This is a genomic window from Arenibacter palladensis, from assembly GCF_900129275.1.
GTDB lineage: Bacteria > Bacteroidota > Bacteroidia > Flavobacteriales > Flavobacteriaceae > Arenibacter > Arenibacter palladensis.
The window spans coordinates 57,672-115,342 of record NZ_FQUX01000011.1 but is presented as its reverse complement, the minus strand read 5'-3'; the positions used below and the strand labels follow the sequence as shown (position 1 = coordinate 115,342).

The following is a 57,671-nucleotide window of genomic DNA, read 5'->3' as shown; positions in this document are numbered from 1 at the left end:
TCCTTCAGGAACATGGGTTTTTGGACTTTATAGTACATCGAAGGGATCTTAAAAAGAAAATTAATCTCTACATAGATTTGATAGAAAATAATCCTGTAAGAACGACCAATTAATTTTTTTATATAGGAACGATTTATTGATCGCTATTTGTAATGAATCATTACGAATAGCGATTTTTTTTATAAAGCAAACTACCTAGATGTTGCGATGGTTCGAAATACAATGTTTTCGCGGTCTTCTTGTGATTGAATGCTTCGGCTAATTATTGTCTTGCTGCTGTTCCCTACTAATTTTAAAAATACCAACTATATCTTTTGATTTGGCATTTGATTTTTTTTGATACTCATAAACTTCTAAGTCTTGGAAATTCTTTGTCGCTAAGATTATATCCTTCTTTGAAAGCCTAAATTCTTTTTTAAGTCCATAAGCGTAATCAAATGATTTTCTTTTTAAAAACTCAAAACCGATAGAATCCCGTGAAATATAATTTACCATATAGTCCACATTGTATGGCGAAGAATAATAGGAAGGTTCGTATTTAACAAAGTGGCCATTCATATCAGTTACCCTATCAACATTCAAAGTCTTAAAAGTATACAAATCATTTATTTGCGGGTCTCGCACTAATTCTTCCTTTAAATCAATACGATTATTTTTTGCGAAGTTCTTTTTTGATCCTGCTACAATTTCATTTACACTTCCGTATATGGCATAAATCAATAGAAACAATATAGGAATTGCAAATAACAATAATCCAGAATAACTCCAAATAGGAGTTTTTTGTTTAATCAATTTCAGATCGATTGCAGAGCGCATTTTTGGGGTGGTATCAGTTATTTGCTTACCTGTAACGCTATCTTTTATTGTCCAAAATTTATCGATTGGAAATATAGGAATATACCAAAAGTGGAAAATTCTTTGGTAAATAATAAATGTCATATTAGACGACTCCCGTAATCCAATTTCATTCGAAGAATAGGACTTAATCTTAAAAGAATATGTTCCAAATCTAATAATGCGCATATGACAAAATATTTTAAATATAACGATATACTTTTCTCTTCTAGTATTTCTTAGCCCTCAAAATAAATTTGCCCGTGATTTACATATTAAATTATAGATTCATATACCACAAGTAAACTACCTCTGGGCAGGCCCGAGAGGCATTGAAGGAATCCATATTTTAGATTTTGCCGGCCCACCTGTGGTTAAGGAGGCAACCGGTAAAGAATTGCCGGAAGGTTTTCAAACCGCGGAATTCCTACAGGAACATGGATTTTTGGACTTTATAGTACATCGAAGGGATCTTAAAAAGAAAATTAATCTTTATATAGATCTAATAGAAAACAATCCTGTTAGAGTATAAAAACAAAAGGCCCTGATCATGATCAGAGCCTTTTTAATTATGCAATCCACTACTTATTAAACCTTCTTAAAAGAATCTCCTTGGTTTCTCCATTAGGAAAGGTCAACATGCCCTTGGCATCACAACTGCCATCTCCAAAATCGAGACTAATAGTAGAATCGTTTTTAGAAACTTCCAAGACCCCACTAACGATAAACCGGCAGGACAATTCCCTGCGAAGGGAGCTTATAGTTTCCCTGGAATAGACATCACCCGCCTTATTGGTATAGGTACCCTTCCCAGAAATAAGGAAAACATTATCGGCCCAAAATCCGGAACCGTAACCTTCTACCCACTCCCGGGTCCTATTTCCAGTAAAACTGGCCACACTTCCATCCGACCATACTCCGTTATAACTGGCTACGGCATCGGATTGGGGATTACCATTATCATTGGAACGTTGGCGCACCAAGGTAGCTCCGCCCGTTACAGCCACCTCATTAAAGGTGAAATCCTCTAGGGAAAGGCTAATGGTCTTGGTTGCCGCATCCATATCCTTGGCATAACTTAAATGGATAATTCCACTTAATAGATTACCATTGGGCATTTCGCAACCCTCTCCAAAATCTATGGTAGTTTCTTTGGTATCACCGGAAACCACTGTTGTTATAGTGACGCATTCCGGTAAAAAATTGGAAAGAAAGAACGATTTTGAGGTAGCCCTGATCTCCTCGGTGGCATATACATCCTCACCTATGTTAGCTATTTCTTCCGAAATTAAATCGGCCTCATCGCTAGCGACAAGTTCGGCCACTTCAAAGGTGGCATCCTCTTCCACATTGGTGGACTCTTCATTGTTACAGGAACCCATTACCAATAAGACCATTAGCAACCATCCTGTTAAGTTCGAATTTTTGAGACTTTTTTTCATCTGTTTTGATTTTAATGTTTACAATAATAAAAATTTCAATTCTATCGCCGGCCAGCGCTCAGATCCATCATTGCCAATGAGACAATAACATTTCTTTAACGTTTTATAATAGGACGCCATATTCTTAAAAAAGTTTAATCCACACTTCAAAAAATATTGGGATAGCACCAGGTTTCTAAAAAAAAGTCTATCTTTGCGCCCTGATTGAAAATCAATCATGTACATAAAAATCATTAAAATAATATTGGAATGTATTTAACAAAAGAAGTAAAGGCCGAGATTTTTAAAAAACACGGCGGGGAAGAAAAAAACACAGGTTCTGCTGAAGGGCAGATAGCCTTGTTTACCCACAGAATCAACCACTTGACCGAGCATTTGAAAAAGAACCGTAAAGATTTTAACACTGAGCGTTCTTTGGTAAAGTTGGTAGGTAAGAGAAGATCTCTTTTAGATTACTTGATTAAAAAGGATATCATTAGATATCGTGCAATAATTAAGGAATTAGGAATTAGAAAATAATTTACCAAAAGGGGAAAGTGTTACTTTCCCCTTTTTTACAATATCAGTATTATTGTTTTTCAATACTATTGTAAAGTCCCATAGGCATAGCTTAGGGCAAAAACAAAAAGCTTGCACATAGTTTTTCATTGGTCAACAACACACAACTACAACACAACAACGCGTCTATAACAGACGAAAGACCATTGTTTAACAAACCTGTAATGAGACAGGTTTTAATTCGTATTTATGATACCAAAAGTATTTAGAGAGGTCATTGACCTTGGGGACGGTAGGGAAATTTCTATCGAAACCGGAAAATTGGCAAAACAGGCCCATGGTTCTGTTGTTGTACAGTCTGGAAAATGTATGTTGTTATGTACAGTAGTTTCCAATTACAAACAAAGTGATGTGGATTTCCTTCCACTTACGGTAGATTACCGTGAAAAATTTGCGGCTTCCGGGCGTTATCCAGGAGGTTTTTTCAAAAGGGAAGCAAGACCTAGTGACGGTGAAGTATTGACTATGAGATTGGTGGATCGTGTTTTACGTCCACTTTTCCCAAAGGATTACCATGCTGAAACCCAGGTGATGATTCAATTAATGTCCCATGATGAGGATGTTATGCCAGATGCTATGGCAGGATTGGCCGCTTCCGCTGCCATTCAACTTTCAGATTTTCCGTTTGAATGTGCTATTTCAGAAGTGAGGGTTGGTCGTATTGATGGCAAATTCATAATCAACCCAACCAGGGCTCAATTATTGGTATCCGATATCGATATGGTCATTGGAGCTTCAGCAGATTCTGTAATGATGGTTGAAGGTGAAATGAAAGAAATCTCTGAGGAGGAAATGGTAGAAGCCATTAAATTTGCCCATGATGCCATTAAGGTACAATGTGCTGCCCAAATTAAGTTGGCAGAAGCATTTGGCAAAAAAGAAGTTCGTGAGTACGAGCCAGAAAGGGAAGATGAGGAATTGGCCAAGAAAATCCACGACATGGCTTATGATAAGGTATATGCCATTGCAAAAGCCGGTTCGGCAAAGCATGAAAGAAGTGCAGCTTTCGACGCTATAAAAGAAGAAATAAAAGCTACTTTTTCTGAAGAAGAATTGGCAGATTTCGGGGATATGGTTTCCAAATACTACTATAAAGCAGAAAAAGCTGCGGTTAGGGACCTTACCTTGAATGACGGACTACGTTTGGACGGTAGAAAAACCGATGAAATTAGACCAATCTGGTGTGAGGTTGATTATTTACCTTCAACCCACGGTTCCGCTATATTTACTCGTGGAGAAACCCAAGCTTTGGCTACGGTAACTTTGGGAACTTCAAGGGAAGCCAACCAAATAGACATGCCTTCTTTTGAAGGAGAGGAAACTTTCTACCTACATTACAACTTCCCTCCTTTCTCAACTGGAGAAGCCAGACCTATTAGAGGTACTTCCCGTAGAGAAGTAGGACATGGTAACTTGGCGCAACGTGCGCTTAAAGGAATGGTCCCTGAGGATTGTCCTTACACAGTACGTGTGGTATCGGAAGTATTGGAATCCAACGGTTCGTCTTCTATGGCAACGGTTTGTGCCGGAACTATGGCTTTGATGGACGCTGGGGTACAATTAAAGAAACCTGTATCCGGTATTGCCATGGGATTGATTTCCGATAGCGAAACTGGAAAATATGCTGTTTTGTCCGATATACTTGGTGACGAAGATCATCTTGGGGATATGGACTTTAAAGTAACCGGAACCGCAGACGGAATTACCGCTTGCCAAATGGACATTAAAGTAAAGGGATTATCCTATGAAATTTTGGTTAACGCATTAAAACAGGCCGGTGCCGGACGTTTGCACATCCTAAGCAAATTGGTAGACACCATTGCTACACCTAATGCAGATGTTAAACCACATGCTCCTAAAATGGTCACCAGAGTTATTCCTGGCGAATTCATTGGAGCATTGATAGGACCTGGAGGAAAAGTAATCCAAGAATTGCAAAAAGCTTCCAAAACTACCATCGTTATCAATGAAGATCCAGTTACCGAAGAAGGTATTGTTGAAATTCTAGGTACCTCACAAGAAGGTATTGATATGGTTCTTGCCAAAATTGATTCATTATTGTTCAAACCAGTGGTAGGTAGCGTATACGAAGTGAAGGTCATTAAAATGTTGGATTTTGGTGCCGTTGTTGAATATACCGATGCTCCTGGCAATGAAGTATTGCTTCATGTATCCGAATTGGCTTGGGAAAGAACGGAAAATGTTTCCGATGTAGTAAACATGGGAGATGTTTTTGATGTTAAGTACTTCGGTTTGGACCCAAGAACTAGAAAAGAAAAAGTTTCACGTAAGGCATTGTTGCCTAAACCTGAAGGCTATAAGGAAAGACCACCACGAGAAGATCGCGGAAGAAATGACAGAGGCAACGATAGAAATAGAGATAGGGATCGTAAGCCTAGAAGGGACTAGTTTTAAATAACTGTCACAGTACCAAAGCCACGTTTTTACCTTTTTTAAGGGAGAGCGTGGCTTTTTTCATGCATTTTAACTAAAAAAGCAAAATAAAACAGACCAATTGTAACATTTTAAACTTTTCAACGTATAACCTAATGCAGCTTATGCTTAATGCAAATAATTTAGAACAATAAAATTTCGATGAGACAGCTTAAAATTACAAAACAGGTTACCAATAGGGAAACTGCTTCTTTGGATAAATACTTACAGGAAATAGGTAAGGTTGATTTAATTACGGCAGATGAAGAAGTAGAATTGGCACAAAGGATCAAGGCAGGTGATCAACGTGCACTTGAGAAATTGACCAAGGCCAATTTACGATTTGTGGTTTCCGTTGCAAAGCAATACCAAAATCAAGGTTTGACCCTTCCGGATTTGATCAACGAAGGTAACCTTGGCCTGATTAAAGCTGCACAACGTTTTGATGAAACCCGTGGTTTTAAATTTATATCCTATGCAGTTTGGTGGATTCGCCAATCTATATTACAGGCTTTGGCGGAACAATCGCGTATTGTAAGGCTACCCTTGAACAAGATTGGATCTATCAATAAGATAAATAAGACCTTTGCCTTCTTGGAGCAAGCCCATGAAAGACAACCTTCTGCCGAAGAGATCGCCAAGGAATTGGACATGACTGTAGAGGATGTAAAACAATCTCTTAAAAATTCCGGGCGTCACGTATCTATGGATGCTCCCTTGATAGACGGTGAAGATTCCAACCTATACGATGTATTGCGTAGTGGGGAGTCTCCAAATCCGGACAGGGAATTGTTACACGAATCTCTTAGAACCGAAATAGAAAGAGCTTTGGAAACCTTGACCCCAAGGGAAGCGGATGTTATTCGTTTATACTTTGGATTGGCCGGGCAACACTCTATGACCTTGGAGGAAATAGGGGAAACTTTTGACCTTACCAGGGAAAGGGTTCGCCAAATCAAGGAGAAAGCCATTAGAAGGCTTAAACACACCTCAAGAAGCAAAATCTTAAAGACATATTTGGGTTAATCCTAACAATAAAAATTTTTGCGCAATCGCTTATCCCCATTGGAAAGCTAGTGCGAAAATTGTAAATTGTAGACAGTAACAACAGTTATCATGACTGTTCGTTTTTTGATTGATGAATAAACTCCGGCTGATTACCGGAGTTTTTTTCATTTAAAAACTACCTAAAAATGCTCTTTACCTGGGCAATTGCATTCCTGGGACATTTACCAAGACAATTACTGGAAACACACTTATCTTTGTATCATTGTACACATTTATTCTATGGCCAAAGACCTCCTTTTAATAACACCTCCCTTTACCCAACTGAACACCCCTTATCCGGCAACGGCATACTTAAAGGGCTTTCTAAATACCAAAGGCATAAGTACTTTCCAAATGGACCTGGGTATTGAGGTTATATTAAAAATTTTCTCCAAAGACGGACTTCGGAATATTTTTGGTCATGCCCAGGCCAAGAATTCCATAAAATCGGACAACTGCCATAGAATAAACACTTTACAACAAGATTATGTAAAGACTATAGATTCCGTTGTTTCCTTTTTACAGGGCCATAATGCCACCTTCGCCAGGCAAATATGCACCCCAAACTTTTTGCCCCAAGCGGGGAGATTTGATCAATTGGACGATTTGGAATGGGCCTTTGGCAGTATGGGGCATCAGGATAGGGCGAAACACCTGGGCACCTTATACCTGGAAGACCTATCCGATTTTATAGTAGAATGTGTTGATGAAAATTTTGGCTTTAGTCGATATGCGGAACGATTGGGGAGAAGCGCCAATTCCTTTGATGAACTCTATGGACATTTGCAAAGTGGCATCACCTACATAGACCAATTGACCCTCGACATTTTAGCCGATAGAATCGATACTGTTAAACCCAAGTTGGTATGTTTTTCCGTTCCCTTCCCCGGCAATTTGTATAGTGCGTTTAGATGTGCCCAATTTGTAAAACAAAACTATCCAAAAATTAAAGTAAGCATGGGCGGGGGATTTCCCAATACTGAACTCAGGTCACTCACGGATAAAAGGGTTTTTGATTTCTTTGATTATATTACCCTGGATGACGGGGAACTGCCCTTGGAACTGTTAACGGCCCATTGTCTGGAACCCCAAACCACCGAAAGTATTGTCCCTTTAAAAAGAACCTTCTTATTAAAGGATGATGCGGTAAATTACAATAATCTTTCCTCAAGAACAGATTACAAACAAAGTGAGGTAGGTACCCCGGACTATTCCGATCTTTTACTAAACAAGTACATCTCCGTAATAGAAATCGCCAACCCCATGCACAGCCTTTGGAGCGATGGCCGCTGGAACAAACTAACCATGGCACATGGTTGCTATTGGGGCAAGTGCACCTTTTGCGATATCTCCTTGGACTACATAAAAATCTATGAGCCCATCGCTGCCAAACTGTTGGTAGACCGTATGGAAGAACTCATTGCACAAACCGGTGAAAGTGGATTTCATTTTGTGGATGAAGCTGCACCCCCAGCCCTTATGAGGGCATTGGCGTTGGAAATTCTAAACCGAAAATTAAGCGTTAGCTGGTGGACCAATATTAGGTTTGAAAAGAGCTTTGGCCGCGATCTCTGCAAATTATTAAAGGCATCGGGCTGTATAGCCGTTTCCGGGGGCCTGGAAGTGGCCTCGGACCGCTTGTTGGCATTGATCCAAAAAGGGGTTACGGTGGAGCAGGTAGCCAGAGTTAACCGTAATTTTACGGAAGCCGGGATTATGGTTCATTGCTATCTTATGTACGGCTACCCTACCCAAACCATTCAAGAGACCGTTGACAGTTTGGAAATGGTACGTCAAATGTTCCAATTAGGAATACTACAATCCGGTTTTTGGCATCAATTTGCCCTTACCGCCCATAGTCCGGTAGGGCTCAATCCAGAAGATTACCATATCATTCCAGACTATCAGCCCATAACTTTTGCCAATAACGACATCCAATTTACGGATACCACCGGCATAGATCACGAAAAATTCAGTTTTGGGTTAAAGAAATCGCTTTTCAATTTTATGCACGGCATATGTTTTGACCATACCTTGCAACAATGGTTCGATTTTAAAATCCCCAAAACCACTATAGCCCCCAATTTTATAGAAAATGCCATTGCAGAAGTGCCCGTACTTAACACCAAAGCCAATGCCAAAATAGTGTGGTTGGGAAATATGCCCATAGTGGAGACCATTACAAAATCCAAAAAAGGGCATAGCTGGAAATTGCTAAAAATGACATTTCATGACAAGTCGAGCTCCATAAGCATTACCGTAGATAAGGAACAAGGGGAATGGCTAAGGAACACCTTGGCCAATATGTTGGCCGCACATGAAAAATTCCACACTTTTGGCCAGCTTAAAACCGACTTTGAATCGCAGTTTGACAATTTTGAACTGTTCTGGTATTCCAAACCAATACAAACTTTAAAGAGCCACGGACTACTTACCCTTTGAATTCAAATCATTACAGACAAATCCCTTTCAAAGGCAGACGAAAACATACCAAAAGCGGCCCCAATTAGAACACAATACCAATCTATTGAGATTTAATATCCTCATCAAGAATTGGCCTGACTCCTTGGACTATTTAACCGTATTCAGCCTAAATGGGAAGGCGTACAACAGAAGAAGCATTGACAAATCAATGCTTCTTCTTGTTTTTCCGTAAACCATAGCCAAACCCTACTAAGCAGTGGCGGCTTCCCCACTTATGATAGGCTCCAATTTCCCTTTATTCTTGGATAACCAAGTCTCTAAATTCATTAATTGTGGATTTAATTCTTTGGTGAATTTCACATCACGGGCCTTGCAAAAATCATCATCGAATTCGTTATTAAATTGGAACATATTCCCCAGATCTTCAGCTCCGGGAAAATCCAATTTGCGATACTCACTCGCTGGAATAGCATTGTATCCTATATCAACCCCAAAAGTCTTGGTAAAGGCCGCCGCCATTTGTTTTCCGGTAAGATGTTCGCCCGATATCCCTACCGTTTTATTTTGATACTTTTTACCGGCCTTAAAAATTCCCAAAGCAGATTTACCAATATCCTCTGCGGCTATTCCCGGAAGCTTGGCACTGCCAATGGGCATTGTAATTCTCAATTTTCCGTCCATTCCACGTGTAGGTCCAGAACCAAAATAAATAAAATTGTCCCAATAGAATGAAGTTAGCAATAAGGTATATGGCACACTACTTTTTTCAAAATAGACATTGGAAGCACCCTTGCCATCAAAATGGGGTACCTTGTAGTTCCCCATTAGGGTGGGCATACGTTTGTCCGTTAAAGGAACCCATTTACGGGTATCTTCAAGCGTGGACCAAATTACGTGTTGCACCCCTGCTTCCTTGGCAGCCATAGCCATGTTTTTTGCCTGCTCCATCTCTCTTTCCGGTGAGAAATGATCCCAAAAGAAAGTCACACAATATGCCCCATAGGCGCCCTTAAAAGCTTTGACTATACTGTCCTTATCGTCCAAATTGGCCTGTACCACTTCGGCCCCCAATTGTTTTAGTTCTTTGGCCTTTTTGGAATTTACATCCCGGGTGATTGCCCTAACTGCAAATTCCTTTTTGCCATCATTTAAAATTGAGCGTACCAACCCGCCACCTTGAGCGCCGGTAGCCCCCACTACAGCAATAATTCTCTTATTTTCCATAATACGTAACATTTTAGATTAATTGATACTATTGGAGTTAAAATGAAAAAAATACCATGGCATTTAGTAAGCACCCGCTACCAAGGAATTAAATTCCATTCCGTATCCTTGCTTTCCTTATATAATCGCAACCAAATAAAATATACTATCGGGGGAAGAACCGTTTTTATCCAAACCAACCTATAGAAGTGGTTGGAAGACCTTCTTAAATTACATTCCAATGCTCAAGTTTAGCAATGGATAAATATTAAGCAACCCTAATTTAAGAAATAACCGTTTTGCAATAACATTTTACCCGTTAAGGTTTAGCCAATTGTGAATTAAATGATTAAAAAAGCCTTTAGAAATATCAATATCAGTAAATTGATCCACTGCACTTAGCCACAGCTAACCAATAGAAAACAATACACCTCAGGTTGCGCCTGAATTTACCGTACCTTTGTGAAAATTTCCGGCAAAAAAGGCATCTATATGAATTTTAAAGAATTAAAGCTAAATAAACATCTTTTGAGAGCAGTGGCAGAAAAAAACTATGACGACCCAACTGCCATTCAGGAAATTGCCATCCCTTTAGTTTTACAGAAAAATGACATAATAGCTTCTGCCGAAACAGGGACAGGAAAAACGGCCGCTTTTGCCCTCCCCATACTGCAGCTCCTATTTGATAAGCAGGAAACTTCGGAAAAAGGTAGAAAAATTAAGGCATTGATTATTAGTCCCACCCGGGAACTGGCATCGCAGATTCATGAGAGTTTTTTGGATTACGGCAAGTACACCCATTTAACCTCGGCCGTTATTTATGGAGGAACAAAGATAGAGCCACAAATAGCCATCCTAAAAAAGGGAGTGGATATCTTGGTGGCCACACCAGGCAGGTTATTGGACCTTCACAAACAGGATGTGGTAAATTTGGACTATGTGGAAACTTTAGTGCTGGATGAGGCCGATCTTATGTTGGATATGGGATTTATAGACGACGTTAAAAAAATAGAGCGCCTTTGCCCAAATGAAAAGCAGACCCTCCTATTTTCGGCCACTATGCCCTTTAAAGTAGTGCAATTGGCCGATACCATTTTAAAGGACCCCAAGAAGGTAGCCGTTACCCCAACATCTTCGGCAGCGGCTACTGTAAATCAGTTATTGTATTACACGCCAAAGCCCAATAAAATAGAACTCTGCCTTTATCTGCTTAGAAATACCATAAAAGGTAATATCCTAATTTTTAGGCGTACAAAATACGGGGTGGACAAATTGGAAAAAACACTCCGCAACAATAACTTTAAGGTAGACAGCCTACACGGAGACAAGTCGCAGGACGAACGTCAAGCAGCCCTAGGGAAATTCAAACAGGGAGTAACGAACATCCTTGTAGCCACGGATGTCGCCGCCCGTGGATTGGATATAGACGAGCTGGACGCCGTTATCAACTTTGACCTGCCCAATATACCGGAAACCTATGTACACCGCATAGGAAGAACTGGAAGAGCGGGAAACACGGGAACATCCTATGCCTTTTGTTCTGCCGATGAAAAAGGATATTTGTCCACAATTCAAAAACTGATGCAAAAACACATCCAAGTTGTTGAGGACCATCCGTACCCCTTGGACCCCAAGGCCAAACCGCAAGTACATAAAAAGCAAGGCAGCAAACATAAAAAAGGCAGGAAGTCCGTAGCCTCCAAAAAGAAAAAAAAGCGCTGGTATTAATACCCATTAAACCTTAAGATTTAAGGTGCCCCATAATATATTAACGCCTGCCCCCTTTCCCTTAAACCATATCAATTCACTACCTTTGTAGAAATAATTTCAATAAAAGTAATGGACAAAAAGATTATTGCCCCTTCCCTCTTGGCAGCAGATTTTGCCAACCTTCAGCGAGATATTGAAATGGTAAACCACAGTGAGGCCGATTGGCATCACATAGATATTATGGATGGTGTTTTTGTGCCGAACATCTCTTTTGGAATGCCGGTCCTAAAGGCAATTGCGGCCCATGCCACCAAAACATTGGACGTTCATCTCATGATCGTGGATCCGGATCGATATATTAAGACCTTTGCAGAATTGGGCGCCAATAACCTAACCGTCCATTATGAAGCCTGTCCACATCTACATCGTACCCTACAGGCCATTAAAGCCGAGGGAATGGCAGCAGGCGTGGCATTAAACCCGCATACCAACATTAGCTTATTGGAGGATGTTATAAATGATATCGACCTAGTCTGTATCATGAGTGTAAATCCAGGTTTTGGGGGACAATCATTTATTGAAAACACTTACGATAAGATTAAGGCCCTAAAGGAACTTATACAAAGAAAAAGTGCCCATACCCTAATTGAGGTCGATGGCGGTGTTACCTCTGAAAATGCCAAGGAATTAATAGATGCGGGAGCAGATGTGTTGGTTGCTGGAAGTTTTATTTTTAGAAGTAAGGATCCTGTGCAAACTATTCACGAACTCAAAAAAATAGTTGGATAATGAAGATTTGGGACGTAGTTATAGTTGGAGGCGGGCCCATTGGCATTGCCTGTGGCTTGGAAGCCAAGAAAAAGGGATTGTCCTATATAATTCTTGAAAAGGGATGTATTGTTAATTCCCTATATAATTATCCCCTGAACATGCAGTTCTTTTCATCTTCAGAAAAACTGGAAATCGATGAAATTCCTTTTATTAGCATAGAGGCGAAACCCAAAAGAAATGAGGCGCTGGAATACTACAGACGGATAGTGACCTCCAATCATCTGAACATTGCACTTTTTGAAAAGGTAAATTCAATCAAAAAAATAGATGGCCTCTTTAATATTGTCTCCGACAAGAATACCTATAACGCCACCAATGTGATCCTTGCCACGGGCTTCTACGATATTCCGAACAGAATTAATGTACCCGGGGAAGATTTGGAAAAGGTATCCCATTACTACAAGGACCCCCATTTTTATTCCAGCCAGAAAGTAGCGGTCATTGGGGCCAGTAATTCGGCCATAGATGCAGCCCTGGAATGCTATAGAAAAGGGGCAGATGTATCCTTGATCATTAGGGGACCGGAAGTAGGCCAACGTGTAAAATATTGGGTAAGGCCCGATATCATCAATAGAATTGAAGAAGGCAGTATAAAAGTCTACTACAATAGCACGGTAAAGGAAATTAAGGAAGATGAAATTATCCTGAATTCCCCCAACGGAACAGTTGCCCTCGAAAACGATTATGTTCTGGCACTGACCGGATACATGCCCAATTTTGGTTTCTTGGAAAAAATAGGAATCCAATTGTCCGATGACGAGAAAAGACTTCCCTGGTACGATCCCCAAACCATGGAGACCAATATTGATAATCTATATCTGGCCGGAGTAATTTGCGGAGGAATGGAAACCCACAAATGGTTTATAGAAAACTCTAGGGTCCATGCCCCAATGATTATGGACCATATTGTGAAGAAGACCAAATCCGTCAATTCCTATCAAGATAAGTAGGTTCATTAAGCTTTTGGCAGTAGCAAGCCCGGCACCAAAAGAAAAGGGAAGAACATATATATCCTATCGCCCTTCCCTTCCTTGGTTCTTTTATAAAAGTTAATTGGCCAGCTCCATTTTCTTTAGTCGGTCCAAGGACTCTATATAATAGTATTCGGCATAGATCAGGGCCACGTCAATTTCATGTCCCAAGGATTTGGCTCCTGTGGAATGCAACAGAAAGGAATCGGCCTTCCCCACTCCTGAATATGCATCGGAACTCAAGGATTCCAACATCCGCATGGCGGCATCAAAATATTGTTCCTGTTTGTTTTTATCTTCCACCAATGTACTGAGCTCCAATAGGCCCGAAGCCACCACCGCGGCGGCAGAGGCATCCCGTTCCTCAATTTCTTTATTGGGAACATCAAAATCCCAATGGGGAATATAGTCTTCCGGTAGTAGTTCCAGATACTTGTCCGTTATCTTTACCGCAAAATCCAAGAATTTCTTATCTCCCGTTTCCCTATACACCATAGTGTACCCATATATTCCCCAAGCCTGTCCGCGAGACCATCTACTATCATCTGCGTAGCCTTGTTTGGTATGTCTGTTCAATACTTTTCCGGATATGGAATCATATTCAATAACATGCCATGAGGTGTAATCTGGCCTATAATGATTTGCCATAGTAGTCTCAGCGTGTTTAACGGCAATATCATAATATTCCTTACTACCTCCATTTTTAGCGGCCCAGAACAAAAGTTCCAAATTTAGCATATTGTCTATTATGGTAATATGCTGTTCCCACCGTGGGTGCATTTTATTGGACCATGATCGTATTGTGCCTACATTAGGGTTATACCTACTCGCCAAGGATTGGGCCGAAGTGAGAAGTATATCCTTATACTCCTTTTTGTCCCCCAACATATAACCATTGCCATAGGCCGGGAACATCATAAACCCAATATCGTGATGTTCGGTAATTGTTTTAAAATCCTCAAAAACCTCTGTTCTTTTAATGGCCTCCTTCTTCCATTTTTCGTCTTTGCTTAGATTGTACATATACCATAGGATTCCAGGATAAAATCCAGAGGTCCAAACCAAACGCCCGTTGGGAATTTCCTTCCATTCGGTTTCGTTGGTTTCAATTAATCGCGGGTGTTTGGTTAGATCCGTAAGTTTAGGCACAGCCTGGTTCAATTGGGCTTCACAGTTTTTAATTTCCTTGTCAAGATCAAAAGAATAGAACTTGGCGCTCAGCTTACTTTCTTCTTTTATATTATTCTTTTTAGACAAATTCTGGCAACTTGCCAAACAGATAAGCAGGGATACGAAGAATAGTTTCATAGGATAATTGGATTTATTTTTTGCAATAATATTAATCATATTAAAGATGTCACCAAAGGCTCTGAATATCATTTTTTTGAGGAATCACGTTCAATTAAGGACGACTTAAGAATTGTAGTTTTTGCCATGTTGGCTTTGGCACTGGGTGGGTTGCCAATTTCTTCCAACAATAACGTTGTGGCTATTTGCCCAATTTGAAAACCCGGTTGATCTATCGTGGTCAAGGAAGGATCTATTACCGCCGAAATAGGCTCGTTACTAAACCCCACAATTGCGATATTTTCCGGCACTTTTACTCCTTCATTCTTAAAATATTTCATAGCGCCTATGGCAGCAATATCATTGGCAGAAAACAATCCATCTACCTTGTATGGCAAGGAAAGTAAGGTTTTGGCTCCTTCAGACCCATCATTTTCCATAAGGCTGGAACGCAGTACCAGTTCCGATCTATATGGAATTTTGTGTTTTTCCAAGGCTTTTCTGTAGCCAGCGGTCCTATTCCTGTAAATGGCCAATTCCTGTGGCCCAGAAAAATGCCCAATATTTTTACATCCATTTAAAATTAAATGTTCCGTGGCATCGAACCCGCCCTGAAAATCGTCGATCAGCACACTGTTAACACCCTCTATCTCACAATGCCTGTCAAAAAATAAAAATGGGGTACCGTTGTTTTTCATTTTCAGCAAATGCCCGTATTCATCCGTTTCCATGGAAACCGACAACAATACCCCGTCCACCCGGTTTGCCAAAAGGGTCTCTACAATATTACGCTCCCTATCCAATTGTTCCAAGGACTGGCAAATAATGACGTTATAGCCTGCGTCATAGGCGGTCTCTTCAATCCCAGAAATTACTGATGAAAAAAAGTGACGGGATATCCTTGGCACAATTACCCCTATAGTATTGGTTACACTTTTACGAAGGTTGGAAGCCAATAAATTGCGTTGATATCCCAATTCGTTTGCCTTGGCCATTATCCTGTCCTTGGTCTTTTGGCTTACCCTTGGACTATTGTTCAATGCCCTGGAAACCGTAGAGGCATCTATCTTTAAGGCCTTTGCAATATCGTGTATGGTTGTTTTATTTTCCACAAATAATGGGTATCTTGACTTTATCAAAGATACATATTCACGAATACAATCGATTGTATTTCGGTGGATTTTTAATATATTTACAAACTAGCTATTGAAACACTTCAATATTCACCACTATTTAAGAAACTAATAATTAGATATTTAGAATCATGAAAAACAATTACGAGGTTAGATATGCCTGTTCTCCCAAGGAGACCAGAGCGTTCACCACAGAAGAACTGAGAAAAGAGTTCCTAATCCAAAATTTAATGGAAGCGGATACCATCAATTTGGTCTACACCCATTTCGACAGATATATAGTTGGAGGGGCAGTGCCCGTTAAAACTTCACTAAAACTAGCTACTATAGATCCTTTAAAATCGGATTATTTTTTGGAGCGAAGGGAGATCGGTATTATCAACGTAGGCGGTGCGGGCTCCGTAACCGTTGATGGCCAAAAATACGATTTGGACTATAAAGAGGCCCTGTATATCGGCAAAGAAAACAAGGAGGTCAGCTTCAGCAGTGACAGTGCGGACAAACCTGCCAAATTCTATCTAAACTCAACCCCGGCACACAAGGTATTCCCTACCAAAAAAATAAGCAGGGCAGATGCAGAAATCGTGGAAATGGGATCTATGGAAACCGCCAATGCCAGAACCATAAGAAAATTGATCGTAAACAGTTTGGTAGAAACCTGTCAGGTGCAAATGGGAATGACCGAATTAAAACCGGGCAGTGTTTGGAACACCATGCCGGCACATGTACACGACAGGAGAATGGAAGTTTATTTCTATTTTGAAGTCCCTGAAGAGCAGGCTGTTTGCCATTTTATGGGTCAACCCCAAGAAACACGACATATCTGGATGGCCAACAATGAAGCCGTAATTTCCCCACCATGGTCCATACATTCCGGTTCAGGAACCAGCAATTACACTTTTATCTGGGGAATGGCCGGTGAAAACCTGGATTATGGCGATATGGACCACTGCAAAATAAAAGACTTAAAATAACCCTAAGAGAACATAAATATGTCATTGAATCTATTTGATTTAACAGGTAAAACAGCCCTGATTACGGGAGCTACGCACGGCCTTGGCAAAGCCATGGCCATTGGACTGGGAAAAGCAGGTGCCACCCTGGTCGTTAACGGAGCCTCCTCCCAGGTAAAATTGGACAATGCCGTTGCCGAATACAAGGCTCTGGGATTAAAGGCCTATGGCTACCTTTTTGATGTTACCAATGAAGCCGCGGTCATGGAAAATATTTCCAAAATTGAAAAAGAGGTGGGACATATAGATATTTTGGTAAACAATGCCGGGATCATCAAAAGAATTCCCTTGGAGGAAATGGAGGTTGCCGATTTTGAAGAAGTGGTAAAAGTAGATTTGGTGAGTCCGTTTATCGTTTCCAAACATGTGGTAAAGGGCATGATTTCCAGAAAGGAAGGCAAGATTATCAACATTTGCTCCATGATGAGCGAATTGGGCCGAAATACGGTAGGTGCCTATGCCGCCGCCAAAGGTGGATTAAAAATGCTGACCCGTAATATGGCCACCGAATGGGCCAAGCACAATATTCAGGTCAATGGTATAGGACCCGGCTATTTTGCCACTGCACAGACCGCCCCTATAAGGGTAGACGGGCATCCGTTCAATGATTTTATAGTGGGCAGAACCCCTGCCGGTAAATGGGGAGATCCGGACGACCTGCAAGGTGCAGCCATCTTCCTAAGTTCCAAGGCAAGCAACTTTGTTAACGGACAAATAGTTTATGTAGATGGAGGCATATTGGCCACCATTGGAAAACCAGCCAATGAAAATTAAAACTGCCGTCATGAAAATACTTTATAAAACACTTCTTTTTTCCTTAGTGGCAGTGCTGTGCCTAGCCTGCTCCGAAAAAGAAATACCCACCACCATTACGGTAAAAAATGTTCTTGACCGCGAGAGGTCTTTGGAGACCGTAGAGCTCACCAAGGATATGTTGAAGGTGGAAGACCTATCCACTGTTGGCATTAAGAACAAGGAAACCAATACCCTCGAAATTATCCAAACGGTAGATAATGATGGGGACGGTGTTTTGGACATGATCCTATTTCAACCTAGAATAGCGGCGAAGGGAGAAAGCCAGTTTGAAGTAGTCACAGTCGAACCAGGGGAAAACCCCTCGGCACCAGAGTTGTGCTACTCCAGATTTGTCCCGGAACGTACCGATGACTACACTTGGGAAAACAACAAGGTTGCATTTCGTGTCTACGGACCCACCGCCCAGAAAATGGTGGAGGACAAGGTACCTGGCGGCACTTTGTCCAGTGGTGTCGATGCCTGGTTGAAGCGGGTAGATTACCCCATAATTGACAAATGGTACAAAGAGGAATTAAGTGGCGTAAGTAGTTACCACAAGGATACCGGCGAAGGCCTGGATGATTTTCACGTAGGCGCCAGTCGTGGGGTTGGCGGTATTGCCGCCAGAGTAGACACTACCTTCTACTATTCCAAAAACTATACGCAATGGCGTACCATTACCACCGGCCCTATAAGGACCAGCTTTTATTTGGAATACGCAGCCTGGGACGCCAATGGAAAAACCATCAAGGAGTCCAGAGTTATAAGCTTGGACCTCGGCCAAAATTTATCCAAATTCAAAATCAATCTAGAGGGGGTGGATAATATTTACGCCGGACTCACCCTGCACGAAAAGGACGGAGAGGTTAGCGGAAATACAGAAAAGGGATGGGTAAGCTACTGGCAGCCCCATGGCGATTCCGAATTGGGTACGGCTATCCTTGCCCCTAGGGATACTTTCATGGATTTTGAAAAGTACGATGTCCCCACCAAGGACCTAAGCAATGCCTACGCCCATTTGAAAGTTAAAAACAAGGAAGTATGCTACTACGCAGGCTTTGGATGGAAAAAAAGCGGGCAATTTAACAGCAAAGCGGATTGGGAGCAGTATTTAAACGCCTTTTCCGAACAGATAGAACACCCCTTGGAAGTTACCGTAACTCCATAAGGAATAGTTTCTGACAAACATTACATAAGGCAATACCCATAGGTGCATAAAATGCCCTGGGGTATTGCCTTTTTTAAGTCCAAATTTTAACTTCAATTTGTGTTTTCCATCAGAAATATCCCTGGTTTATATGCGTAAATTTATAAAGTCAATTCCATTAGGGAAAGGGTATTAGGCATCGGAAGGAAACGACCAACCTACTTAGTTTTGGAATTTGAAAAATTATGCAAATAATGGATAATTCTTAAATGATATGTTTTTGCAAAAATTGGGATTAATATAATTTGTTATGCTTTTTAATTTCATGTTTATTTATTGTAATGAATCAATTAAAACTTAATTTGAAATTATTCTTTCATTTTACTCAACTGGTTTATTACTTTTTTATCGGTTTTCGTGAATCTACGATTTCTTTGCTTTCCAATGAAACCGACGCAGGAGGTTCATGAATACCTTAATATAAAATACAAAGGCAATGAATAAAACGAAACAAAAGAAAAGACCCTTCTTCACTAGGTGGTCCATAAAATCTCGGGATTAAATGGACCGATGCCATGGCCTAAATTATTTCCAAGGTTTCAATAATTCTTTACGGCCATGCCATCTCCACGACGGAAGAAGAACGAACAAACCATAGACTTTGAGGACAATGCTCAAAGGTATTTAATAACAGAAAATGATTTATCCTCACATGACGGTTGACGGAACAAAGGACCGGCCTATTTTCAATTTCGTCTTAAATCAAGTGGTTTCCACATTGGTTTATGGAAGCCGTCCAAAGAGCATTTCACCTAAGTGAAAGCGGCCTGGGCGGTGCGGCCGTGGAAAGTGCGTAGATTTAAAGAAATTTAAAATCAGCCTAGCGTTTTTTGGTTCGTTTTTTGGGCGATGCAAAAAATGAACAGAACATGAATTCTAGAATTGTCTAATCTTTTTTTCTAGTTTACACCTAACTTTCGAAATTGATTCGACACTACAAATAACATTTCGACGCCCCCCCCTGAACGGAAAGGGCAAACAAGCGTCGGAGTATTCTAATTAACTTAGTAAGTAAAGGCTTAGTAATTATTTATAAAAGACGCGATATGGACCTACAAAAACTGGAAAGAGAACTCGAATATATATATGAAACACTTTTAAAGCATGAGTCCACCGCGGATAGCATAGCCGCTTCGGTACATCCTCAATATAGGTCCAGCGCCAAGAACCTATACCGCTATTTGCTGCTTCGCAGTATGGACATCCGCAAGCTTCAGAGCGATCTATCCGAATTAGGGATTTCCTCATTGGGAACAGGGGCCGGTTATGTTTATGAAAATATCTCCAATGCCCTTAAGCTGGTTAAATTATTGAACGGAAAAACTTGGGAAAGGAATGGCGACTTGGAAGCCCTTGGGTTTGCAGGAAGCAAGAATTTATTGATGGATCATGCCAATGACCTCTTTGCGTCCGACCATGGCGAAAGGGATACCGAAATAATGGTTACTATGCCCGATGAGGCAGCCACCGACAAAAAACTTATTAAGAAGTTGCGTTTTGCAGGTATGGGCATTGCCCGATTAAACCTTAGCCATGGCAATGAAGCGCTTTGGAAAAAAATCCTGAACAAAATAAAAGCCGTTTCAAAGGAAAGTGATTCCCCCATCCATATTTATATGGACCTACCGGGGCCAAAAATTAGAATTAGCAATATTTACCTAAAAAAGGATACCGGAAAAGCCTGGGATACCGTTCCCTTCGTAAAGATTGGTAAAGGGGAAAAATTATTACTGATAAAACACAACTCCCCACATGTTTCAGGGAACCACAAAAAGTCAATAGCCCCTAAGGAAACCATTCTAGTGGAAGTTTCCCTGCCGCAAATTATTGATGACCTTAAAAAGGGACAGACAGTATTTTTTGATGATGGTGCCATAGAGGCCAAAGTATTGGGCATCACCGAGGATACGGCATCCCTGGTGGTGAAAAAATCGCATAAGAAAAAACTAAGGCCTGGGAAAGGTATCAATTTACCGGATACCCATCTTAACCTGCCTTCCCTAACTCCGGAAGATGTACAACTATTGCCATTCATTAGTGCCCATGCAGACCTTATGGGCTATTCCTTTGTACGAAATGCGAATGATGTGGCCATTCTATATGAGGAATTGGACAAATTGGGAGATAAGGATACCGGGGTGGTCTTTAAAATAGAGAACAGGGCGGCATTCGAGAATCTACCAGCCATCCTTTTCAGCGCTATGAAAAGACCCAAAATAGGCGTCATGATAGCCAGGGGCGATTTAGCGGTGGAGATAGGATTTGAACGCATTTCAGAAGTACAGAACCAAATACTGTGGTTCTGCGAGGCAGCGCAGATACCTGTCATCTGGGCTACCCAAGTATTGGATACCATGGCCAAAAAAGGCATGGCCACCAGGGCTGAAATTTCGGATGCCACTATAAGTGCCCAGGCAGAATGTGTTATGCTCAATAAGGGGCCTTTTATAGTAGAAGCCACCAAAACCTTAAAGAATGTGCTGCAGCGCATGGAAGCCCATTCCCAAAAATCCAAAAAAACCTTGCGGGCACTAAAAGTGGCCAAAATGGGACTTAAAAATATTCATAAAGATTTTCCGGTGAAGTAATATTACCCGCTATAAACTGAAACTTTTGAAGGATAAGATTTGCTATATTAGACCGATATAATGGGGATACAGTTTGTTGTTCCTATATACGTATGTTCGAAATGTCAAAAAAAATGAAGAAACTTTTATTCCTATCCCTATTATTTATCAACTTTGGATTTGCCCAAAGTGGATTTATAGAAATAGAAATCAGGGATTCCATTAGAATAAAACCAAAAAAATTTGAATATCATGTTCAGATTAGTGAATCGAAGTTTGCCAGACTGGATGCCAATGGGGTAGCTGGTACAGATTCGACAAAAATAAAAATGCGCGAAAAGTACCAGGAACTTGAAGTATTGCTTGAAAATAAAAAGTATAAAACCAGGCCCTTAAATAATTCTGAATTTCAAATTCACGATTATGCCGGATTTTGGAAATTAGGCTTTGCCGTTGAATTACAAAATTCCAAAGAGCTGGAAAAACTGACTACGGAATTGAAGACATTGGACTATATCTCCGGGTCTGTAGGTGAAATTGAATATGGGGACACAGAATTGTCCGAAAAAAGATTGTTTTCGAAGATCTTGGCAAAAGCAAAAAGAAAAGGACAAATGATTGCTGACCTTACAGGACAAAAATTGGGTAAGATTATTGAATTAAAAGAAGGTAAGGATCTGGTTGAAAATATAAGTATACCTTACGGGGCCACTTACCTAAGTTCTCTACAAAATAAAAATTGGGATGTTAGTAAAAACATCTTATTTGGTCATCAATGGAAAACTGTAATGATAAAATTTAGTGCGGAATAATAACGCTGGCCACATTCCCCGCCAGTGCGAGCCTGCCTAATCGTCAGTCAGGCCTGCCCAAGTCCTATAGACCGGGAATTTCAAATTTGACGCACTTTTGCTTTTAGCAGGTCGGTATCCAATACCAAATAAGTTGCAGGAACATCCATTAGCTTCCCTCCGTGATACCCCATGACGGCCCCTGGATTGATCAGCAGGGTGTCGCCAACCATTTCATCGTTAACAACGGTATGGTTATGCCCATAGCACACTATTTCGAAACCTCCATTCTCTGCAATTGCCCTAGCTTTTTCAGGGTAGTGGTTCATAGCCAACGATCTACCGCCCAAGTCGCCTCTAAAATATTCTCCGTGAATGTGAATATTCGGATATTTCTTGGAATTCCCTATGATAGCCGCAACATCCCCATCGTTATTGCCCAATACCATATGGATAGGATTGGAATACGCAGACCCCAATAAATGTATGACAAAGGGCGAACAAAGGTCACCACAAAAAAGCATCGCTTCCGTAGCTTGAAGTTCCGGCATGGATAAGGCTTTTTGCAGGTTCCAGATGTTATCGTGGATATCGGAAATTACGGTGATTTTCATTTGTAATATCTATTAGTATCATTAGGGTTCTAAAAACAGTAACTGGTCTTTTAATCCATCCATTAATTAGACTAAGCTTATTTTTTAGAAATTTCAGGGAAAATTATAAGCATGTCTTTTTTTATTATTTTGCCTATTGCAGGCCTTGTACCTGAAAAACCATTAAATTCACTCTCGGGCGCGAACCTTGGTCACAGATACATGAATAATCATCAATTAAAGGCAAACAAATTTAGTTAATTTTAAAATGGGACCCTATAAGACATTTGAAACAGAAAGGTTAATTATAAAACCCACCTCGCAAGAGGATGCTGCATTTATTTATGAGCTGTTCAACACTCCCAAATGGCTAAAAAACATTGGGGACAGAAATATTGGCTCGCCCGAAATGGCAAAAGAGTATATTTTAACCAAAATGCAACCTCAACTGGAACGACTTGGATTTTCCAATTATACCCTCATAAGAAAAACGGACACGGTAAAAATTGGATGTTGTGGATTATATGATAGGGATGGATTGGAAGGCATCGATATTGGATTTGCCTTTTTGCCAGAATATGAAGGTCAAGGTTTTGCCTTTGAAGCCGCCGACAAATTAAAAAATGTAGCCTTCAAGGAATTCGGGCTCCATGCCCTTAGTGCCATAACCTCCAAACACAATGTTGCCTCCCAAAGATTGCTGGAAAAACTTGGTTTGGCATTAGCGGGAACAACCATTCTTCCCAACAGCAAGGAAGAATTGCTTTTATTTACCATTGAAAAATAAATTTTCACACTATATATTAACAACGTATTTCGGGCCCATAAAATCCTTCATCCCAATGGCGCATAAAAAGAGAAGACATTATAGTTCCTCAAGGCAACCTAACTGAAATTAAAGGATTACCTAAAGTTAAAAAAAATGGATAGGGTTCCTAAATTCTTTTACCCCATCAATTCACCCTTTTAAACAGCAACAAACTCATATCCATAACTTCCTCCCCAGGTATTTTCAGCGCTTTGAGCACTAGGTTGCCCCTACCCTTTTTCAAGCTAATTTTCCCTAGATCCATAGGAATAAAGTCCTTGGTATAGGATTCAATTCTGGGGTCACGGTCCCGCTCTGCCCCAACTAGCGGCGGATCATGGGCCTTCGTAATAGTTGCCTTTAACGAACTTTCACCTAAGCTTAATTCAAATTGGGAGCCCAAGTCCTTTTCTTTGGCGGTGTAATAAAGCTCCACTTCAAACTCCCCATCGGCCAGCACTTCTACATCCCAGCTGATACTATCCTTTGTGCTTTTCCAATTTGTAAAAAAGGTATCGTTGGGATGCCTATTACTCCGTTCTATATTGCCATGCGCAAACCCGTCCCGGGCGGGAATCTGGGTGTATATATAATCAGGATGCCCCAAAGTAAAAGGCCGATCCTCCGTCTCCTTGGATTTTGGCATTACTTCTTGCAGCCAATCGCTTTTTAACCGTTTCAAAGAATCTGCAAGCTGTGGTTGTTTCCCGGAAAGGTCTGTGGTCTGTCCGCCATCTTTTTCCATATCGTAAAGCCTATCCTCACTATCCAAGCGATATTTTTGCGTTCGGATACTTGTACCACTGTTCCAATGATTATAGACCACCCTATCGTCCCAACTGGCGTTATCCTCCATCAACAAGGGCTTTAAACTTTTCCCGTCCAAGGGTTTCTGGGGATTCAATTCAATTTGGGCCAAATCCGTTAAGGTGGGCAATAAATCTATGGAACTTGCTATTTGCGAAATACGCTTGCCTTTAGGTAGCTTATTCTTCCATTGCATCGCCAAAGGGGAACGTACCCCGCCCTCATCGGTAGATCCCTTTTTGCCACGCATCCCTGCATTCCATCGCCAACCGTTTGGTCCGTTGTCCGACAGATATATCACCAGAGTATTTTCTTCCAGTTGCAGGTCCCTTAATTTATTAAATACCCTGCCCACATTATAATCTATATTCTCCACCATGGCCAGGGCCGCTCTGGTAAAGTTCTCGTTCTCTTCCTCTTCCCCATGGTATTTCAAGGCAAGTTCCTTGTCCTTAAATTTGTGCCAAAATTCATGGGGTACCTGCATAGGACTATGGGGCGTATTAAATGGCAGGTACAGGAAAAATGGCTGCTCCTGCTTTTTATCCATAAATTCCAATCCTTTGTTGGTAAGATCGTCAATTATAAAGCCGTCACCTTTTACAATTTCCCCGTTATGCTCCAACATGGGACTAAAATAATTGCCCCAATGCCCGGAACAAAAGCCATAAAAATCATCGAAACCCCTAGCATTGGGATGATAAGGAGGTTGCATGCCGTTATGCCATTTTCCATAGGCCGCAGTGGCGTATCCTGCTTCCCTAAAGACTTCGGCTATTGTGGTTTCATCCAGATTTAAACGTTCGCCACCCGAAGAAGTGGAATAGACCCCTACCCTTGGAAAATAGCGCCCGGTGAGCAGTTCGGCCCGGGTAGGTGAACAAACGGGACTAACATAAAAATGATCGAACATCACCCCATTTTTGGCTATAGCATCTATGTTGGGGGTTGCTAGATTGGTATTTCCAGTAATGCCCAAATCTCCCCAGCCTTGATCGTCGGCCAAAATGAGCACAATGTTGGGTTTATGGTTGTGTTGGGTATTGGAAGTGGATTCTGGTTTTGCCTTTTCCTTGCACGCCAGTGGTATTCCCAATATGGCCAAGGCCATACACTTCACTAAAATATTCCTCATTTGGCAGTTTTTTAATTGGTTGGATTTTGGAAGTATAAGATAAGAAACTTAATGGATTACTATGCATATGGCCTAAAACCTACATTGGAAGTCTTTTCCCTATCCTTCTTTTCTTTTTGTACTTCAGGCCGCATGGGTCAAGCGTACATTATGAGGTCTGCTAATAACCAAATCAAAGAAAAGATTCAAGAAAGATTTCTTCCCCTAAACAGATATTATTAACCAAAAATAGTTGAATTTAGAGCTGACCTAAAAAGGGTACATCAACAGGATGAAAGATTTTTTTGAACACTTCAGGCACGAGTTTGAATTACCGTTGGAAAATCCGGTACTGATTTTTTCTTTGATCCTGTTTATTATTCTGCTATCACCCATTCTTCTGAGAAAATTAAATATTCCGGGAATAATTGGTTTAATTATTTCAGGGGTGGTAATAGGGCCGTTTGGACTTAATATTCTCGAAAAAAATTCGGCCATAGACCTGTTTTCAACCATTGGCCTGCTGTATATCATGTTCATTGCTGGTTTGGAACTAGACATGAACGAGTTTAAATCCAATCGAAACAAAAGCCTAGTATTTGGATTTTTTACCTTTATTTTTCCGTTAACCATCGGTTTCCCCGTTTGTTATTTCTTTTTGGAATATGACTTTAATGCCAGTTTCCTTACTTCCAGCATGTTTGCCACCCATACGCTGGTAGCATATCCTATCGTGAGCAAACTGGGGGTTTCAAAAAATCAGGCCGTAGCCGTTACCGTAGGCGGAACTATTTTGACAGACACGGCAGTGCTTATCATACTAGCTGTAATTATGGGAAACAGCGAAGGCAATCTGAATATGGCCTTTTGGATCCAATTGGGAATTTCATTAACTATCTTTTCTACTATAATGTTCCTTATAATTCCAAGGATTTCGAATTGGTTTTTTCGTAAACTGGAAAGTGAAAAACACTCCCATTATATCTTTGTCCTTTCCATTGTTTTCTTTGCCGCATTTATGTCCGAATTAGCAGGTGTTGAGCCAATTATTGGAGCATTTGTGGCAGGATTGGCCCTAAATAAACTTATTCCGCACTCTTCGGCCTTGATGAATAGAATACAATTTATAGGCAATTCCCTATTTATTCCCTTTTTCTTAATAAGTGTTGGAATGTTGGTTGATGTTAGTGTTATTCTAAAGGGTGAAACTGCGCTTATTGTGGCAGGAACACTTTCGGTGGTAGCCCTTTTTGGCAAATGGTTTGCCGCTTTGGTCACACAACTAGCCTTTAAATACTCCAAAACCCAACGTCAGCTTATTTTTGGATTGAGCAGTTCCCATGCAGCTGCAACCTTAGCCGTAATTTTAGTTGGCTATAAAGCTCAAATTCTAGACGAAAATATCCTGAACGGCACCATAATACTTATTTTAATTACCTGTGTTGTTGCCTCTTTTGCCACAGAAAAGGCCGCTAAAAAACTGGTCGTGGAGACAGAAGACGATACCACGGGACCACTAAAAGTAAACGGTTTGGATAACGAGCACATTTTATTGCCAATTGCCAATATTGGCAACATGGAAAAACTGCTCGAGTTTTCAATATTTATTAAAGGAAAAAAATCGGCCAATCCCCTATCGGTCCTCTCGGTGGTTTCCAATAACTATGAAGCCGAAAACAATATTCTAAAAGCCAAGAAAAAACTGGAAGAATTCGTGGAACAAGCCTCTGCAACGGAAACGAAAGTAAGCATCATTGCCACAATCGACCACAATGCAGCCAGCGGAATATCCCGTATTGCAAAAGAAATAATGGCAGACATCATTGTTTTGGGATGGCCAAAGCGTACTGGATTCATAGACAAACTTATCGGCGAAAAAGTAGACAGTATTATAAGCAACACCGATAAAACCACTATTATTTGTCATTTTGAAAAGCCATTGGTTTCCCATAAAAGAATTGTAATTGCGGCCCCTCCCTTAACCGAACATGAGAACGGCTTTGAACTTTGGTTTAGCAAAATGGCAAAATTGGCCCAAGAATTAAGCATTCCTATACAGCTGTACTGCAATGAATCTACCTTAAAATCCATAAAGAAGTTGGTAAAGGATTCTAAAATATCGGCAACAATTACTTCTAGTCTTTTCAGTGATTGGGAAGATTTCCAGGATCTCTCAAAAAACGTAAGGGAAAATGATCTATTTGTTTTGGTTTCTGCCCGTGAAGGCGCTGCATCTTATATGGTTATGCTCGAAAATCTCCCCTCCAAAATGGAAAAACATTTCCCCAACAATAGTCGACTTATCATTTACCCCCAACAGTTCGTTCAGAGCTTTGGAAGCAAGCGATATGATCAGATCAACCCTGAACCGCTCAACAAAGGAATTGAAACCATACAAAAGATTGGCAAGGGCATTGGTAATATTTTTAAAAAGGATAACAAAGAATAATCTGCAGGAAGTATTTCTATAACCTAGCTGTTTGCCGCAGTATTCTGGAGGAACTACAAACAGCCGTCTCTCCCCAGTATGGATACTGGGATTGGCTACGTTAATCCCTAAAAGTGCCGTTGTGAAAATTACAAAAAGTTGCGCTTCGCTATATTTCAAAACAACCCGCACCACCCAGAACGGGATCTGGGGATTGGCTGCGCCCATCCCTCAAAGCTCCGCTTTGAAAACCACAAAAAGTTGCACTTCGCTATACTTCAAAAAAGAAGCGAGCTTCATTTTTGAAGCTCGCTTGCACAACCACTTTTTTGTGGTTTATCCGTGACCCCGGAGGGATTCAAACCCCCAACCCTCAGAGCCGAAATCTGATGCGCTATTCAGTTGCGCCACGGGGCCGTACATTTATTTTTCTCCAACGCCTACCTGCAGCCGATTTGAGATACTTTTCCCTTTCTCTAGCTGCCAGTCTGGTTTCATAATCCTCCGTGAGAACTATCACCCAGGGAACATAAGCTTTGGTCGATTTTGTCTTTCCTGAATTATGCTGTTTGATACGAACTTCAATGTTATCCGTAATCCCAACATAATATCTTTCAAAATTACTACTATATATTACATAGACCTTATACATTCCCTATAAAATCCGATGCGCCCCGCCCGAACGTGCCAACAAATATCCAATACACCTACCCTACCTTGTTCGGGCACGGGCGGGTATTCAGTTGCGCCACGGGGCCTTAACTGACCTATTCGGTCAGATATTCTTTCTTAATTGGCCAATTTGGCCTTAACTATATTGGAAATGGTCTTCCCATCTGCCTGTCCGGCCAATTCCTGGGATACGATTCCCATGACCTTGCCCATATCCTTCATTCCTGACGCTCCTATGGCATCTATGGTCTGCACCACTACCTTTTCTATCTCTTCTTCGGTCAACTGCTCTGGAAGGAATTTTTCGATGATCAAGGCCTGTGCCAATTCCGGCTCTGCCAGATCCTCGCGTCCCTGTTCTTTGTAGATGGCCGCGCTGTCCTTGCGTTGCTTTACCAATTTTTGAACCAGCTTTACTTCATCTTCCTCGGAGAGTTCCTTTCCAGGACCTGTTTCCGTTTGTGCCAATAATAAAGCTGATTTTATAGCTCGTAACGACTCCAATGCCACGGTATCCTTGGCCTTCATTGCCGCCTTCATATCTTCCATTACCCTCTGCTGTAAACCCATATCTTTTTTTTAGCCCTGCGAAGATAAAAATAAACCCGAAAATATAAGCTATTTTCGGGTTTAAACTTTAGGTTTTATAGTTGTACGAACAGTACTAATCTACATTGTCATGTAAATAAGAGTTGTTGGAACGTAATTGTATATCATCATTACTATCCTCACTTAAGCTTGTTCTGGAAACTTTGCTTTCCTTAGGGTTCTCATTTAAGTTTATCCCTTGTCTCTTATAGGCTGGTTGCTTGGATATTTCGTCCAAATTGCTAAGGCTATTCTGGAATTTATAATTAAAGTCCTTCAGTTTTCTTCTGCGCTCGTCTGCCCGTTCCTTTAACAAGATTTCAATTGGGGTATTAACCGGATCTTCGTCCTCTACGTTCACCCTCTGCTGGTTGGATTCTGGCCTTGCAACGGTACGCTTTTCAAATATCAACTCGTCCTCAACAATACGGGGCTCAAACTCCTCAGCCTTGGATTTGGCTCCGGTAAGTTTCTTTTCCAACTCCATATAGTCGTCCAAACTATAACGCTTTTCCCCATTCTTGTTATACTCTAGTACAGGAATCACTTCTACGTGATCCTTTACCTCAAAATCCCTTACCTCTTCATCCAAATCGAAGGTAATAACATGTTGCGCTTCCTCTTCATCCTCTGTAGGTTTTTTGGCCAAGGGCATATCAAAACTGAACTCGAACTGATCTTCTTCCTCCACCTTGTTGGATACTACCCGTGGATCAACAACTTCTATATCCTTGATCTCATCGGATGCATTGATAATGATAAAATCGTCCTGAACATTTTCAGCTACTACTTCCTCATAGAATACATTAAAATTCCTAATAAAATTGGTAGTAGGGATCAAATCCATTTTTGGCTCCTCTTGCACCACGTTGCGCTTCACTGGAGTCGCCTTAATTTCCTCTTCTTCGACCAACTGGTGAACAACATTCTTTGGAGTAAGGTTATGCTCCGCGCGTTGCTCATCTTCTAACGTATGAATGATTTTTTTGGATTCCGTATTTACTATATCATCCTGTTGATCTATATTAAAACCCGTGGCAATAACCGTAACTGCGATTGCCTCGCCCAGTCCCTCATCTTCACCAACCCCCATAATGATATTGGCCCCAAAACCTGCCTCATTTTGAATATGGTCATTAATTTCACCTATTTCGTCTATCGTAATTTCCTGAGCACCGGAAACGATAAGTAAAAGTACATTCTTGGCCCCAGTAATTTTGTTGTCGTTTAACAATGGGGAATCCAACGCCTTCATAATGGCCTCATGGGCCCTTGAAGAACCAGAAGAAATGGCCGACCCCATAATGGCCGTTCCACTACTGCTCAATACAGTCTTGGCGTCACGTAAATCTATGTTCTGAGTATAGTGATGTGTTATTACTTCTGCAATACCACGAGCGGCAGTAGCCAATACTTCATCCGCTTTGGAAAAACCAGCTTTGAAACCCAAATTGCCATATACTTCCCTTAATTTATTGTTGTTGATAACAATCAAGGAATCTACATTGGCACGTAATTTTTCTATTCCCAACTGAGCCTGTTGGCAACGCATTTTACCTTCAAATTGAAAAGGCATGGTAACGATCCCCACTGTAAGAACATCCATTTCCTTTGCCATTTTTGCAATGACAGGGGCAGCACCAGTACCTGTTCCCCCGCCCATACCGGCAGTAATAAAGATCATTTTCGTGGTAGTATCCAGCATTTGCTTGATCTCCTCCATACTTTCAATAGCCGCCTGTTCCCCTACTTCAGGATTGGCACCAGCGCCCAATCCTTCCGTCAACGAAACTCCCAATTGTATCTTATTGGGTACGGGGCTATTCTGAAGTGCTTGCGAATCGGTATTGCAAATCACAAAATCCACGCCATTGATACCGGCCTGGAACATGTGATTTATGGCATTACTACCGCCACCGCCAACACCTATGACTTTAATTACGTTACTCTGATTTTTGGGTAAATCAAAGGATATGCTTTCAAATTCAGTGTTCTTGCTCATATTATTTATTTTACTGGTTTACTATACTTTTCTTATTTTATAATCTATTCCGCATTGTCCAAGAAATCCTTCAATTTCTCGGACCATTTGTCAAAAATAGATTTCCGCTCCTTTTTTATGGCCGTTTTGGTCTGAGTGCTATCTTCCCCTGAAAAAACCTCACGATCCAATTCCTTATCCACAGCCTCCTGACGCGCTTCCCTAACTTTGGCTTTATTCTGCACCGCATTCATCAAGAGTCCCACTGCAGTTGCATATAACGGACTGGCTATTTCCTCGTCAGAATCGCCTGCCAAATGTTCATTGGGGTAACCGATCCTAGTGTCCATTCCCGTTATATACTCTACCAATTGCTTTAAGTGTTTTAACTGGCTTCCTCCACCTGTCAATACAATCCCGGCAATCAATTTTTTCTTTTGCTCATCGTGGCCGTAATTTTTGATCTCCACATAAACCTGCTCCACGATCTCTACCACTCTGGCATGTATTATCTTGGAAAGATTTTTCAAGGTGATTTCCTTGGGCTCACGTCCTCTTAACCCAGGGATGGAAACAATTTCGTTGTCCTTGTTTTCTCCTGGCCAAGCAGAACCAAACTTGATCTTCAAAAGCTCTGCCTGCTTTTCAATAATGGAACAACCTTCCTTGATATCTTCTGTAATTACATTACCTCCAAAAGGAATTACTGCGGTATGACGGATTATTCCATCCTTAAATATGGCCAAATCCGTGGTGCCCCCACCTATATCTATCAACGCTACACCTGCCTCTTTCTCTTCCTGACTTAATACCGCATTTGCAGATGCCAACGGTTCCAAGGTTATATTCCCTAGATCAAGACCTGCACTCTTTATACATCTTCCCACATTACGGATAGAGGAAACCTGCCCTACCACTACATGGAAATTGGCTTCCAGTCTTCCCCCGTACATCCCCATAGGCTGCTTTATCTCGGCCTGTCCGTCTACCTTGAATTCCTGTGGCAATACATGGATAATTTCCTCGCCGGGAAGCATTACCAATTTATAAACTTGATTACAGAGCTTTTCCACATCATCCTCATTGATGACCTCTTCAGATTTTGCCCTGGTTATATAATCGCTATGTTGCAAACTTCTAATATGCTGTCCTGCAATACCTACCACCACAGAGCTGATCTTTAAACCGGAATTACCTTCGGCCAGTTCAACCGCTTGCTGTATAGACTTAATGGTTTGCGTAATATTATTGACCACTCCGCGGTGTACTCCCAAACTTTTAGATCTGCCAATACCCAAGATTTCAATCTTGCCATACTCATTTTCCTTACCAATGATGGCTACAATTTTGGTGGTCCCAATATCCAACCCTACTGAATAATTACCTTGTTCCATATCTTAAATTTTGGTGCACACTACTTGGTTATTAAATTCTAAACTTACCCTGTTGTAATCGTTCAACGTTTTGTCCTTGTTCGCTTTGGTATAAAAAGCTTTGAAATTGCTGAACTTTTTCTCCAGTTCATCCACATGACCCAAATCCACTACAAAATTCTCCATCCTAAACTTCAACTGATACTTTTGTTCCTCGGTTATATGGACGCCTATTATATTCTTTCGCAAGAATTCATCAGAATTTATATAAGTCAAAATTTCGTACACTCCCTCCGTACTTTTATTGGTTACTATTCCTGTAATTATTGGTACCCGCGCAGAATGATATTTGGAAAATGGCATACGTTTTCCATCCTCATCTATATAAAACTTTGCAACTCCCTCAACTCTTCCGATTGGTTTTCGCTGTATGACTTTAGCCACTAGGTCCCCGTTTACCGTAAGGTAAACTTGGGCTTTTTTTACCATTTCATTAGCTTCGATAGCTTTTTCTATAGTATTCAAAACTATATCTTCTTTGGGCAGGTTTTTAAGGTCTCCAGAATTTTGTATTAACAATTTATTAACCGTCTCTTGGGTCATGTAAAGATTTTGATCCCCGACGAACTCAATTTCAATTTTATCTATTTTTTTATGCTTGTTCCTAACACTGGAAAATGCATAAAGACCCGTAACTACAAGCAACAGGGCCCCGAATTTTATGAAATTCCAATTAATTTTCATTTCTTTATTTTTAATGTCTTTTTTGAACAAAATTTAATTCCTTTTTAATTTTTGGGACTTCCAATCCAATATCTCCAGCACCCAGGGTTATTAAAACATCGGGTTTTTGGGCTAATATTTCTGAAATCAACTCTGACTTTTCAATTAATTTTTTCGTTGGGCTTGTAATTTTATCCAACAACCATTGAGAGTTAACCCCTTCAATTGGCTTTTCCCTGGCCGGGTATATATCCAACAACAATAAACTAGGGAAGTTAGATAGGCTTCTTGCAAATTCATCCACAAAATCCCTTGTTCTGGAGAATAAATGCGGCTGAAAAATGGCCAATATATTTTTACCGGGATGCATTTCGGAAACCGCCTGAAATGCAGCATCAATTTCCGTTGGATGATGTGCATAATCATCTACAAATACAAAATCGGGATTCTTTATCTGATAGGAAAAACGTCTTTGTACTCCTTTAAAAGTGGCCAACGCCCCTGCCAAACTAGATGGAGACGAACCGGCTTGTATGGCCATGGCATATGCTACCAATCCATTGAGCAGGTTATGCCTACCTGGTTTATTAAACCTAACGGATTTAAGATTGGCCTCCGGAGAATCCAAATCAAAAATATAGGTCCCTTGGTCTATTCTAATATTTCTAATACAATAATCGGAATCGTCCTCAATACCATAGGTTGTCCCCTCCAAAGCCAAACCATTCCGCACAAACAGTTTACCATTGGGCTTTATTCGTTTCACAAAATCACGAAACGACCTCTGCAGCTCCTCACTGTTGCCATATATATCCAAATGATCTGCGTCCATGGAAGTAATACAGGCCACATTAGGTGACAACTGAAGAAAGGAGCGATCAAATTCATCCGCCTCTACCACAGAATATTCCGACCCTTCCAACAAAAAATTACTGTTGAAATCTTCTGAAATCCCTCCCAAGAAAGCCGTAATGGGAGTCCCGGTCTCCTTTAATAAATGAGCCAGAATACAAGAAGTAGTTGTTTTGCCATGGGTGCCGGCAACTGCGAAACAAAAGGTATCCCTTGTAATCAATCCCAATACTTCCGAACGCTTCTTTACCTGAAAGCCATGGGCCATAAAATAATTGTACTCCCCATGATCTTTGGGTACGGCAGGCGTATATACCACCAAGGTATTATCAGGATCCAAATATTCCTTGGACACCAATTGCAAATCATCATCATAATGCACTTGGATACCCAAATCCACTAAATCCAAAGTAAGCGGTGTTTCGGTCTTATCATAGCCCGCAACATTTTTGCCTATAAATTTAAAATATCGCGCAAGGGCGGACATACCAATACCTCCAATACCTATAAAGTAGACGTTATGTATATCTTTTACACCCATTATTTTATTGTTGCACTAATAATTTTTCTATTTCGTTTACGATCTCCTTGGTAGCGTTGGGCATGGCCAAATTCTTGATATTGGCTCCCAACTTCCCCCTCAAGTCCTTGTTACTGATCAATTCCAAAAACACCGTTTCGAACTTTTCATCCAATTCTGTTTCCCTTACCATAATAGCGGCATCCTTTTCCACAAGGGATTGTGCATTTTTTGTCTGATGATCCTCCGCCACGTTAGGGGACGGGATAAAAATCACGGGCTTGCCCACAATGCATAGTTCAGAAACCGAACCTGCTCCTGCCCTGGAAATAATGATATCTGCAGCCCCATAGGCCAAATCCATCCGATTTAAAAAAGCCACTACTTTAACATCCGCACTTTCATATTTTTTATAATCCTCATAATACAGCTTGCCACTTTGCCAAACGACCTGAATTCCCTGCTCCTTAAAAAAAGGCAAACTCTGTTCAATAAGAATATTTACACGTCTTGCCCCAAGACTGCCTCCTAGGACAAGCAATGTGGTTTTATCCGCCTGCAGACCAAAGAAATTCATGGCCTCTACTTTATTTTCAGACTTAGCGACCAAATCCCCACGTACAGGATTACCCGTCTTTACGATTTTATCCTTAGGAAAAAATTTCTCCATGCCGTCATAGGCCACACATATTTTAGCCACTTTGTTCGCCAATAATTTATTGGTGATGCCAGCAAAGGAATTCTGTTCCTGCAACACACATGGAATTCCCTTACCCGATGCCACCTTCAAGAGAGGACCACTGGCAAAGCCACCAGTACCCACAACGGCATGAGGTTTAAAATTCCGTACTATGTTTGCTGATTTCATCAAACTACTTATCACTTTAAAAGGAAACATTAAATTTTTCAAAGTGAGCTTCCTTTGCAACCCACTTATCCACAAACCTTCAATTTTGTACCCTGCTTGGGGCACCTTTTCCATTTCCATTCTATCTTTTGCCCCTACGAACAAAAATTCAGCATCGGGATACCTTACTTTTAACTCATTTGCAATAGCAATGGCAGGATAAATATGTCCGCCCGTGCCTCCTCCCGATAATATAAATCTATAACTGCCCACTTAACACTTCTAAAGGGTTGGTCTCATCTATTTCCTCCGATTCGGTTTGAACATGTTTATTGCTTGCACTAAGAATAATCCCTATGGCCAAACAGGTCATCCAACTCGAGGTTCCACCACTACTAATTAAAGGCAAGGTCTGACCGGTTACCGGGAAAAGCTCCACGGCCACCGCCATATTGATCAATGCCTGAAATACTATAGGAAGTCCAACTCCCAAAACCAAAAGCTTTCCAAATACGGTTCCATTACTATTTGCCACTACCACTATCCTAAAAAGCAACAATAAGTAGAAGAACATCAATACAAATCCCCCCAACAGTCCGTACTCCTCAACAATAATGGCGTAAATAAAATCCGAAGAACTCTGTGGCAAAAAATTCTTCATTACGCTCTTTCCTGCTCCATTACCCACGATTCCTCCTGTTGCAATGGCAATTTTTGCCTTCTCTATTTGATAATCGGCCTCCGTATCCTCAGGATTGGAGAAGCTTTCAATTCTGCTCATCCAAGTATCTACCCTATTCGGAAATAAATCTGGCACCGCCTTCGCCGTCAAAATAAACAGTGTTAGGCTCAATATTCCCACACCCACTATTCCCAACAGATACTTAAAGGGATACCCCCCTATAAAACACAATAGCAGTACCATGGAAAATATAATGGCGGCCGTTGAAAAATTGGCAGGTAGTATTAACACTATCACCAAAAATACTGGAAACCAAAGGGGAAGAATACTCTCCTTAAAAGTTATGGTCTTATCCTTTATTTTTGTCAAATACCTAGCTACATAAATCATTAGCACCACCGCAGCCAGGTTGGAAGTCTGAAAAGTAAAACCAACTATGGGGATACGGATCCACCTACTTGCATTGGCACCATCTATGACCTGGCCCTGTGCAAGTGTATAAAGCAACAAAAGCAATACCACCGGCATTGCAATCAAGGACAAACCTTTAAAAAAGTGTGTGGGAATACGGTGCACCCCATAAATAATACCAAACCCCATTAAGAGAAGTATGGCATGTTTTACCAGGTACCCAATGGTGGTTCCATTGCCCACCACGTATACCAAGTTACTACTGGCACTATAAACAGGTAAAAACGAAAATAAGGCCAAAAGGGCCACCACTGCCCAAATAGCTTTATCTCCATTAATTTTGTTTAAAAATCCGAACACCCTTTATAATTTTTTTATTGCTTCTTTAAACTGATTTCCCCTATCTTCATAATTCTTGAACAAGTCGAAACTGGCGCATGCCGGAGATAGCAAAACGGTGTCTCCACGTTCCGCTATCTTATAGGCCACCTTTACGGCCTCGTCCATTGCAAATGTTTCCACTACCAGGTCCACTACATTTCCAAAGGCATCCTTTATTTTGGAATTATCCGTACCCAAACAAATTATGGCCTTTACTTTTTCACGCACCAAATGCATTAATTCCTTGTAATCGTTGCCTTTATCCACCCCTCCTACAATCCACACCGTTGGCGTTTTCATGCTGTCCAAGGCATAGTAGGTAGCATTTACATTGGTAGCTTTGGAATCGTTTATATACTGAACATGATGAATTTTAAGTACTTTTTCCAACCTATGCTCTGCTCCCTGAAAATTCTCTATACTTCTGCGTATAGTCTCCTTTCTAATACTAATTAGTTTAGCGGCCGTAGTGGCAGCCATGGTATTCTTTACATTGTGTTTTCCTTCCAAAGCCAAAGCGTCTGTACTCATTTCTATAGTGTTATTTTGTGTCTTAATAATTATTTTATCATTCTCTAAATATGCCCCTTCATCCAATTTCCTATTGATGGAAAAGGGCAATAATTTTGATTGGACCGGGTTCGTTTGCAACCACTGGACTATTACTTCATCATCGGCATCATATATTAAATAATCCTCCTTCGTCTGGTTTTTTGCAATCCTAAATTTGGACGCTATATAATTTTCAAATTTGTATTCATACCTATCCAAATGATCTGGAGTTATATTGGTAAGGATGGCTATGTGTGGTTTAAAATCCACTATCCCGTCCAATTGAAAACTACTTATCTCCAAAACATAAAAATCAAAGTTCTTTTCTGCCACCATTTTAGCATAACTATCCCCAATATTCCCTGCCATTCCCACATGTAGCCCACCTTCTTTTAATATGTGGTTCGTTAGCATGGTGGTAGTGGTCTTTCCGTTACTTCCGGTAATCCCTATAATGGTCGCCTTGGTATACCGTGAGGCAAACTCGATTTCCGAAATAATAGGAACCCCCTTCTCTTTGAGCTTTACCACCAAAGGAACCTTATCCGGAATACCTGGACTTTTCATGACCAGATCGGCATTCAAAATCTTTTCTTCAGTATGTTGCTGTTCTTCCCAATCAATTTCAAAATGTTCAAGAACTTTTTTGTATTCCTCTTTTATAATCCCCTTATCAGAGACAAAAACTTCAAAACCTTCCTTTTTACCCAAAATAGCAGTTCCAACACCACTTTCTCCTCCTCCCAAAACAACCAAACGCTCCATTCTAACGCACCTTTAAGGTTACAATGGTTATTACCGCTAACAGTATTCCAACAACCCAGAATCTAGTCACTATTTTACTTTCGTGGTATCCCTTTTTCTGATAATGATGATGCAATGGCGCCATTAAAAAAATTCTTTTTCCCTCACCAAATCTCTTTTTTGTATACTTGAAATAACCCACTTGCAGCATCACGGAAATGGACTCTGCAAAGAAAATTCCACACAAAACGGGTATCAGTAATTCCTTGCGAATAATGATGGCTATAACCGCTATGATTCCTCCAATGGTCAAACTTCCGGTATCGCCCATAAAAACAGTGGCCGGATAGGCATTGTACCATAGAAACCCTACTAGGGCACCCACAAAGGCAGCGATAAAAACTACCAATTCCCCTACCCTGGGAATAAACATAATATCCAAATAATCCGAAAAGATGATGTTACCCGAAACCAGGGTAAAGATGCCCAGTGTAAATACAATTATTGCCGAAGTCCCTGCAGCCAGTCCATCTATACCATCGGTCAGATTTGCCCCATTGGAGACCGCCGTTACAATAATTATGATTATGGGAATAAATACCAACCACGCATATTTCTCCATCCCATCTCCCATCCAGGTAATAAAACGGGCATAGTCCAGCTCGTTGTTTTTGATAAATGGCAAGGTGGTCATGGTAGATTTAATTTCCTTGCCGGGTACTTGCTGTACCGTATAGTCCTGGGTGATTTCCGTTTTGGAATGCTCCTTCATGGTCACCTCTGGATGAAAATATAAGGTTGCCCCCACCATTAGGCCCAAAACTACCTGACCCATTACCTTGAACCTTCCTTTTAAACCCTCTTTATCCTTTTTAAAAATTTTGATATAATCGTCTACAAAACCAATAATCCCCATCCAAACCGTGGTAACGATCAAAAGGATCACATAAATATTATCCATGAAGCGCGCAAACAGCAAAACTGGAATTAAGGTGGACATAATAATTATTAACCCACCCATGGTTGGGGTACCCGCTTTTTGTTTTTGACCTTCAAGACCTAGGTCCCTTACAGTTTCACCAATTTGCTTATGACGTAAATAATTAATAATTCTTTTCCCGTATACCGTGGCCAATAACAACGAAAGCATTACCGCCATTGCCGCCCTAAACGTGATAAATTGGAAAAGCCCCGCCCCTGGCAGTTGATAGTGTTTTTCCAAATATTCGAACAAATAGTATAGCATTCCTGGGTTTATTGTTTTTTGTTATTCTCTTTAAACTTGGCGACTTAAAACTCTATTTATTTAAGTCGGCCAACAACTCCTTCACTATTTTAAAGTCATCGAAATCCTCCCTAACACCATTAGTCTCCTGATAGGTCTCGTGGCCTTTGCCCGCAACCAAAATAATATCGTGGGCGGCGGCCAATTGACAAGCCGTTTTAATGGCCTGCTTACGGTTGACGATAGACAGTGTTTTGTTTACATTTTGCGCTTCCACACCAGCTTCCATCTCCTCTATGATAACTGTGGGCGACTCCGACCTGGGGTTGTCCGAAGTGAAAATGACTTTATTACTCAATGCTGTTGCGATATGACCCATAACCGGACGCTTAGACTTGTCTCTGTCACCACCACACCCCACGACGGTGATGACATTTTCATTTCCAGTCCTCAATGTATTGATAGTATCAAGTACATTTTTCAAGGCATCCGGTGTATGGGCATAATCAACAATAGCTGTAATTTTTTCTTTTGATATATAATGCTGAAACCTTCCATCCACATTTTCCAATTCACTTAGTAAACGAAGAATTTCAAGTTTCTCCAATCCCAATAAATCCGCAGTGGCATATATTGCCAACATATTATAGGCGTTAAAATCCCCTATCAATTTGGACCAAACCTCATTGTCATCAATCTTTAGCAATTGGCCGTTGAATTGATTTTCCAATATATGGGCCCTATAGTTAGCATAAGATTTTAGGGCATAGGTGTACTTTCTAGCACTGGTATTCTGCAACATTACCAAGCCGTTCTTATCATCGATATTGGTAAGTGCAAAGGCTTTTTTGGACAACTGATCGAACAGCTTCTTCTTAGTATCCCTATACTCCGCAAAGGTTTTATGGTAATCCAAATGATCATGGGACAGATTGGTAAAAATAGCGCCTTCAAACACCAATCCTTCCGTTCTCTTTTGATGTATTCCATGCGAACTGACCTCCATAAAACAATACTCAACCCCCTCATCGTTCATGAGCTGAAGGTGCTTATTGATCGTTATGGCATCCGGAGTGGTATGGGTGGTGGCATATTCCTTATTATCCACCATTATCTTTATGGTAGATATCAATCCTACCTTGAATCCGGCTTTTTTAAACAATTGATAAAGCAGACTACTAACAGTGGTCTTCCCATTGGTCCCGGTCACCCCTACCAACCTTAGGTTCTTAGAGGGATTCCCATAATAGTTGGACGCCATAATAGCCAAGGCTTTATTGCCATTATCCACCTGCACATAGGTTATCCCATTATCCAACTTTTCGGGCAGTTCTTCGCAGACTATGGATTTTGCACCTGAAGCTATGACCTTATCTATGAACTGATGCCCATCGGAAACAAGACCTTTTATAGCTACAAAAACATCATCCTTGCCCACCTTTCTGGAATCAAAACATATATGGTTCACCATGATGGAAGTAGATCCACTTACCGCAGAAAGACTAACCCCATATAATATGTCCTTTAGCGTTTTCATGATAGTACCAATACAATTTTATTGACCTTTTTCAGGTCGGTTCCCTTTGCAATTGACTGCTTCTTAACCTTGCCATTTCCTTTCACCTCAACTTGGATCCCCAAATTTTCAAGGATCGACACCGCATCCATACCACTCATACCTTCCACATTGGGCACTTGGTTATATTTTTTATTGGAAGCCGCAAAGTATCTTTGATAATTCTCTTCCAAGTTCTTGGTCTCCACATCATTAACATCCACCTCATCCACCAAAGGAGAACTTGCATATATTTTTTGGGCAACGGATTTAAATACGGGCCCCGATACATCGGCGCCATAATACCCCACACTCTTATCAGGTTCATGAATTACCACAATGCAGGAATATTTAGGGTCGTCCGCAGGAAAGTAACCCGCAAAGGTGGAAATGTATTTCATCACCTCCGGATCCTTGGAAACATAATTCTTTTGTGTAGTTCCTGTTTTTCCCGCCATAGAAAAATTGGGCGAATACAAGCCATGCCCGGTACCGTGCTTTTTCTCAACAACATCTTTCAACAATTGTTGAACCTTGCGCGCTGTTTCCTTGGAACAGATAGAAGGATTAATGACCTCCTTCTCAAATTTCAAAATAGTTTTATCCCACTCCTTCACCGCCTTTATAAGCCTAGGTTTTAACATCTCCCCATCATTGGCAATAGCATTATAGAAAGTTAGGGTCTGCAATGGGGTAAGGGAAACTTCATACCCATGGGACATCCACGCCAGGGAGACCCCAGACCAACCTTTATCTCCAGGATAACGGATTACCGGGGTACCCTCCCCATTAACCGGTAATCCCAATTCCCTATGAAGGTTCATGTTCATGAGACGGTTGACAAATTTCTCCGGATTGTCCTTATAATTGTTATTGATGATTTTGGCAAATGCAGTATTGGAAGAAACCTCAAATGCCTTGGCGGCGGTTATTTTACCATAGCCTCCGTGTTTGGAATCCCTTACCGTTCTATTGTATACTTTATAAGTGCCCTTTTCTGTATCAATAACGGTATTGGTATCTATCACCTTATCTTCCAAGGCCACGACCATGGACATTAGCTTAAAAGTTGACCCTGGTTCATGAGACTCCCCTATGGCATAATTTAGTCGCTCATAATATTTGCCCTCACTAGTCCTTCCCAAATTGGATATGGCCTTGACCTCTCCGGTCTTGGTTTCCATTACAATTACACAACCGTGTTCCGCATTATATTTTTCCAATTGTCCCAATAAGGCATGATGCGCTATATCCTGAATATTGATATCGATAGTGGAAACAACATCATAGCCATCCTTGGGCTCCACAATATTATCCCAGCCAATTGGCTTCCATTGTCCTTTGGCAATTTTTTGTTTTAACCTCTTACCTTCTACCCCTCTAAGATATTGTCCGAAGGCCCCTTCCAGTCCAACCCTGGTATAGTATCCGTCCTCATCCACCCTTTCATAACCAACGCTCCGTTCAGCGATCTTCCCCAAAGGATGCTCACGAACAATTTTTTGCTCTATAATGAGACCACCTTTATAAGGGCCCTTGTTAAAAAGCGGAAACTGTTTTACGGCCACGTAATCCGAGTAATCCAAATTTCTGGCAATCAAGGCGTATCGATTTTTATTGACCTTGGCCTTTCTCAACAGTTGCTGATAATGGGAAGACGAATTGCCCAACAATTTAGCCAAGGCATCGGACAAAGGCTTTACATTATCCTCAAAATCCCTTTTCCCAACTGTTTCAGCATCAAACCGAATAGTATACCTCGAAACTGAGGTTGCCAACAAACTGCCATCATCAGAATATAAATTACCCCTCTTGGGGGCAATGGTGAACATTTTCTCAGTACGATCCATGGCAAGTTTCCGATACTTCTCGCCTTCCACCATCTGTATACTGACCAATTTGACCAAAACGGCAATTGCGAACAGGAAGAGGAATCCCGCCACAATATATAATCTGGTCAATATGTTTTTTTCTGTTACAGGCATTATTATTCGGTTTCGGTTTTAACTTTTATTTTTTTAGGCGGAGTTTCGGACGGAAACAAACCATCCTGCTCCAAAATTCTCAATACAGTGGATTCCAACTTAAGCTCCTGCATATCTGAACGTACATCTACAAACTCACTCCTCAACTCCTTGACCTGTTCATCCAGGGCTGCAATTTTATGTACTTTTCCATCCGCACTATGGGAACTGGCAATCATCACCGTTGCCAAAAAGGAAACATAAATGATAAACATCCAGTTTTTGGGAGCACCACCACTCACCAAAAACTTTCCTTTTAATATGTCCAATATCCCTTTTCTCATTACTTATAAATTACCCAACTATATACCTTATTATACCTAATTCATTATTACGGGTGCCACCTTGGACAATCCGACATTCCTATACTCTAATATCAAACCCGTTCGGCTATCCTAAGCTTGGCACTTCGCGCCCTATTATTTAACTTTATTTCCTCCTTGGAAGGGACCACTAAACCTCCCACCTTTTTCATAGGAACTTCTATGTTCCCATAAAAATCCTTTTCCGGCTCTCCTTCAAACTGGCCGGCCCTAATAAACCTCTTAACCAGCCTGTCCTCCAAGGAATGATAACTTATGACACTCAACCTACCCCCTTCATTCAACAATTCGGGCACCCGCATCAAAAATTCCTTTATCACCTGTATTTCTTGGTTTACTTCTATCCTTATCGCCTGATAGATCTGAGCCAAAATCTTATGCTCCCTATGCTTTGGCAGGTACTGACCAAGAACCTCCTTCAATTGATCTGTGGTTTTTATAGGCGCGTTTTCACGCTGCTCCACAATAGTTTTTGCCATGGCATTCGCGTTCCGAAGGTCACCGTATTGAAAAAGAACCCTTCTCAACTCATCATAGTCATAGACATTTACCACGTCAAAAGCCGAAATCTGGTTCTTTTTACTCATTCGCATATCCAGATCAGCATCAAAACGGGTAGAAAAACCCCTCTCGGCCTGATCGAATTGATGGGATGACACTCCAAAATCTGCCAAGATCCCGTCCACCTTCCTTATTCCATAGAACTTCAAAAACTGCTTTATATATCTAAAATTTTCATTGATCAACTGAAATCGCCCATCATCTATAGCATTGGGCAATGCATCCTCGTCCTGATCAAACGCCAACAGCCTTCCTTTTTCCCCTAACCTCTTCAATATCTCCCTGGAATGTCCGCCGCCTCCAAATGTCACGTCCACATAAACTCCATCGGGTTTTATATTTAGCCCATCAACGGACTCTGTCAGCAATACTGGGCTATGATATGTCATCGTCGTCATCTCCCATTACTTCCTCGGCCAAACTTGCAAAGTCCTCGGCTGTTTCCTCCAATACCTTTTCATAGTTGTCCTTATCCCAAATTTCAACAATGTTGATTGCCGAACTCAATACTACCTCTTTCGTAATTCCTGCCACATCCACCAAATTTTTTGGAATCAACAACCTACCGGTAGCATCTATTTCCACCACCTTTACCCCTGCAGAAAATCTTCTTATGAAATCGTTGTTCTTTTTCTTAAATCGGTTCTTTTTGTTCATTTTCTGCATCAAAATATTCCACTCCGCCATGGGATACAGTTCCAAGCAGGGTTGGAAAACAGAACGTTTAACCACAAAACCATCATTTATTACGGGTGACATTTGATTTTTAAGCGCCACAGGAAGCATCACCCTTCCCTTGGAATCGGCCTTACAATCATATGTTCCAATGAAATTAATCACTTAAAGTAGCTGGTTTTTAATTTAATAACTCAAATATATATAAATTATTACCACAATTTACCACAAAATACCACTTTGTTAATAAAATGCATACTTTATCGACAAACTACACTCCAAATACACCTTAAAAATTCCACAGAACGGATACCATAAAAAATCTTTCAACAAAAAATTATCATTAAATATCACCGTTCCAAAAACTTGTCTATACTTGCATAATAATGAAATGCCTATATTTGCCAACTAAGATCAGAAGCTATCCTTAATGGAAAAAAAGATAATTAAAGAGGGGAAATACCGATATATTGAAATGGGTGAAGGAACACCAATTATAATATTACACGGTCTAATGGGAGGATTGAGCAATTTTCACGGGGTCATGAACCATTTTCCACCGAAAGGCTATAAGGTATTGGTTCCCGAGCTTCCTATTTACGATATGCCATTACTAAAAACCAATGTAAAGAGCTTTGCTAAATTTTTGGAAGGATTTATAGAGCACAAGGCCCTAAAAGATGTAATTCTACTTGGCAATTCGCTTGGTGGACATATTGGGCTGCTCCATACCAAATTATACCCAAAAAAGGTAAAGGCCCTTGTAATTACAGGTAGCTCCGGATTATACGAAAGTGCCATGGGAGATGGTTATCCGAAGCGTGGTGACTATGAATTTATAAAGAAAAAAGCTCAGGATGTATTTTACGATCCTGAAGTAGCCACCAAAGAAATTGTAGACGAAGTATTTGCCACGGTAAACGACCGTATTAAATTGGTAAAAACTCTGGCCATTGCAAAAAGTGCCATTAGACACAACATGTCCAAAGATTTACCACATATGTTGACCCCTACCTGTATCATATGGGGCAAAAACGATAGTGTAACTCCACCCAATGTGGCTGAAGAATTCCATGCACTACTCCCAGATTCCGATTTGTACTGGATAGAGAAGTGCGGACATGCCCCAATGATGGAACATCCACAGGAATTCAACACTGTTCTGGACGCCTGGCTGGAGAAAAGAAATTTCTAAACAGGAATCAAGATCTATAACCTATAAAAGCGAACAAATGAAAATTAAGTCGGCCGACTTTGTTATGAGTAATTCCAACGTAGCAAATTGCCCTAAGGAACATTTGCCGGAATACGCATTTATTGGTCGCTCCAATGTTGGAAAGTCCTCCTTGATCAACATGCTCACCCAGAGAAAAAGTTTGGCCAAAACGTCTGGTAGACCAGGAAAGACACAACTTATAAATCACTTTAAAATAAACGAAAATTGGTTTTTGGTAGATTTGCCTGGTTATGGCTATGCCCGGGTGTCCAAAAAGGATAAAAAAACCTTTCAAAAGTATATTACCGACTATTTTATTGAGCGTCAGCAATTGGTATGCGCCTTTGTTTTGATCGATATACGACATGAACCCCAAAAAGTGGACATGGAATTCTTGGAATGGATGGGAGAAAACCAGATTCCGTTTTGTATGATTTTCACCAAGGCGGATAAATTGAAACCAAAAGCCATAGAAAACCACGTCAATGCCTATATCAAGGAATTATTGGAAGGTGTTTGGGAGGAGGCACCAAATTATTTTGTCACCTCTTCCACCAATGGGATGGGCCAAGAAGAATTGCTTGGATTTATCGAGGAATTAAATACCAATTTCTTCAAGGCATTAAATTAATACTACTTTCAAATTACCGTAACTTAGATCTGCGACAACTTCGCCTCAATGGCAAAAATTAGATCTTCCTGACTTTTCATGTTATTTATCTCTTCTTTTTGGAGAAACTCTTGAAGCCTACCTCCTTTTAGAATAAAGATCTTTGGAAAAGCTTCCTTATCCTGACTTATATTGGGATACCGTTTTTTAAACTCGTCCCTATGGAGAAATTCCATATCTACTCCGGAATTCTTCCTAAATTCCTTCCATTTCCTATGTTCAGAAAAAAGGCCAAAGGTTATGGCACATAGATTACAATTGTAGGACTTTGGATCCAAGGTTTTATGGATACTATCCAAAAGGGCATTGCCAATCCCCGAATTGGCATTATACACAAATACAAGTCGCTCTGCTGGGATACCTTCCATCTTTATAAATTAAGAATTGACTTTGCCAGCTTAGTCGGTAAACACGATAAATACTTAATAGAAGTGCACTCTAGAACCTAGTAGGGTAAATTACCTCTGCAGGGGAGCTATTTTTTCAACTCCAATTTTTCAGCAAAATAATCGCAAAAATCCTTCATGGTAGCCGTCATTTTTTCATCCTGGGTAGCTTTCATAAATGTGTCGGACAGGGAGACCAAGGTTTGATGAAAAAAAACTTTCATTTCATCTACCGGCATATCCTTTGTCCATAAATCGATCTTTAAGGATTCTTGGTTTTTACTATCCCAAACAGACAATAGCATTGCCTTGGCCTTTTCATTGTCTATGCCCCCATCTTGTGCAGACCACGATAGCTCTTCAGGAACCCTATTTTCATCCAATCCAACTCTTAACGTAATTTCTGATGTATGTAGTTTTGCCATTGTTTTGTATTTGATTTGTATTGACTATTACAGCTTTCTTGGCTTATACCCCGATCTTTTGAAAAGTTCTTCCTCAGGCAAGGTCAACATTTCCTGTAATGTAACATTATTGTTATCCATAAATGACTTGACTATTTGCCAACCAATATAACGACCTATTTTGCCGGGTGACTCATTATCCAATTCCAGCTCAAACTTGGAGAAAGGAGCTGGATCCAAAAATCTTGGACCCAATTTACTATTGGTGCTGTACAACAATTCACGTTCTATAAAATAGCGCCAAATCTGTTCCTCGTTGACATTCGCCCATTCCAAATCATCCGGTGCATAACCTATAATGACGGCGTCATTCTTTTGAGGCATAAGCTGCTGCATTAAATACAGCTCCTTACCGTAATAAACAAGCTGTGATAAAAAAGTACGGTCCCGCGGTGGTGCCACAACGGTTTTGGCAAATGCACTGGCCATGTCCCGGGTCAAGTATTGTTTATCCAAATCGTTGGCAATATATCTGGAAATACCTTGATAAAATTTATGGGAACTGCCTAAATAGTTATCCAGACCAACAAGAAGTAGGCTATCCGCTAAAATAATTCTATTGTTGTAATCTACCTCCGAAGTAACTGTAACTACCCTTGGTATTTCATAATTGGGAAAATAGTATTTAATATACCTAAACAACCACTCAATATCTTCTTTTTCACTTACAAAGTCGGGGAAAGATTTTCCGACCTCATCCATAACTTCCAATTGTAGGGTATCCTGCAATTTTGCTGCCCAAATGCTATCCGGATAATTGGCAGGGAAAAGATAGGGATACTTTTCTTTTAAACTTGGAATATCCGTGGGCTTTGCCTCGGCAAATTCCATATCAAATCTATTAACCTTTACATCTACGTTTATTTTGGCGACCTCATCGGCCAATTTATCGTTGCGATTACAACTGCAAAAAATAATAATTGGGATTAAAACAAGGAATATGGCCTTTTGCATTCTAAAGTAATTCGGTTATTGTTTTAAATATTAAACTCTAGGCTTTATTTTTACGGTGCAAAGTTAAGTTTTTAAACCTTATAAATCGTTCATATGCAAACCGAAAAAGTTATAGACCACATTGTAACATGGTTACAGGATTATGCGAACAAAGCAAATATAAAGGGATTTGTAATCGGAATTTCCGGTGGTATAGATTCCGCGGTAACCTCTACCTTATGTGCAAGAACGGGACTACAACTTTTATGTTTGGAAATGCCCATACACCAGGCCGAAAGCCAAGTGACCCGTGCATCCGACCATATAGTATGGCTAAAAAAGCACTACGCCAACGTGGAAAGACTAGAGGTAAACCTTACACCCACGTTTGATAGTTTGGTGGATGCTCTGCCCGCTGTTGACAATGAGGAAGACAGGTTTATGTCCTTGGCCAATACTAGGGCCAGGTTAAGAATGACCACTTTATATTACTTTGCCGCCTTAAACAAACTGTTGGTGGCCGGTACCGGGAATAAGGTGGAAGATTTCGGCGTAGGCTTCTACACCAAATATGGAGATGGCGGTGTGGACCTAAGTCCTATCGCTGACCTACTTAAAACCGAAGTATACGAAATTGCCAAGGTCCTTGGTATTAACGAAGACATCATTAAGGCTGCACCCACCGATGGTCTATGGGGAGACGACAGAACGGACGAAGACCAAATTGGGGCATCCTATCCAGAATTGGAGTGGGCCATGCAAATGGATGCAGCAGGAAAAGTAGAGACGGATTTTTCTGATAGACAAAAAGAGGTTTTTCAGATATACAAAAGATTTAACCGCGCAAACAAACATAAGATGGTTCCTATTCCCGTTTGTGAAATACCAAATTCGTTAAAATGAACATCTTACCTAAGAACCAAGTGATTAAATCGAAAAAACATGCAAAAATTTTCGGTTTTCATTAAAAAAATGAAGCTTTGCTTATCGAATTAGATATTTTAACCCTACATTGCATGTCAGTATTTTTAGACATGATTATTGATGTTGAAATCTAGAAAAATAACCCAAAATGATCAAAATTTTAATTGCTGATAATCATCCTATAGTACGGATGGGCGTAAAACAAGTCTTGGATTCGGTTTCCGATATTCAAGTAATAGCCGATGCATCTACCACCACGGAATTATTCAATAAGCTGGAACTTTTTACCCCGGACGTAATTCTTCTGGAAATGGACATCCCAGAAATTAATGGCATTGCAACTCTTAGAAAAATTAAAAAAGAGTACCCCAACATACGGGTTTTGATCTATAGTGGTCAATCTGAAGATGTTTATGCCCTAAGCACCATCCGTGCCGGCGCATTTGGATACTTGTCCAAAACATCGGAAATAGACTATATTATAAGCGCTATACGAAAAGTTAGCGAAGGCAATATGTTTATCACCAACGAATTGGCGCAACGCCTTGCTTTTGATGAAGGAACACAAAAACCAAGAAGGTTCTTTAGAAAACTTTCCACAAGGGAAGTAGAAGTCCTTAAACTCTTGGCCAGTGGGAAGCGAAATAAGGAAGTAGCCCAAGGCTTGGATCTAAACGAAAAAACGGTCAGTACCTATAAGGCGCGTTTAATGCGTAAGTTAAATGTTGACAACTTAGTGGATTTATTGCAGCAAGCCAAAGCTTTGGAACTGTACTAGACATTATAACCAATCATGAATAGAAAAGACTGATTTCCTGATTAATAGGACTTCAGTCTTTTTTTATCCACTAAATCCAGAAATCTTAAGAAAGGACCCTGTTGAGCTTTTTGTTCAACAATACATTGAGTTGTATGTAGTTCATGATCTCCTCCATAGTTTCCATATTTCCCTCCTGCTTGTTCAAGGTGTTCTCCTGAAGGGAACCTATCCTCTTTTTTATTAGGTAGCATCTCAGGGTTAGAATGGTTTCGCTCACCAACTGGGAAATCCCTACTTTTTTATCCTTGGGATAAATATCCTTTTCTTCCCACCGGTGTAGTACGTACTTTTCCTCTTCCATTAAAATGGAAGAAATTTCCGATGCCAATTCTTGATCCAAATTTGCTATAAAGGTAGTAATGGAAAATATTTCCTTCTCATTAAGATCTTCCATCAATCTATAATAGATATTTCTAAACTGCTCATTGGCAAGTTCAATTTCATCATCTTGAAGATCAAGATATATCTTCTCATATACCTTGGCATCCAGGGATTCGGGCTCCAGCACCAAATCTCCCTTTTCATTTTCCTTTAAAACCAGATCCTCGAATTGTTGTTCCATATCCCCATAAAGCAGCAACATCTCTATAATCTTGCGCTCCAATTCATATTGCACATCTACTTTCTGACGCAAGGGTTCGTTCTTGACCACATCAAAGGCCTGCTGCTCCTGTTTTATCTTTTTATTGGCATCCGATACGTCCTTTTTCCCAATCTGCGCCAAAGTGTTGAACAAAACCGCCTCGGAAATATTCATTATCTGTGCGCACTCCTGAATATATATTTCCTTCTGTATCCTATCTGGGATCTTAGAGATACTATTAACAATATCCCGTACCGTATCCGCTCTTTTAATAGGGTCGTTAGCCGCTTCCTCTACCAATAAGGAAGCCTTGAACTGAATAAAGTCCTTGGAGTTCTCCTGCAGGTATAGCACCACGTCCTCGTAGTCATTGTTTTTGGAAAAACTATCCGGGTCTTCCCCTTCAGGAAAGGTACACACCTTTACGTTCATTCCCTGTTCCAGGATCAGGTCTATTCCCCTCAGGGAAGCCCGTAATCCGGCCGCATCCCCATCAAACAATACCGTTATATTCTTGGTGAGCCTATTTATTAATCTTATCTGATCTGCGGTCAAGGCCGTACCACTGGAAGAAACTACATTGTGAATACCCCGTTGGTACATCTGTATAACATCCGTATACCCTTCTACCAAGTAACAATTGTCTTCCTTGGCAATAGCCTGCTTTGCAAAATAAATACCATACAGTACCTTGCTTTTGTGGTAAATATCGCTTTCCGGGGAGTTTAAGTATTTGGCCGCCTTTTTATCATTGGTCAATATTCTACCTCCAAAACCGAGCACCCTACCGCTCATGCTGTGTATAGGAAACATAACACGCCCTTTAAATCTATCAAAGGTCTTCTTGTTGTCCTTGTCGGTTACATCATCCTTTACAATGGTAAGTCCCGTTTTCTCCAAATAATTTAATTGATACCCCTTATTTAGGGCTGCCTTGGTAAATCCGTCCCATTGGTCCAAACAATAGCCTAGATCAAACTTCTTTATGGTATCTTCCGTAAACCCACGTTCCTTAAAATAACTTAAACCAATGGCCTTGCCCTGTTCCCTTTTCCACAAAACCTCAGAAAAGTATTTTTGTGCAAATTCGGAAACCAGATACATACTCTCCCTTTCATTGGTCTGTTCTTTTTGTTCGTTACTCAGTTCCGTTTCCTCAATTTCAATATTGTACTTTCTGGCCAAATATTTAATGGCCTCAGGATATGAAAAATGTTCGTGCTCCATCAAAAAAGCTACAACATTCCCTCCCTTACCACTACTAAAATCCTTCCATATCTGTTTTACCGGCGAGACCATAAAGCTAGGGCTACGTTCATCGGTAAAAGGACTTAACCCCTTAAAGTTCGAGCCCGATTTCTTTAATTGCACAAAATCCCCTATGACCTCCTCCAAACGGGCTGACTCGTATACTTTATCTATAGTGGTTTTTGAAATCAATCTTTACATTTTTTAGAAGGTTAAAGATAGTACTTTAAGGTCTGTTGTAAAAAGGAAAACCATGCCTGTAAAAGAAATATTGCTAAATTGCGATTTCCATTTAGAAGAATAAACCAATAGGAAATGATATTATTTCTAGGAACCAAACCCGGAAAAACAACTTCAAAATTGCTTCAAAATGTGGCCTGTCCCTACTGCGGCAATAAGGACACCTTAACAGCAGTAACAAGTACCACCTATTTTCACCTTTTCTGGATTTCCCTTTTTAGAGTGGGCTCCTTTTCCTCCATAAGCTGTTCCCATTGCAAAAGAACTTATTACCAGGATGAATTTACCGAAGAAATGCAACGCGGTATAGATACCGGAAAGAGTCTGGAACAAACCAACTAATATTAATTCAATTATCACAAACCAAAGTGTGGTCGGAAACCGATTTCATACTGATTACAGAATTAAAGACTTACTTCTTACGGTCTACCACATAGTTCACCATAAGTTTAAGCGAACTTTTATATTCAGAATCTGGATAGGCATCCAATAATGCCAAGGCTTCTTCCTTGTAGGCCAGCATCTTTTTTACGGCATATTCAAGACCACCGTTCGCTTTTACAAAAGCGATGACTTCCTTGACCCGTTTTTTGTCCTTGTTGTGATTCTTAATGGAATTGATCAACCATTTTTTTTCCGTCTTGGAACATTTATTAAGAACATATATCAAGGGCAGGGTCATTTTTTGTTCCTTGATGTCGATGCCCGTAGGCTTGCCAATTCTTTCCTCCCCGTAATCGAACAGATCATCCTTGATTTGAAAGGCCATACCAATAAGCTCCCCAAATTTCCTAAAAGTTTCCACATCCGGAGAATCTGGCTTAACGGAACAGGCTCCCAAACTACAACAAGCAGCGATCAAGGTTGCTGTCTTCTGCCTTATAATTTCATAATATACCTCCTCGGTAATGTCCAAACGCCTTGCCTTCTCAATTTGCAGCAATTCTCCCTCACTCATTTCACGCACGGCGACAGAAATAATTTTAAGTAGATCAAAATCACCATTATCTATAGACAGCAGAAGGCCTTTGGAAAGAAGATAATCCCCTACCAATACGGCTATTTTATTCTTCCATAAAGCATTTACAGAAAAGAAACCACGGCGTTTGTTGCTATCGTCTACCACATCGTCATGTACCAAGGTGGCCGTATGTATGAGTTCAATGACCGATGCACCCCTATAGGTCCTTTCGTTTACCTCACCATTATTTAACATTTTCGCCGTAAGAAAGACGAACATTGGGCGCATCTGCTTCCCTTTTCTGTTAACGATATAGTAAGTAATCCTATTTAATAAGGCAACCTTGGAAGACATGGATTCATAAAACTTTTTTTCAAAAAGTTCCATTTCCTGATTAATCGGTTCCTTTATTTGGGATACAATTTTCAAGGGATTATTTAAGCTGTTTTGGATTGCTAGTTTAGTTGCGTAAAATTAGGTAAAAAAACATAGTAATTAACAGCCAACAAAGGTAATGTAACCCTTTATTATAGATTTCAGCGAATTTGCCATGGGAATCGACAAAAGACAAAGCTGTCTTACTTGTACCCAATATTTTTAGGATTTATTGGCCAACTGTCCACAGGCAGCATCAATATCCTTGCCCCTGGAACGCCTTACGGTCACCGTTATGCCATTTCTTTCCAAGGTATTCACATACATTTCAATGGCAGCATTATTCGCCTGCCGAAATTCCCCATCATCTATAGGGTTGTACTCGATAAGGTTGACTTTGGAGGGTGCGAACCTACAGAACTCTACCAAAGCATTAACATCCTTTTGGGTGTCATTGATACCATCCCAAACCACATATTCATAGGTGATCCTACTTTTTGTTTTTTGGAACCAATATTCCAGTGCCTCCCTTAGGTCGGCAAGGGTAAAAGTTGCGTTGAAGGGCATTATGGAGGTCCTTATTTCATCTATGGCAGAATGTAAGGAAACCGCCAATTTAAATTTCACTTCCTCATCCGCCATTTTCCGTATCATTTTGGGAACACCTGATGTGGATACGGTAATACGCTTGGGAGACATCCCCAAGCCTTCTGGAGAGGTTATCTTATCTATGGCCTTAAGTACATTGTTGTAATTCATCAAGGGCTCTCCCATACCCATAAAAACAATATTGCTCAAAGGGCGATCAAAATATAACCTGCTCTCATTATCAATGGCCACTACTTGGTCATAAATCTCGTCCGGGTTAAGATTTCTCATCCGCTTTAGTCGGGCAGTAGCACAAAATTTACAATCCAAACTGCAGCCCACTTGACTGGACACACAGGCGGTTGTTCTGGTTTTGGTAGGAATTAAAACAGATTCCACTATGAGATCATCGTGTAGGCGGACTGCATTTTTAATGGTTCCGTCACTACTTCGTTGCATTTGATCCACCTTAATATGGTTGATCACAAAATTATCCTCCAACATCTGCCTGGTTTCCTTGGAAATATTGGTCATATCCTCAAAGGTATGGGCCGATTTTTGCCATAGCCATTCATAGACCTGGTTGCCCCTAAAGGCCTTGTCTCCCTGGGATTCAAAGAACGACCTAAGTTGATCTTTGGTAAATGCCCTTATATCCCTTTTGTTTTTTGCAACTTCCACTTCCTAAAGATAAATGATTCTATAAAAAAATCCCGTCAATCCACAATAATCTGCGATACTGACGGGATCCTAGTATTTATTTGGATACCTATATAATCAACATGGCATCGCCATAAGAATAAAATTTATACCCTTCCAATATTGCTTCTTTATATGCTTTTTTCATCAAATCGTGCCCCATAAAAGCCGAAACCATCATTAACAGTGTTGATTTTGGCAGGTGAAAATTGGTCACCATGGCATTGGCTATACTAAAATCGTACGGAGGAAAAACAAACTTGTTCGTCCAACCATCAAAGGTATTTAAAGTCTGCTGAGAAGAAACGGCACTTTCCAAAGCCCTCATAGCTGTAGTTCCTACTGCACAAATACGACGCTTCTTAAGCTTAGCAGCGTTAACAATTTCTGTTGCCTTTTCATCTATGATCAATTCCTCACTATCCATCTTGTGTTTGGAAAGATCCTCTACTTCCACAGGATTAAAAGTCCCCAGACCAACATGCAGGGTAACCTCCGCAAAATCGATTCCCTTAATTTCCAATCTTTTCAACAAATGTTTGGAAAAATGCAATCCTGCGGTAGGTGCGGCAACTGCACCTTCATGCTTTGCGTAAATGGTCTGATATCTTTTTTCGTCTTCGGCCTCTACCTTTCTCTTAATGTATTTTGGCAAAGGAGTTTCACCTAGTTCCTTTAATTTTCTTCTAAAATCGGTATAGGATCCATCATATAAGAATCTCAAAGTTCTTCCCCTAGAGGTGGTATTGTCTATTACTTCGGCCACTAGCGTTTCATCAACGCCAAAATAAAGTTTGTTACCAATTCTTATTTTACGAGCTGGATCTACCAATACATCCCAAAGACGTTGTTCCTCGTTTAACTCGCGCAATAAAAAAACTTCTATTCTAGCACCGGTCTTTTCTTTATTACCATATAATCTAGCAGGAAAAACCTTGGTGTTGTTAAGCACCATAACATCGCCCTCATCAAAATAGTCGATAAGATCCTTGAACATTTTGTGTTCAATTTTACCAGTAGCCCTATGAACCACCATTAATTTGGACTCATCTCTATTCTCTGCCGGATACTCTGCCAATAATTCGTTTGGAAGTTCAAAATTGAAGTGCGATAATTTCATTTAGTATATTCCTTAAATTTAGTTTAATGTTTAGCGGCTGCAAATATACGACGATGTAAGGGGCGATGTCAAGTAAAACCCCATTTAAATAAAAATCAAACGGTTTGCACCTTGAATTTCAGATTTTTCATATCCTCCCAAAAGTCTGGATATGATTTGGACACTACTTCCGCATCATTAACGAACAATGAAGTTTTGATGGCCAATGGAGCAAAAGCCATGGCCATTCTGTGATCGTTATAGGTGTCTATCGCAATTTCCTTATTTATTTCCTTGGAAGGTTCCAGAGTCAAAGTTTTGTCGGTGACGGATATGTTTGCGCCCAACTTGGTCAATTCCGTCTTCAATGCTTCCAGCCTATCGGTCTCCTTAATTTTAAGGGTATGCAGGCCTATCATATGACATCCTACGCCCAAACCTAAACATGTTACGGCAATGGTCTGCGCTATATCCGGTGCATTTGCCAAATCCAAATTGAAAATACTATTGTTTGGTGCTGCAATTTTTTTCAAAATAACCTCATGGCCCTGAAAACTGGTTTCCACTCCAAAATCCTTGTAGATTTCCTTAAGGACACTATCCCCTTGAAGACTGTTCTTATTATAAGCGGACAATGATATTTGCGTTCCTATATCACAAAGTGCCACTATACTATAAAAATATGAGGCGGAACTCCAATCCGATTCTACCACTTGGGTCGTAGGTTCAACTGTATTTTTCGGAGACACCTTAATGGTATTTCCCTCAAAGGAACTAGCTACCCCAATTTGGGAAAGCAGGCCCAAGGTCATTTTTATATAGGGTACCGATGTAATTTTACCCACTAACTCCAACTCAATTCCATTTTCCAGACTTGGTGCTATTAATAATAAAGCAGAAATATACTGACTACTGATATCTGCGGGCAGACTAACTTTATGATTCGTCAGCTTTTTACCTTTAATGGCTATAGGGGGATACCCTTCGTCCTTTAGGTAACTTATTTCAGCACCCAGGCTCCTTAATGCCTCTACCAATACTTTTATTGGTCTTTCGGTCATTCGTTTAGATCCCGTTAGGGTAACTTCTTTGTTTTCCTGTGACGCAAAATAGGCGGTCAAAAAACGCATGGCAGTACCTGCATGGTGAATATCTACTACACCATTACTGATCTGCAATCCCTTTTGCATAACTTCCGCATCATCGGAATTGGAAAGGTTATCTATTTTTATGGAGGGAAACAGGGCCTGCAACAACAACAATCTGTTGGATTCGCTTTTGGATCCTGTTATTTTTACTGTTGATTTTATTAGGGTTTCCGATGGGGCAGATAAATGTAACTTCAATTTCTATGGAATTTTTAAGACGTATTTACATATTTTTTGTTTCGGGACGAAGAAACAAAAACAAGCTACAAATATAGCACTATTTCAGCTTTTTATTACTGTGGTGGCGATTATGATCACGTTTGGCCTTAAGGTTTAATTTTTTATCAAAAGACTCCTGTAAATTAATCCCTGTCTGATTGGCCAGACACAGTACAACAAAAAGCACATCTGCCAATTCTTCCCCTAGATCCTTATCCTTGTCCGATTCCTTTTCACTTTGTTCCCCATAGCGCCTAGCAATTATTCTGGCAACCTCCCCTACTTCCTCTGTAAGTTGGGCCATATTGGTAAGTTCGTTAAAATAGCGTACCCCATGGGTCTTGATCCATTCATCAACTGCTTCCTGTGCGTTTTCTATGTTCATTATTCTCTATTTTTTGTATCTATTTGTA

The 57,671-nt window shown here is 40.5% G+C and carries 52 protein-coding genes, 1 tRNA gene and 1 pseudogene (2 of these 54 cut by a window edge); 21 read left to right on the top strand and 33 right to left on the bottom strand.

Features of this window, described 5'->3' with window-relative positions; all coding sequences use genetic code 11:
- Positions 1-113 carry the final stretch of an acetyl-CoA carboxylase, carboxyltransferase subunit beta gene (accD, locus tag BUA60_RS20980; protein WP_072865253.1) on the top strand. The gene continues 754 nt to the left of window position 1, outside the view, so the window shows 113 of its 867 coding nt (coding positions 755-867); its start codon lies off the left edge, out of view; its stop codon occupies positions 111-113.
- A gap of 145 nt (positions 114-258) precedes the next feature.
- Here accD and BUA60_RS20975 read toward each other — a convergent pair whose 3' ends face one another.
- Positions 259-1,023, bottom strand: coding sequence for a hypothetical protein (locus BUA60_RS20975; RefSeq protein ID WP_143153253.1), 765 nt, complete (start codon positions 1,021-1,023; stop codon positions 259-261).
- A gap of 157 nt (positions 1,024-1,180) precedes the next feature.
- Between BUA60_RS20975 and BUA60_RS23330 the strand changes: the two are divergent.
- Positions 1,181-1,366 (top strand): annotated as a pseudogene (locus BUA60_RS23330) (acetyl-CoA carboxylase, carboxyltransferase subunit beta); the annotation flags it as partial.
- Positions 1,367-1,415: 49 nt separating this feature from the next.
- On the opposite strand, the gene BUA60_RS20965 reads toward BUA60_RS23330, so the two are convergent.
- Complete coding sequence (locus BUA60_RS20965) at positions 1,416-2,276, bottom strand: hypothetical protein (protein ID WP_072865249.1); 861 nt, start codon at positions 2,274-2,276, stop codon at positions 1,416-1,418.
- 249 nt (positions 2,277-2,525) lie between these two features.
- Here BUA60_RS20965 and rpsO point away from each other — a divergent pair, with 249 nt between their 5' ends.
- From rpsO to BUA60_RS20940, 4 genes are all read left to right on the top strand, one after another.
- Positions 2,526-2,795 (top strand): 30S ribosomal protein S15, encoded by a 270-nt coding sequence (rpsO, locus tag BUA60_RS20955; protein ID WP_031442673.1) that lies wholly within the window; start codon positions 2,526-2,528, stop codon positions 2,793-2,795.
- 228 nt (positions 2,796-3,023) lie between these two features.
- Positions 3,024-5,243: a polyribonucleotide nucleotidyltransferase gene (locus BUA60_RS20950; protein ID WP_072865245.1), complete on the top strand. Its 2,220-nt coding sequence runs from the start codon at positions 3,024-3,026 to the stop codon at positions 5,241-5,243.
- A gap of 186 nt (positions 5,244-5,429) precedes the next feature.
- Complete coding sequence (locus BUA60_RS20945; RefSeq protein WP_031442671.1) at positions 5,430-6,293, top strand: sigma-70 family RNA polymerase sigma factor; 864 nt, start codon at positions 5,430-5,432, stop codon at positions 6,291-6,293.
- A gap of 261 nt (positions 6,294-6,554) precedes the next feature.
- Positions 6,555-8,756, top strand: a complete 2,202-nt coding sequence (locus BUA60_RS20940) for a B12-binding domain-containing radical SAM protein (RefSeq protein ID WP_072865243.1) — start codon at positions 6,555-6,557, stop codon at positions 8,754-8,756.
- Positions 8,757-8,987: 231 nt separating this feature from the next.
- Here the strand turns inward: BUA60_RS20940 and BUA60_RS20935 are convergent, their stop codons facing one another.
- The gene (locus BUA60_RS20935; RefSeq protein WP_072865313.1) at positions 8,988-9,962 is read right to left on the bottom strand and encodes an NmrA/HSCARG family protein; all 975 of its coding nucleotides are present in this window, start codon (positions 9,960-9,962) and stop codon (positions 8,988-8,990) included.
- 471 nt (positions 9,963-10,433) lie between these two features.
- Between BUA60_RS20935 and BUA60_RS20930 the strand changes: the two genes are divergently transcribed.
- The 3 genes from BUA60_RS20930 (at position 10,434) to BUA60_RS20920 (ending at position 13,432) form a co-directional block, all read left to right on the top strand.
- Positions 10,434-11,669 (top strand): DEAD/DEAH box helicase, encoded by a 1,236-nt coding sequence (locus BUA60_RS20930; RefSeq protein ID WP_072865311.1) that lies wholly within the window; start codon positions 10,434-10,436, stop codon positions 11,667-11,669.
- Between the two features lie 111 nt (positions 11,670-11,780).
- The gene (gene rpe, locus BUA60_RS20925) at positions 11,781-12,440 is read left to right on the top strand and encodes a ribulose-phosphate 3-epimerase (protein ID WP_072865241.1); all 660 of its coding nucleotides are present in this window, start codon (positions 11,781-11,783) and stop codon (positions 12,438-12,440) included.
- Entirely contained in the window at positions 12,440-13,432 is a 993-nt protein-coding gene (locus tag BUA60_RS20920; RefSeq protein WP_072865239.1) for a YpdA family putative bacillithiol disulfide reductase, read from the top strand. The genes rpe and BUA60_RS20920 overlap by 1 nt, the downstream gene beginning before the upstream one ends.
- 99 nt (positions 13,433-13,531) lie before the next feature.
- On the opposite strand, the gene BUA60_RS20915 is transcribed toward BUA60_RS20920, so the two are convergent.
- Both BUA60_RS20915 and BUA60_RS20910 read right to left on the bottom strand, forming a co-directional pair.
- Positions 13,532-14,761: a glycoside hydrolase family protein gene (locus BUA60_RS20915; RefSeq protein ID WP_072865310.1), complete on the bottom strand. Its 1,230-nt coding sequence runs from the start codon at positions 14,759-14,761 to the stop codon at positions 13,532-13,534.
- A 68-nt stretch (positions 14,762-14,829) separates the two neighbouring features.
- Positions 14,830-15,852: a LacI family DNA-binding transcriptional regulator gene (locus BUA60_RS20910; protein ID WP_072865237.1), complete on the bottom strand. Its 1,023-nt coding sequence runs from the start codon at positions 15,850-15,852 to the stop codon at positions 14,830-14,832.
- A 152-nt stretch (positions 15,853-16,004) separates the two neighbouring features.
- On the opposite strand from BUA60_RS20910, the gene kduI reads away from it, so the two are divergent.
- The 5 genes from kduI (at position 16,005) to BUA60_RS20885 (ending at position 22,267) form a co-directional block, all read left to right on the top strand.
- Positions 16,005-16,847 (top strand): 5-dehydro-4-deoxy-D-glucuronate isomerase, encoded by an 843-nt coding sequence (gene kduI, locus BUA60_RS20905; protein ID WP_072865235.1) that lies wholly within the window; start codon positions 16,005-16,007, stop codon positions 16,845-16,847.
- An 18-nt stretch (positions 16,848-16,865) separates the two neighbouring features.
- The gene (locus BUA60_RS20900) at positions 16,866-17,660 is read left to right on the top strand and encodes a gluconate 5-dehydrogenase (RefSeq protein ID WP_072865233.1); all 795 of its coding nucleotides are present in this window, start codon (positions 16,866-16,868) and stop codon (positions 17,658-17,660) included.
- A 10-nt stretch (positions 17,661-17,670) separates the two neighbouring features.
- Positions 17,671-18,849, top strand: coding sequence for a DUF4861 family protein (locus tag BUA60_RS20895; protein WP_072865309.1), 1,179 nt, complete (start codon positions 17,671-17,673; stop codon positions 18,847-18,849).
- Positions 18,850-19,934: 1,085 nt separating this feature from the next.
- Positions 19,935-21,476: a pyruvate kinase gene (locus tag BUA60_RS20890; RefSeq protein WP_072865231.1), complete on the top strand. Its 1,542-nt coding sequence runs from the start codon at positions 19,935-19,937 to the stop codon at positions 21,474-21,476.
- A gap of 113 nt (positions 21,477-21,589) precedes the next feature.
- Positions 21,590-22,267, top strand: a complete 678-nt coding sequence (locus BUA60_RS20885; protein ID WP_143153252.1) for a hypothetical protein — start codon at positions 21,590-21,592, stop codon at positions 22,265-22,267.
- Positions 22,268-22,347: 80 nt separating this feature from the next.
- Here the strand turns inward: BUA60_RS20885 and BUA60_RS20880 are convergent, their stop codons facing one another.
- Positions 22,348-22,860 (bottom strand): YfcE family phosphodiesterase, encoded by a 513-nt coding sequence (locus BUA60_RS20880; RefSeq protein ID WP_072865227.1) that lies wholly within the window; start codon positions 22,858-22,860, stop codon positions 22,348-22,350.
- 247 nt (positions 22,861-23,107) lie between these two features.
- Here BUA60_RS20880 and BUA60_RS20875 point away from each other — a divergent pair, with 247 nt between their 5' ends.
- The gene (locus BUA60_RS20875) at positions 23,108-23,626 is read left to right on the top strand and encodes a GNAT family N-acetyltransferase (protein ID WP_072865225.1); all 519 of its coding nucleotides are present in this window, start codon (positions 23,108-23,110) and stop codon (positions 23,624-23,626) included.
- 166 nt (positions 23,627-23,792) lie between these two features.
- On the opposite strand, the gene BUA60_RS20870 is transcribed toward BUA60_RS20875, so the two are convergent.
- A complete protein-coding gene (locus tag BUA60_RS20870; RefSeq protein ID WP_072865223.1) occupies positions 23,793-25,589 on the bottom strand; it encodes an arylsulfatase in 1,797 nt (598 codons plus the stop codon).
- A 271-nt stretch (positions 25,590-25,860) separates the two neighbouring features.
- Here BUA60_RS20870 and BUA60_RS20865 point away from each other — a divergent pair, with 271 nt between their 5' ends.
- Positions 25,861-28,017 (top strand): cation:proton antiporter, encoded by a 2,157-nt coding sequence (locus tag BUA60_RS20865; RefSeq protein ID WP_072865221.1) that lies wholly within the window; start codon positions 25,861-25,863, stop codon positions 28,015-28,017.
- 322 nt (positions 28,018-28,339) lie between these two features.
- Here BUA60_RS20865 and BUA60_RS20860 read toward each other — a convergent pair.
- From BUA60_RS20860 to mraZ, 16 genes are all read right to left on the bottom strand, one after another.
- Positions 28,340-28,413: transfer RNA gene (locus BUA60_RS20860), tRNA-Arg, on the bottom strand.
- Positions 28,391-28,648, bottom strand: a complete 258-nt coding sequence (locus tag BUA60_RS20855) for a GIY-YIG nuclease family protein (RefSeq protein ID WP_072865219.1) — start codon at positions 28,646-28,648, stop codon at positions 28,391-28,393. The genes BUA60_RS20860 and BUA60_RS20855 overlap by 23 nt, the downstream gene beginning before the upstream one ends.
- A 137-nt stretch (positions 28,649-28,785) precedes the next feature.
- On the bottom strand, positions 28,786-29,238 hold the full coding sequence (locus tag BUA60_RS20850; RefSeq protein WP_072865217.1) for a GatB/YqeY domain-containing protein: 453 nt from the start codon (positions 29,236-29,238) through the stop codon (positions 28,786-28,788).
- A gap of 94 nt (positions 29,239-29,332) precedes the next feature.
- On the bottom strand, positions 29,333-31,258 hold the full coding sequence (gene ftsZ, locus BUA60_RS20845) for a cell division protein FtsZ (protein WP_072865215.1): 1,926 nt from the start codon (positions 31,256-31,258) through the stop codon (positions 29,333-29,335).
- A 44-nt stretch (positions 31,259-31,302) separates the two neighbouring features.
- Complete coding sequence (gene ftsA, locus BUA60_RS20840; protein ID WP_072865213.1) at positions 31,303-32,631, bottom strand: cell division protein FtsA; 1,329 nt, start codon at positions 32,629-32,631, stop codon at positions 31,303-31,305.
- A gap of 3 nt (positions 32,632-32,634) precedes the next feature.
- Positions 32,635-33,354, bottom strand: a complete 720-nt coding sequence (locus tag BUA60_RS20835; RefSeq protein ID WP_072865308.1) for a cell division protein FtsQ/DivIB — start codon at positions 33,352-33,354, stop codon at positions 32,635-32,637.
- Positions 33,355-33,364: 10 nt separating this feature from the next.
- Positions 33,365-34,726, bottom strand: coding sequence for a UDP-N-acetylmuramate--L-alanine ligase (gene murC / locus BUA60_RS20830; RefSeq protein ID WP_072865211.1), 1,362 nt, complete (start codon positions 34,724-34,726; stop codon positions 33,365-33,367).
- A 4-nt stretch (positions 34,727-34,730) separates the two neighbouring features.
- Positions 34,731-35,825 (bottom strand): undecaprenyldiphospho-muramoylpentapeptide beta-N-acetylglucosaminyltransferase, encoded by a 1,095-nt coding sequence (gene murG / locus BUA60_RS20825; protein WP_072865209.1) that lies wholly within the window; start codon positions 35,823-35,825, stop codon positions 34,731-34,733.
- Positions 35,812-37,005, bottom strand: a complete 1,194-nt coding sequence (locus BUA60_RS20820) for an FtsW/RodA/SpoVE family cell cycle protein (protein ID WP_072865207.1) — start codon at positions 37,003-37,005, stop codon at positions 35,812-35,814. The genes murG and BUA60_RS20820 overlap by 14 nt, the downstream gene beginning before the upstream one ends.
- A gap of 3 nt (positions 37,006-37,008) precedes the next feature.
- Entirely contained in the window at positions 37,009-38,343 is a 1,335-nt protein-coding gene (murD, locus tag BUA60_RS20815) for a UDP-N-acetylmuramoyl-L-alanine--D-glutamate ligase (protein WP_072865205.1), read from the bottom strand.
- A 1-nt stretch (position 38,344) separates the two neighbouring features.
- On the bottom strand, positions 38,345-39,568 hold the full coding sequence (gene mraY / locus BUA60_RS20810; protein ID WP_072865202.1) for a phospho-N-acetylmuramoyl-pentapeptide-transferase: 1,224 nt from the start codon (positions 39,566-39,568) through the stop codon (positions 38,345-38,347).
- 52 nt (positions 39,569-39,620) lie between these two features.
- The gene (locus BUA60_RS20805; protein ID WP_072865200.1) at positions 39,621-41,084 is read right to left on the bottom strand and encodes a UDP-N-acetylmuramoyl-L-alanyl-D-glutamate--2,6-diaminopimelate ligase; all 1,464 of its coding nucleotides are present in this window, start codon (positions 41,082-41,084) and stop codon (positions 39,621-39,623) included.
- Positions 41,081-43,087: a penicillin-binding protein gene (locus tag BUA60_RS20800; protein WP_072865197.1), complete on the bottom strand. Its 2,007-nt coding sequence runs from the start codon at positions 43,085-43,087 to the stop codon at positions 41,081-41,083. The genes BUA60_RS20805 and BUA60_RS20800 overlap by 4 nt, the downstream gene beginning before the upstream one ends.
- A 2-nt stretch (positions 43,088-43,089) precedes the next feature.
- Entirely contained in the window at positions 43,090-43,410 is a 321-nt protein-coding gene (locus tag BUA60_RS20795; protein WP_072865195.1) for an FtsL-like putative cell division protein, read from the bottom strand.
- Between the two features lie 92 nt (positions 43,411-43,502).
- Entirely contained in the window at positions 43,503-44,399 is an 897-nt protein-coding gene (gene rsmH / locus BUA60_RS20790) for a 16S rRNA (cytosine(1402)-N(4))-methyltransferase RsmH (RefSeq protein WP_072865192.1), read from the bottom strand.
- The gene (gene mraZ, locus BUA60_RS20785) at positions 44,386-44,850 is read right to left on the bottom strand and encodes a division/cell wall cluster transcriptional repressor MraZ (RefSeq protein WP_072865190.1); all 465 of its coding nucleotides are present in this window, start codon (positions 44,848-44,850) and stop codon (positions 44,386-44,388) included. Before mraZ ends, rsmH begins: the two co-directional genes overlap by 14 nt.
- 265 nt (positions 44,851-45,115) lie before the next feature.
- Between mraZ and BUA60_RS20780 the strand changes: the two genes are divergently transcribed.
- Entirely contained in the window at positions 45,116-45,880 is a 765-nt protein-coding gene (locus BUA60_RS20780; protein WP_072865188.1) for an alpha/beta fold hydrolase, read from the top strand.
- Between the two features lie 37 nt (positions 45,881-45,917).
- Positions 45,918-46,532: a ribosome biogenesis GTP-binding protein YihA/YsxC gene (gene yihA, locus BUA60_RS20775; RefSeq protein WP_072865186.1), complete on the top strand. Its 615-nt coding sequence runs from the start codon at positions 45,918-45,920 to the stop codon at positions 46,530-46,532.
- A gap of 23 nt (positions 46,533-46,555) precedes the next feature.
- Here the strand turns inward: yihA and BUA60_RS20770 are convergent, their stop codons facing one another.
- From BUA60_RS20770 to gldB, 3 genes are all read right to left on the bottom strand, one after another.
- Positions 46,556-46,939 (bottom strand): GTPase, encoded by a 384-nt coding sequence (locus tag BUA60_RS20770; RefSeq protein ID WP_072865184.1) that lies wholly within the window; start codon positions 46,937-46,939, stop codon positions 46,556-46,558.
- A gap of 107 nt (positions 46,940-47,046) precedes the next feature.
- Complete coding sequence (gene gldC, locus BUA60_RS20765) at positions 47,047-47,382, bottom strand: gliding motility protein GldC (RefSeq protein ID WP_072865182.1); 336 nt, start codon at positions 47,380-47,382, stop codon at positions 47,047-47,049.
- A 27-nt stretch (positions 47,383-47,409) separates the two neighbouring features.
- A complete protein-coding gene (gene gldB, locus BUA60_RS20760; protein WP_072865180.1) occupies positions 47,410-48,375 on the bottom strand; it encodes a gliding motility lipoprotein GldB in 966 nt (321 codons plus the stop codon).
- A 93-nt stretch (positions 48,376-48,468) separates the two neighbouring features.
- On the opposite strand from gldB, the gene nadE reads away from it, so the two are divergent.
- A complete protein-coding gene (gene nadE, locus BUA60_RS20755; protein ID WP_072865178.1) occupies positions 48,469-49,257 on the top strand; it encodes an NAD(+) synthase in 789 nt (262 codons plus the stop codon).
- A 169-nt stretch (positions 49,258-49,426) separates the two neighbouring features.
- Positions 49,427-50,056 (top strand): response regulator, encoded by a 630-nt coding sequence (locus BUA60_RS20750; RefSeq protein ID WP_031442625.1) that lies wholly within the window; start codon positions 49,427-49,429, stop codon positions 50,054-50,056.
- Between the two features lie 85 nt (positions 50,057-50,141).
- On the opposite strand, the gene dnaG is transcribed toward BUA60_RS20750, so the two are convergent.
- Complete coding sequence (dnaG, locus tag BUA60_RS20745) at positions 50,142-52,121, bottom strand: DNA primase (RefSeq protein WP_072865176.1); 1,980 nt, start codon at positions 52,119-52,121, stop codon at positions 50,142-50,144.
- Positions 52,122-52,244: 123 nt separating this feature from the next.
- Between dnaG and BUA60_RS20740 the strand changes: the two genes are divergently transcribed.
- Positions 52,245-52,511 (top strand): zinc-ribbon domain-containing protein, encoded by a 267-nt coding sequence (locus BUA60_RS20740; RefSeq protein WP_072865175.1) that lies wholly within the window; start codon positions 52,245-52,247, stop codon positions 52,509-52,511.
- A 70-nt stretch (positions 52,512-52,581) separates the two neighbouring features.
- Here BUA60_RS20740 and BUA60_RS20735 read toward each other — a convergent pair whose 3' ends face one another.
- The 6 genes from BUA60_RS20735 to dtd all read right to left on the bottom strand — a co-directional run.
- Positions 52,582-53,559, bottom strand: a complete 978-nt coding sequence (locus BUA60_RS20735) for a polyprenyl synthetase family protein (protein ID WP_031442622.1) — start codon at positions 53,557-53,559, stop codon at positions 52,582-52,584.
- Between the two features lie 168 nt (positions 53,560-53,727).
- Positions 53,728-54,774, bottom strand: a complete 1,047-nt coding sequence (rlmN, locus tag BUA60_RS20730) for a dual-specificity RNA methyltransferase RlmN (protein WP_072865173.1) — start codon at positions 54,772-54,774, stop codon at positions 53,728-53,730.
- Between the two features lie 88 nt (positions 54,775-54,862).
- Positions 54,863-55,912 carry a tRNA preQ1(34) S-adenosylmethionine ribosyltransferase-isomerase QueA gene (gene queA, locus BUA60_RS20725; RefSeq protein ID WP_072865171.1) on the bottom strand — a complete coding sequence of 350 codons (1,050 nt, stop codon included), beginning with the start codon at positions 55,910-55,912 and terminating at the stop codon, positions 54,863-54,865.
- Between the two features lie 95 nt (positions 55,913-56,007).
- On the bottom strand, positions 56,008-57,237 hold the full coding sequence (locus BUA60_RS20720; protein ID WP_072865169.1) for a 3-phosphoshikimate 1-carboxyvinyltransferase: 1,230 nt from the start codon (positions 57,235-57,237) through the stop codon (positions 56,008-56,010).
- A gap of 79 nt (positions 57,238-57,316) precedes the next feature.
- Entirely contained in the window at positions 57,317-57,643 is a 327-nt protein-coding gene (locus BUA60_RS20715) for a nucleotide pyrophosphohydrolase (RefSeq protein ID WP_072865167.1), read from the bottom strand.
- On the bottom strand, positions 57,643-57,671 hold the 3' end of the coding sequence (gene dtd / locus BUA60_RS20710) for a D-aminoacyl-tRNA deacylase (RefSeq protein ID WP_072865165.1). It continues 424 nt past the right edge of the window; only the last 29 of its 453 coding nucleotides appear in the window; its start codon lies off the right edge, out of view; it ends in the stop codon at positions 57,643-57,645. Before dtd ends, BUA60_RS20715 begins: the two co-directional genes overlap by 1 nt.

Coding starts and splice junctions, on each gene's coding strand:
- BUA60_RS20855 (WP_072865219.1), bottom strand. CDS start 28,648: ATGTATAAGGTCTATGTAATATATAGTAGTAATTTTGAAAGATATTAT.
- BUA60_RS20835 (WP_072865308.1), bottom strand. CDS start 33,354: ATGAAAATTAATTGGAATTTCATAAAATTCGGGGCCCTGTTGCTTGTA.
- BUA60_RS20930 (WP_072865311.1), top strand. CDS start 10,434: ATGAATTTTAAAGAATTAAAGCTAAATAAACATCTTTTGAGAGCAGTG.
- queA (WP_072865171.1), bottom strand. CDS start 55,912: ATGAAATTATCGCACTTCAATTTTGAACTTCCAAACGAATTATTGGCA.
- BUA60_RS20715 (WP_072865167.1), bottom strand. CDS start 57,643: ATGAACATAGAAAACGCACAGGAAGCAGTTGATGAATGGATCAAGACC.
- gldC (WP_072865182.1), bottom strand. CDS start 47,382: ATGGCAAAACTACATACATCAGAAATTACGTTAAGAGTTGGATTGGAT.
- murD (WP_072865205.1), bottom strand. CDS start 38,343: ATGGAGCGTTTGGTTGTTTTGGGAGGAGGAGAAAGTGGTGTTGGAACT.
- BUA60_RS20900 (WP_072865233.1), top strand. CDS start 16,866: ATGTCATTGAATCTATTTGATTTAACAGGTAAAACAGCCCTGATTACG.
- BUA60_RS20850 (WP_072865217.1), bottom strand. CDS start 29,238: ATGGGTTTACAGCAGAGGGTAATGGAAGATATGAAGGCGGCAATGAAG.
- BUA60_RS20780 (WP_072865188.1), top strand. CDS start 45,116: ATGGAAAAAAAGATAATTAAAGAGGGGAAATACCGATATATTGAAATG.
- yihA (WP_072865186.1), top strand. CDS start 45,918: ATGAAAATTAAGTCGGCCGACTTTGTTATGAGTAATTCCAACGTAGCA.
- nadE (WP_072865178.1), top strand. CDS start 48,469: ATGCAAACCGAAAAAGTTATAGACCACATTGTAACATGGTTACAGGAT.
- BUA60_RS20940 (WP_072865243.1), top strand. CDS start 6,555: ATGGCCAAAGACCTCCTTTTAATAACACCTCCCTTTACCCAACTGAAC.
- BUA60_RS20795 (WP_072865195.1), bottom strand. CDS start 43,410: ATGAGAAAAGGGATATTGGACATATTAAAAGGAAAGTTTTTGGTGAGT.
- BUA60_RS20770 (WP_072865184.1), bottom strand. CDS start 46,939: ATGGAAGGTATCCCAGCAGAGCGACTTGTATTTGTGTATAATGCCAAT.
- murC (WP_072865211.1), bottom strand. CDS start 34,726: ATGGGTGTAAAAGATATACATAACGTCTACTTTATAGGTATTGGAGGT.
- BUA60_RS20975 (WP_143153253.1), bottom strand. CDS start 1,023: ATGCGCATTATTAGATTTGGAACATATTCTTTTAAGATTAAGTCCTAT.
- BUA60_RS20865 (WP_072865221.1), top strand. CDS start 25,861: ATGAAAGATTTTTTTGAACACTTCAGGCACGAGTTTGAATTACCGTTG.
- BUA60_RS20920 (WP_072865239.1), top strand. CDS start 12,440: ATGAAGATTTGGGACGTAGTTATAGTTGGAGGCGGGCCCATTGGCATT.
- BUA60_RS20740 (WP_072865175.1), top strand. CDS start 52,245: ATGATATTATTTCTAGGAACCAAACCCGGAAAAACAACTTCAAAATTG.
- BUA60_RS20805 (WP_072865200.1), bottom strand. CDS start 41,084: ATGAAAACGCTAAAGGACATATTATATGGGGTTAGTCTTTCTGCGGTA.
- BUA60_RS20880 (WP_072865227.1), bottom strand. CDS start 22,860: ATGAAAATCACCGTAATTTCCGATATCCACGATAACATCTGGAACCTG.
- ftsA (WP_072865213.1), bottom strand. CDS start 32,631: ATGGAACAAGGTAATTATTCAGTAGGGTTGGATATTGGGACCACCAAA.
- BUA60_RS20870 (WP_072865223.1), bottom strand. CDS start 25,589: ATGAGGAATATTTTAGTGAAGTGTATGGCCTTGGCCATATTGGGAATA.
- gldB (WP_072865180.1), bottom strand. CDS start 48,375: ATGCAAAAGGCCATATTCCTTGTTTTAATCCCAATTATTATTTTTTGC.
- rsmH (WP_072865192.1), bottom strand. CDS start 44,399: ATGACATATCATAGCCCAGTATTGCTGACAGAGTCCGTTGATGGGCTA.
- BUA60_RS20895 (WP_072865309.1), top strand. CDS start 17,671: ATGAAAATACTTTATAAAACACTTCTTTTTTCCTTAGTGGCAGTGCTG.
- BUA60_RS20945 (WP_031442671.1), top strand. CDS start 5,430: ATGAGACAGCTTAAAATTACAAAACAGGTTACCAATAGGGAAACTGCT.
- BUA60_RS20800 (WP_072865197.1), bottom strand. CDS start 43,087: ATGCCTGTAACAGAAAAAAACATATTGACCAGATTATATATTGTGGCG.
- BUA60_RS20935 (WP_072865313.1), bottom strand. CDS start 9,962: ATGGAAAATAAGAGAATTATTGCTGTAGTGGGGGCTACCGGCGCTCAA.
- rpsO (WP_031442673.1), top strand. CDS start 2,526: ATGTATTTAACAAAAGAAGTAAAGGCCGAGATTTTTAAAAAACACGGC.
- BUA60_RS20875 (WP_072865225.1), top strand. CDS start 23,108: ATGGGACCCTATAAGACATTTGAAACAGAAAGGTTAATTATAAAACCC.
- BUA60_RS20750 (WP_031442625.1), top strand. CDS start 49,427: ATGATCAAAATTTTAATTGCTGATAATCATCCTATAGTACGGATGGGC.
- BUA60_RS20965 (WP_072865249.1), bottom strand. CDS start 2,276: ATGAAAAAAAGTCTCAAAAATTCGAACTTAACAGGATGGTTGCTAATG.
- BUA60_RS20890 (WP_072865231.1), top strand. CDS start 19,935: ATGGACCTACAAAAACTGGAAAGAGAACTCGAATATATATATGAAACA.
- mraY (WP_072865202.1), bottom strand. CDS start 39,568: ATGCTATACTATTTGTTCGAATATTTGGAAAAACACTATCAACTGCCA.
- BUA60_RS20915 (WP_072865310.1), bottom strand. CDS start 14,761: ATGAAACTATTCTTCGTATCCCTGCTTATCTGTTTGGCAAGTTGCCAG.
- rpe (WP_072865241.1), top strand. CDS start 11,781: ATGGACAAAAAGATTATTGCCCCTTCCCTCTTGGCAGCAGATTTTGCC.
- BUA60_RS20885 (WP_143153252.1), top strand. CDS start 21,590: ATGAAGAAACTTTTATTCCTATCCCTATTATTTATCAACTTTGGATTT.
- kduI (WP_072865235.1), top strand. CDS start 16,005: ATGAAAAACAATTACGAGGTTAGATATGCCTGTTCTCCCAAGGAGACC.
- ftsZ (WP_072865215.1), bottom strand. CDS start 31,258: ATGAGCAAGAACACTGAATTTGAAAGCATATCCTTTGATTTACCCAAA.
- BUA60_RS20950 (WP_072865245.1), top strand. CDS start 3,024: ATGATACCAAAAGTATTTAGAGAGGTCATTGACCTTGGGGACGGTAGG.